Below are 55186 nucleotides of genomic sequence, written 5' to 3'. Positions count from 1 at the left end.
TAAGCATCGCCGCGGCGATGCTTGGCGCCCGGTCAGTGCGGGCGCTCGATTTGGACCCGGTGGCGGTCGACAGCGCACGGCTGAACGTGAAGCTCAATAAGGTGCAGCATATCGTAACGGTCTCACAAAACAATTTGCTCGACCATATCGAGGAACCGGCTGATGTGATCGTCGCCAACATTTTAGCGGAAATCATTTTGCGCTTTACCGGTGACGCCTACCGGTTGTTAAAGCCAGGCGGCCGCTTCATCACGTCTGGCATCATTCAGGCGAAAAAGCAGGACGTCAAAGACGGGTTGCTTGCCGCCGGCTTTGCCATTGAGGAAATCAACGTGATGGAAGACTGGGTGGCGGTTGTCGCCATGAAACCGTAAGCAAAGAAGGGATGGCTGTGCAGCGCTATTTCGTTTCCGGCCAGGCGCAACAAGGCGGGATCGTCGCGATCAGCGGCGATGATGCCCATCATATCGCCCGCGTCATGCGCATGAAGCCGGGGGACGGGATCATTTGCGTCTTTCCAGACGGGCGCACGGCGGTGTGTGAAATTGAACAAATTGCCAATGAGCATGTGCAAGCCCGTATTGTACAATGGAAAAAGGAGCGAAGCGAGCTGCCGGTGCGCATTTACATCGCCCAAGGGCTGCCGAAAGGCGAAAAGTGGGAGCTCGTCATCCAAAAAGGAACAGAGCTCGGCGCCGCCGGCTTTCTTCCGTTCGAAGCCGCCCGGTCGGTCGTGAAATGGGACGCGAAAAAGGCGGAGAAAAAAGTCGAGCGATGGAGAAAAATCGCGAAAGAAGCGGCTGAGCAGGCTGAACGAACGGTGGTGCCGGACGTGCGGGCGCCGCTTTCGTTTGTCGAGCTCCTCGCCTTCGGCCAAACGGTCGATGTTCGGCTGTTTGCCTACGAAAAAGAGGCGCGAAACGCCCGGCATGCCGCGCTTCCAGCGCTTCTTTCCCGCCTCCGTCCGGGCGGCGCGTTGCTGGCTGTCTTCGGGCCGGAAGGCGGGTTCAGCCCGGAAGAAGCAGAACAGCTTCGGCAGCACGGCTTTTCGCCGTGCAGCCTTGGGCCGCGCATTTTGCGGACCGAAACAGCTCCGCTCTATTTGCTTTCCGCCGCCTCTTATGAATGGGAGCTGCGCGCGCCGAGCGGCGAAGCGGAGCGCGCTTAGTGAGCAACATTGGCTGTTTCTTATAAAAGTTCGGTCCCGCTGATCCCTAAGCGGGGGGCAGAGTGAGGTGAACAAGATGCCGACAGTGGCTTTTCATACACTAGGCTGCAAAGTCAATCATTACGAAACCGAAGCGATTTGGCAGCTGTTTAAAAAAGCCGGCTACGAGCGAAAAGAGTTTGAAAGCCGTGCGGATGTGTATGTGATCAACACGTGCACGGTGACGAACACCGGCGATAAAAAGAGCCGTCAAGTCATCCGTCGTGCGGTGCGCCGCAATCCGGACGCCGTCGTCTGCGTGACCGGCTGCTATGCGCAAACATCGCCGGCTGAGGTCATGGCCATTCCGGGCGTTGATATTGTCATCGGCACGCAAGACCGGCATAAAATTTTGGATTACATCGAGCAGTTCCAGCGCGAGCGCCAGCCGATCAACGCTGTTCACAACATTATGAAAACGCGCGTCTTTGAGGAGATGGATGTGCCGGAATTCACGGATCGGACGCGGGCGTCGCTTAAGATCCAAGAAGGGTGCAACAACTTCTGCACGTTTTGCATCATCCCGTGGGCGCGCGGCTTAATGCGCTCGCGCGATCCGCAGGAAATCATCCGCCAGGCGCGCCAGCTCGTCGCCGCCGGCTATAAAGAAATCGTTCTGACCGGCATTCATACAGGCGGCTATGGCACCGATCTGAAAGACTATAACTTTGCGTCCTTGTTGCGCGATTTGGACGAGCAAGTGCCGGGGCTGAAGCGGCTTCGCATTTCGTCGATTGAGGCGAGCCAAATTACCGATGAAGTGATTGACGTGCTGAAGCGGTCGGAGAAAATCGTCCGCCATTTGCACATTCCGCTTCAGTCTGGGTCGAATACGGTGCTCAAGCGGATGCGCCGCAAATATACGGTGGAATTTTACGCGGAGCGGCTCGCCCGGTTGCGCGAAGTGTTTCCAGAGCTGGCGGTGACTTCTGACGTCATCGTCGGCTTCCCAGGCGAGACGGAAGACGAATTTATGGAGACGTACAACTTTATTCGTGAACAACGGTTTTCCGAGCTGCATGTCTTTCCTTATTCGAAGCGGACCGGCACGCCGGCGGCGCGCATGCCGAACCAAATCGATGAAGAAACGAAGCATGACCGCGTCCGCCGCTTGATCGCCCTTTCCGATCAATTGGCGAAAGAGTACGCCTCCCGGTTTGAAGGGCAAGTGCTCGAAGTCATTCCGGAAGAGCGCGATAAAGAGCGGCCGGATTTGTACGTCGGCTATACAGACAACTATTTGAAAGTCCGCTTCCCGGCAACCGAGGAAATGGTTGGTGAACTTGTCAAAGTGAAGATTACGAAAGCCGGCTATCCGTACAATGAAGGAGAGTTCGTCCGCGTTGTGCCGGATGAAATGGCCCGTTCGGTCAAATGGAGCTCATAACCCAGCCTAGTTGCTGGGTTTTTTCTGTCTTTTTTCGGAGACAATACGGATGGCTAGTTTTTGTCGAGGGAGCATGGTATGATGGTAGACGTCAGACCTTCCATCTTGACGGAAATGGCAGAAAGGGGTTTCTCCGAATGACGATGAATATCGCGAAAATGATCGATCATACGCTGCTCAAACCGGAAGCGACGGAACAACAAATCGTGCAACTGTGCACGGAAGCAAAGCAATACGGCTTTGCTTCCGTGTGCGTCAACCCAACGTGGGTGAAAACGGCGGCGCGCGAGCTTTCCGGCACGGATGTCCGCGTCTGCACGGTCATCGGCTTTCCACTTGGGGCAACGACGCCGGAAACAAAGGCGTTTGAAACAACGAACGCCATCGAAAACGGCGCTCGCGAAGTCGACATGGTGATCAACATCGGCGCGTTAAAAAGCGGGCAAGACGAGCTTGTCGAGCGCGACATTCGTGCGGTTGTCGAAGCGGCGGCTGGCAGGGCGCTTGTCAAAGTGATCATTGAAACGGCGCTTTTGACCGATGAGGAAAAAGTGCGCGCCTGCCAGCTCGCAGTGAAAGCCGGTGCTGATTATGTGAAAACGTCGACCGGGTTTTCCGGTGGAGGTGCGACGGTGGAGGATGTGGCGCTGATGCGGAAAACGGTCGGCGACAGAGCAGGCGTCAAAGCATCAGGCGGCGTCCGTGACTGGAAAACCGCTGAGGCGATGATCAACGCCGGCGCGACGCGCATCGGCACAAGCTCTGGGGTGGCGATCGTCACCGGCGGGACGGGCCGCGCTGACTACTAAGCCCGGTTTCGGTCATGCAAAAACAGAATGGCCCTTTCGATGGCGCCGACAAATGGCAGAGCAGCCACTGAGCAAATGACGTTGAACAAGACGCTCACATGAGCGAGCTGCACATCAGGCGCTGGGCTGAGCCTGGCGGCAAAACTGGCGAGCGGCTCGGTCCAAAAGGCGAACAAAGCGGCGCCGACGACGTTCAGCCATAGATGGGTGTAGGCGGTCAGCTGGGCCTCTTTGCCGGAGCCGATCGAAGCCAAAAGCCCGGTGATGCACGTACCGATGTTGGCGCCAAGCAACAGAGCAATCGCCGCGGGCAGCGTCAACAGCTGTTCGTTTAAAAATCCCATGGCGATGCCGATCGTTGCCGCGCTCGAATGAACGAGAGCGGTGAGGACGATGCCGACAAGAAGGCCGACAGCGATGGATCGGTTCGTTTCTTTAAGCCATGCATCAACGAACGGATAGGCGGCAAGCGGTTTAGCGAGGCTGCCAAAGCCGTCCATGGCAAATAGCACAGCGGCGAGGCCGACAGCGGTCATGCCGATGCCGAGAACAAGGCGATGGCGGCCGAAAAAAACAAGCAGCGCGCCGCTGACAAGAAGTGGGATGGCGCCATCGCCGATATCAAGCGTCATCAGCTCGGTCGTGACCGTCGAGCCGATGTTGCTGCCTAAAATGATGCCGATTGATTGGCGGAACGACAAGTAGCCGGCGGCGACAAGGCCGACCGTCATCACCATCACCGCTGAGCTGCTTTGCAGGAGAGCGGTCGTCGCCAAACCGGCGGCAAATCCTTGCAGCGGCGTGGCGGTAAAGCGCATGAGCCACCGTTTTAACCGATGGCCGGACAACGTGTAAAGCCCAGCTTTCATCATAAACATGCCAAGAAGAAACAAAGCGGTGTAAATGGCAAACAGCATCAGAAACGGCCCCATGGGCGACTCCCCTTTCACCCTATATGTATGGGCCTTGTCCGCGGGTGATGACCGTTTTTTCAGCGCGGGGAAGAGGCGGCCAGCAGGACGCCGTTGCTTTTTTTATTGACCTTTTCTGTCAGCATGTATTATAATTGACAAGTACAATATGCAATGGTTGTTGTTCGGAGGGAGGGAAGCAGGATGTCCAAAACGATCGTTCGCAAAAATGAGTCGATCGACGACGCTCTTCGTCGCTTTAAGCGTGCCGTTTCGAAAACGGGCACTTTGCAAGAAGTGAGAAAGCGCGAATTTTATGAAAAGCCAAGCGTCAGACGGAAGAAAAAATCTGAGGCGGCTAGAAAGCGCAAGCACTAAGAGCATGCATTAAAGAGGGTGTATAATCGGTGAGTCTTCTCGATCGTTTGAATGACGATATGAAGCAGGCGATGAAAAACAAGGAGAAAGAAAAACTGTCTGTTCTCCGGATGCTGAAAGCGGCGCTGCAAAACGAAGCGATCAAGCTCGGCAAAAGCCCGCTCTCGGAAGACGAAGAGCTGACGGTTCTTTCTCGCGAACTGAAACAGCGTAAAGACTCCCTCCAAGAATTTGAAAACGCTGGCCGTTCAGATCTTGTCGAAAAAGTGAAAACCGAAATTGAAATTGTTCAATCGTATATGCCAACGCCGCTGACAGAGGACGAGCTGCGCGAATTGATCGAGCAGACGATCAAGGAAGTCGGCGCCTCTTCGAAAGCGGATATGGGAAAAGTGATGGGCGCGATCATGCCGAAAGTGAAAGGAAGAGCGGATGGTTCGCTCGTCAACAAGCTTGTCCAACAACAGCTGTCATAAATGCAATGGGCCTTGCCGGCAGGCGGGCCCGTTGTTTTTGAAAAGCGGTGCTAGAACCCCCTTTTGTCTCATACATATGAGATGAAAGGGGGTTCTTTTTGATGGTGAAAAAATGGCGCCAGCAGATGAAGCGGTGGATGGCGGAACAGCTTGAACTTCCCGCCGACATTATGATGGATCTGCCCCGCATTACGATGGTTGGGCACATACATATTTACATTGAAAACCATCGCGGGCTGCTCGCGTTCAGCGATAAAGAGCTCCGCCTTTTGCTGCGGAACGGACAGCTCGTTGTCCGCGGCGAACAGTTTGTGATTAAAACGATTTTGCCGGAAGAAATTTTGTTGGAAGGAAAAATCAGCCAAGTCGTTTATATAGATGAATAGCGAGGAGGAACGGAGATGAAAAACGAATGGGTCGACACGCTCGCCGGCAGCGTGCGGGTCAAAGCGAGAGGGAAAGGGATCGAACGGTTGATCAACGCCTGCGTCCGCCAAGGGATTGCCGTCTGGAACGTGAAAAAGCATAGCGCGGATACCGCGACGTTTTTCATTAAGCTCAGCGACGTGAAACGGCTGCGCCATGTCGCCCGGCAAAGCGAATGCAAACTTTCGTTTGTCGGGAGAACCGGGCTGCCGTTTTTTTGGCGGCGGGCCTGGCGGAACAGCGGGTTTTGGCTCGGCTTGCTCCTTTTTATAGCGATTGTGTTTTTGCTTTCGAACATCGTTTGGAAGATCGAAATCAAAGGGGCGGCTCCGGAGACGGAGCATCAAATCGCCCGCGAGTTGAAGCGAATGGGAGTCGAGCGCGGCGCATTTCAGTTTCTGCTTGATGACCCGGAGACGCTGCAAAAAAAGCTGACGGAACGCGTTCCGGACATCACGTGGGTCGGCGTTGAGTGGAAAGGGACGTCGCTTCACTTCCGCGTCGTTGAAAAAGAGATTCCGGAGCCGAAAAAACCGATTCCGCCGCGTCATCTCGTGGCAAAAAAAGAGGCGGTCATCGCTGATTTGTTCGTTGAAGAGGGACAACCGCTCGTTTCCGTCAACGACTATGTGCAAAAAGGCCAGCTGCTTGTTTCTGGCATTATCGGTGCTGAAGGGAGGACGAAGTTTGTGCCGGCGTCAGGGAAAGTGTTTGGCGAAACGTGGTACAAGTCTACGGTCGTCCTGCCGCTCGAGACGACGTTTCATGTGTTGACCGGCAAGTTCACCGAACGGCATTATGTCGGAATCGGGCGCCTTTTGATTCCCGTTTGGGGATGGAAGAAGCCGGTGTTTGCCCATACTATCGTTGAGACAGAAAAACGGCCGTTTCGTTTTTGGAAATGGGACTTGCCGCTCTATTACGAGCGCATCACGATCCGCGAGGCGGAAGAAGTGAAGCGGCGCTACACGTGGGAAGAAGCGTTCGCGGAAGCGAAAGAGATCGCCCGCCGCGAGCTGCGGGCGAAATTGCCGGAGGAGGCGGCCATTCGCGGCGAAAAAGTTTTGCATCAGGCGAAAGAGAATGGTAAAGTAAGGGTAGAATTGCATTACGAAGTCATCGAAAATATTGCTGTACCACAACCCATCGTCCAAGGAGATTGAGAATGTCAGAGCAGTTCGTTACGATCAGCCAACATGTGCGAAACCCGCAGGAAGCGGCGGCGCTCTTTGGCGTCCATGACATCCATTTAAAGCGGATCGAGGAAGAGCTCGGCGTGTCGATTGTGACGCGCGGGGAAACGGTCAACGTCTCCGGCACGCCGCAGCAAGTTCAGCTCGTTGATGAATTGCTTCGCCATTTATTGATCGTCATTCGCAAAGGGGCGGCGGTCAGCGAGCGCGACGTTCTTTACGCCATTCAGCTTGCAAAAAAAGGAGCGCTTGACGGCCTTGTTCAGCTGTACGACGAGGAGATTACAAAAAACGCCAAAGGGAAGCCGATCCGCGTCAAAACGTTGGGCCAGCGCTATTATGTTGCGGCAATTGAACAGTACGACTTGACGTTCGGCATCGGCCCAGCCGGCACCGGAAAAACGTATTTGGCGGTCGTCATGGCGGTCAAGGCGTTAAAAAACGGCAGCGTCAAGCGCATCATTTTGACTCGTCCGGCCGTTGAGGCCGGAGAAAGCCTCGGCTTTTTGCCAGGCGACTTAAAAGAGAAGGTTGACCCGTATTTGCGCCCGCTGTATGATGCCTTAAACGATGTGTTGGGAGCGGAGTATACGCAGCGGTTGATTGAGCGCGGCACGATTGAAATCGCCCCACTCGCCTACATGCGCGGCCGGACGCTGGAGGATGCGTTCGTCATCCTTGACGAGGCGCAAAATACGACGCCAGCGCAAATGAAAATGTTTTTGACCCGGCTCGGCTTCGGCTCGAAGATGGTCATTACCGGCGATATTTCCCAAGTCGACTTGCCGAAAGGCGTCGAATCGGGGCTTTCGGTCGCCAAGCGCATTTTGGCCTCCATTGGCGGCATCGCCTTTGTGTTTTTGGAACAGTCGGATGTCGTTCGCCATCCGCTCGTCGCGAAAATTATTGACGCCTATGATGAGGCAGGCTTATAGAACGAGAGCGACGGGGATCGGTCTTTTCTTGCAAAGCGAGGGGAAAACCGGTGGGAAGGTTTCGTTTTTTTCTTGAGCGGACAAAAACAGTCCGCTTTGTCCGCTTTTGGCTGTTTTTGCTTTTGGCTGTTCTGTTGTTTGCCGTTTTGTATTGGCAAGTGAAGCCGCGCCAGTATGAGCTGCGCCTGTTTGACGTCGCTAAGGAAACGATCCGTTCGCCGGTGACGGTCGAGGACAAAGAGGCGACCGCCAAGCTGAAAGAAGAGGCGGCGGCGAAAGTAGCGGATGTCTATACGTTAAAAAAAGAATATGCCGAAAACCGGGTCGACCTTCTTTCCTCGCTGTTTGCCGCGATTGAAAGCGTGCAGCACGAGGCGGAGCCGGACCGCCCGCTCGGCGATATGATCGCCAAACTTGAGGAACGGCTGCCGCCGGAATGGCTTGCCTATTTGTCTGCCGCTGAATGGCAACGGCTGCTTGCCGCCTCGCCGGAGGAGCTCAAGACGGCGAAGGAAGCCGCCTTGACCGCGGTGCATGCCGTCATGAGCGAGCGCATTTCCCAAGCTGAACTTGACACGGCGCGGGCGGAAGCGGCCAAAGAGCTTGAATACGCTGCGCTGTCGCCGCCGCTTCGCGAGGCGGTCGCGAAGCTTTGCCGACAGGCGGTCATTCCGAACGTCGTCTACGATCGGGCGGCGACGGAAGAAAAACGGCGGCAGGCGATGGATGAAGTGAAGCCGGTGAAAATTTTGCAAGGGCAAGTGATCGTCGAGGAAGGACAGTTTATTACGAATGATGTTTACCGCCGGCTCGAGTTGGTCGGCTTGCTTGAGAGCGGGCGTCCGTCTTGGACCGCCGCTGGGCTTTTGGTGTTCGTTTTGTTGCTGCTTGCTCCGCTCATTTACTATTTTCGGACGGAAACGACGAATGAAAAGCTATCGCTTTATACAGCCATTTTTACGTTGATGATGACGACAATGGCGCTCATTCGCCTTCTGCCATCTAGCGGCGCTGTTTCCATCGGTTACCTTGTGCCGGCAGCGTTCGGGCCGATGCTCGTCCGCATTTTGCTCGGAGAGCGGCTCGCGATGATGACGACCATCATCGGAGCAGTGTGCGGCAGTTTGCTGTTCAATGAGGAAATTGGAACGGCCGGCGCGGTGTCGGTGTCGTTGGTTGTTTACTTTCTTGCCGGCGGCTTGGCTGGGACGTTTTGTCTGCCAAAGGAGCTGGCGAAAGCGAACATTTGGCGGGCCGGCGTGTTTGTCGCCGTGGTTAATGTCGTTTCGCTTTTTTCGCTGTTGCTGTTAAAAAGCGGCCGCTATTCGCCGACGGAAATCGGCTTGTTGGTGCTGATGGCGGCGGCCTCAGGCGTTTTTTCTGCCATTTTGACGATCGGTCTCTTGCCGGTTTTGGAGGCGGCGTTTGGCATTTTGTCGCCGCTTCGGCTCATTGAACTGTCCAATCCGAACCATCCGCTCTTGCGCAAGTTGCTCACTGAAGCACCGGGGACGTACCATCATAGCATTATGGTCGCCAATTTGGCCGAAGCGGCGTGCGAGGCGATCGGCGCCGACGGCTTGCTGGCGCGCGTCGCCTGCTACTACCATGACATCGGCAAGACGAAGCGGCCGCGCTATTTCATCGAAAATCAAATGGGCGGCAATCCGCATGACCATTTGTCGCCGCAGTTGAGCAAAAATATTATTATCGCCCATGTCGCCGACGGCGTCGCTTTGCTCCGCAAGCACCGGCTGCCGAAGGAGATCATCGACATCGCCGAACAGCACCACGGCACGACGCTGCTCAAGTATTTTTATCATAAGGCGCGCGAGCAAACCGAGTTTGTCTCGGAAGCGGAGTTTCGTTATCCCGGGCCGAAGCCGCAGACGAAAGAAGCGGCGGTCATCAATATCGCCGACAGCGTCGAAGCGGCTGTTCGCTCGCTATCCAACCCGTCGCAGGAAAAAATTGAGAAGATCGTCCGGTCGATCATCGCTGATCGCTTGCAGGACAACCAGCTGAATGAGTGCGACATTACGCTGAAGGAGTTGGAACTCGTCGCCCGTTCACTTTGCGAGACCTTAAACGGCGTCTTTCATTCGCGCATCGAATACCCAGAAGTACGAAAGGAAAAGGTGAAGCATGCATGACCATTCACATTGATTTTCTAGATGAAACGAACGAGGTGACCGCTGAGCAAATCGAGACGATCGAGCGGCTGCTCGCCGAGGCGGCGGCCCTTGAAAATGTGCCGGACGGGGCGGAGGTGAGCGTCACGTTTGTGGACAACGAACGCATCCGCGCGATGAATCGAGACTATCGTGGCAAAGATGCGCCGACCGATGTGCTTTCGTTTGCTCTTGAGGAGGAAGGGGAAGAAGAGGTTCACATCGTCGGCGCTGATATGCCGCCGGTGCTCGGCGATATCGTCATTTCGATTCCGAAGGCGAAAGAGCAGGCGGCGGCCTATGGCCATTCGTTTATGCGCGAGCTCGGGTTTTTGGCTGTGCACGGTTTTTTGCACCTGCTTGGTTACGATCATGGGACAGAAGAGGAAGAGCGCGTCATGTTCGCCAAGCAGGAAGACATCTTGGCGAGGTTCGGGTTGACAAGATAATGCGCGGCAAACGAGAGCGAGACCGGTTTGCTTGGGCGTGGGCGGGAATGAAGGCGGCGGTGAAAGAGGAAGCTCATTTGCGCTTCCACTTGGCGGCCGCTGTTGTCGTCTTTGCCGCCGGGTGGGTCGTTGGGCTGTCGCGCTGGGAGTGGATCGTGCTGCTCATGGCAGCCGGTGCGGTCATTGCGCTTGAGCTCGTCAACACGGCTATTGAGCGCGCCGTCGATTTGGCGACGGGCGAGTTTCATCCATTGGCGAAAGCGGCGAAAGACATCGCCGCCGCGGCCGTGCTCGCGGCGGCCGGATTTGCGGTTGTGATCGGCATTTTGCTGTTTTGGCCGCATCTTCGCTAAACGAACGAGAGAGAAAATTCTAATTTTTCTGTTACATTTTTATTTCAAATGATGAAATGGATGGCGTTTTTTTGTTAAAATAAAAGAAAGCAGCGTTTGCTTGCAGGAAAGGAAGAGTCACTCGTGGAGATTGAGCAGCTCATTGCCGAAGCGAAAAAAGCGCGCGAACTCGCCTACGTGCCGTACTCGAAGTTTCCAGTCGGCGCCGCGCTGTTGACGAAAGGCGGCAGTGTGTACCGCGGCTGCAACATTGAAAACGCCGCCTACAGCGTGTGCAATTGTGCGGAGCGGACCGCGTTGTTTAAGGCATATTCGGAAGGGGAGAGGGAATTCACTGCTCTTGCGGTCATCGCCGACACTCCCCGCCCGGTGCCGCCGTGCGGCGCATGCCGCCAAGTGATCGCCGAACTTTGCCCCGGCGATATGAAAGTCATTTTAGCCAACCTCAAAGGCGATGTGAAAGTCATGACAGTCAGCGAATTGCTGCCAGAAGCTTTTTCAGCGGAGGATTTGCATGCGTAAAGAAGGATACAAATCAGGATTTGTTGCCATTATCGGAAGACCGAACGTAGGAAAGTCGACGTTTTTAAACCGCGTCATCGGGCAAAAAATCGCTATTATGAGCGATAAACCGCAAACGACGCGCAATAAGATTCAAGGCGTGTACACGGACGATGACGCGCAAATCATCTTTATCGACACCCCTGGGGTGCACAAACCGAAGCATAAGCTCGGCGACTTTATGATGAAAGTGGCGCTCAATGCGCTTCGCGAAGTCGATTTGATTTTGTTTATGGTCAATGCCGAGGAAGGATTTGGGCGCGGTGAGGCGTTCATCATCGAACGGCTGAAAGAAGTGGACACCCCAGTGTTTTTAGTCATCAATAAGATCGACCGCGTCCATCCGGATGAATTGTTGCCGCTCATTGACCGATACAAAGATTTGCACCCGTTTGCTGAAATCGTGCCGATTTCGGCGCTTGAAGGGAACAATGTCGACCGCCTGCTTGAGCAAATTAAAGAGCGGCTGCCGGAAGGGCCGCAATATTATCCGCCGGACCAGATCACTGACCATCCGGAGCAGTTTATCATCGCCGAGCTCATTCGCGAGAAAGCGCTTCACTTAACGCGCGAGGAAGTTCCGCACTCGATTGCTGTCGTCGTCGAACGCATCGAGCGGCGCGAAGGGTCGCCAACGGTGTACATTAGCGCGGTGATCGTTGTGGAGCGCGATTCGCAAAAAGGAATCATCATCGGCAAGCAAGGCCGGATGCTGAAGGAAATCGGACAGCGGGCGCGCGCTGACATCGAAGCGCTACTTGGGTCAAGAGTGTTTTTGGAACTGTGGGTCAAAGTGCAAAAAGACTGGCGCAACCGCCTTTCGCAGCTGCGTGATTTCGGGTTCCGTGAAGACGAGTATTGACGGTTAGAAAATTTTACGCGACATAAACCGTTTTTGTCTGAGCCAAGCTATAGGTAGACCACCAATACGCAATGCCTGCAGGCGGAAAGAGGTGTCATTCCATGCTTGAGTTTACGTGGAAGTTGTTTAGCCAAACAGGCAATATCGACACGTACCTCCTATTTAAAGAGTTGGAACGAGAGCAACAGTTTGGCGGTGAAGAGCAAAACGCTGAACAGAAAGAAATCGACCAGCCGATCTCGTAGCATCGTTGTTGGTAGAAGAGGTGGTGATGGGATGTTCGAAACGTGCGAAGCGATCGTCATGCGGACGGTCGATTATGGCGAAACAAATAAAATTGTCACATTGTTTACCCGAGAATGGGGAAAGGTGGCTGCGATGGCAAGGGGAGCGAAAAAGCCAAGCAGCCGCCTTTCTGCTGTTACGCAGCCGCTCTCATACGGCCATTATGTCATCCGCCGCAGCCGCGGCGTCGGCGTTCTTCACCAAGGAGAGCTCATCGACTCGATGCGGGCGCTGCGCGAAGATTTGTTTGTCGCCGCCTATGCGGCGTATATTGTTGAGCTCACCGACAAAAGCACGGAAGAGCAAAAGCGCAATCCGTACTTGTTTGAGCTTCTTTTGCAGACATTACAATATATGAGCGAAGGCCGCGATTTAGAGATTTTGACGTTCATTTACGAAATGAAAATGCTTGCAGTGCTTGGCATTCCGCCGGTACTGGACCGTTGCGCCCGCTGCGGGGCGACGGAAGGGCGCTTCTCGTTTTCCGTCAAGGAGGCGGGCTTCCTTTGCCATCGCTGCGAGGCGTCCGATCCGCATCGGTTCCCGCTCTCTCCGGCTACCGCCCGGCTGTTGCGCCTCTTTTTTCATATGGATCTCGCTCGGCTTGGGTCCATATCGGTGAAAGAAAGTACAAAGATGGAGCTGGGCGCCGTATTGTCCGCCTATTATGATGAATATGCCGGCCTGTCGCTGAAGACGAAGCGTTTTTTGCAGCAAATCGGTGAACTGAAAGACAAGCTCAGCCCCGACGAGGGGCAGGGAGCATCATTTTCATTGTGAATGGGGCGTGTAGTATAATATAAATGAGAGTGATAGCGTGTGGGACCTTTTTTGGCAAGGTGGTGAACGACAATCGAACTAAATAAACGCCAAGAGCAGATTTTGCAAATTGTGAAAGACTACGGGCCGATCACCGGAGAAAGCATCGCTGAGAAACTGAACTTGACGAGGGCGACGCTGCGGCCGGATTTGGCCATCTTGACGATGGCTGGCTACTTGGAAGCGCGACCGCGCGTCGGCTATTTCTATACGGGAAAAACCGGCAAGCAGCTGTTCGCCGATAAAATGAAAAAGATGAAAGTCGAGGATTACCAATCGATTCCGGTCGTCGTCAATGAGAATGTGAGCGTCTATGATGCGATCGTCACGATGTTTCTAGAGGACGTCGGCACGCTGTTTGTCGTCGATGACGAGTCGCTGCTTGTCGGCGTGCTGTCGCGCAAAGATTTGTTGCGCGCAAGCCTTGGCAAGCAGGAACTGACGGCGATCCCGGTCAATATTATTATGACGCGGATGCCGAACATCGCCGTTTGCTATAAGGACGACCCGCTCATTGACGTGGCTGAACAGCTGATTGAAAAACAGATCGATGCCATGCCGGTCGTGCGCAAAACGGAGAAAGGATATGAAGTGATCGGCCGTATTACGAAAACGAATATAACGAAAGCATTCGTGTCGCTAGCCAAAGAGGACTAATCCAAACAAAGGAGGAGAAGAATGAACCAGCGCCTTGTTTACGTCGTATCCGATTCCGGCGGGGAAACGGCCGAGCTTGTCGTCAAAGCGGCGGCCAGCCAGTTTCACGCCTCGCCGATTCAAGTGAAACGCGTTCCGTATGTGGAAGATAAAACGACATTGGCTGAAGTCGTCGCCTTAGCGAAAATGAACCGCGCCATTATCGCGTTTACGCTCGTTGTTCCGGAAATGCGGGAATTTTTGCTCGCCGAAGCGGCGCGCGAAGGGGTCGTCGCTTACGATATCATCGGTCCGCTCATTGAAAAGATGAGCGATTTATTCCAGCTGACGCCAAGGTATGAGCCGGGCCAAGTGCGCGTGCTTGACGAAGATTACTTCAAAAAGATCGAAGCGATCGAATTTGCCGTCAAATACGATGACGGACGCGACCCGCGCGGCATCTTGCGCGCCGATATCGTGCTCATCGGTGTATCGCGCACATCGAAAACGCCGCTATCGCAATATTTGGCGCATAAGCGGCTGAAGGTGGCGAATGTGCCGATCGTTCCGGAGGTTGAGCCGCCCGAGCAGCTGTTTCAAGTCGGTCCGGGCAAATGCTTCGGTTTGAAAATCAGTCCGGATAAACTGCTTTCGATCCGCCGTGAGCGGCTGAAATCGCTCGGCCTGAACGACCAGGCGATTTACGCCAATATGGATCGAATCAAAGAGGAGCTCGCTTATTTTGATGAAGTCGTCAAAAAAATCGGCTGCGACGTCATCGATGTGACGAACAAGGCGGTCGAAGAGACGGCGAGCATCATTATGAAAAAGTTGAAGCGCTAGCATCGCCTCATCCGCACGATTTCTTGATAGGAGTCGTGCGTTTTCTTATGGCATACTGCCGCGACTTATATTATAATAAAAAATTGTGAGAAAAATGCCCTATATAGGTTTAGAGCGGCCATGAGACGAGTAAACTATTTATAGCCGCTTGTCAAGGAGAACGAAAAAAAGATTTTCGACAAAGTTGTTAATCATTCGGCAAAAAAGCAGGATTTTTTTGCGATGGTGTAGAATAATAGGGGGTGTAAGGCAGCCCTTGCTTTAAGAGCACGGTCATCTGCTGCACAAGATCGTCAAGAAAAAAGTGAAATTTTCTTTTTCTTGCTGAAATATAATATACCGAAGCGCATCTTCGAGATGCACCGCTCTGATGAATCTTTGTCCAGACGGCGGGCTGAGGGCGGGAAGCGGATGATCGAGCCAGCCGACTTTACGGGCAAGGGGGCGAAACGAACGTTTTGAAAAAATTTGTCGAAATGGAAAGGAAAATCGGCTTGCTGCCGAGAATAAATACGATACGGGGTTGTTCGTATGGGACATCGCATTCCCGAGGAAACGATTGAAGCCATCCGCCGCGGCGTTGACATCGTTGACGTCATTGGCGAATACGTTCAGTTGAAAAAGCAAGGCCGCAACTATTTTGGCTTATGCCCGTTTCATGGAGAAAAGACGCCATCGTTTTCCGTTTCCCCAGAAAAGCAAATTTTCCACTGCTTCGGCTGCGGGGCAGGGGGGAATGCCTTTACGTTTTTAATGGATATCGAAGGCATTCCGTTTGTGGAAGCGGCGAAACGTCTTGCGGCCAAAGCAGGGATCGACTTGTCCGCCTATGAGCTGGACAGCCGCGGGAGTGATGGCAGCCGAGCCGACGAGGCGAAGGCGATGGTCGAAGCACACACGTTGTTGAAACGATTTTACCATCATTTGCTTGTCCATACAAAAGAAGGACAAGCCGCGCTCGATTATTTGCAGGCGCGCGGGTGGACAAAAGAAACGATCGACCGATTTGAAATCGGCTATGCGCCGGATGTTCCTGATGCCGCCGTCAAGCTGCTGGAGAGCCGTTCGTTTCCGTTGGTGTTGATGGAAAAGGCGGGCTTGTTGGTGAAAAAAGAAGACGGGCGATACGTCGACCGCTTCCGGAATCGGATTATGTTTCCGATCCATGATCATCGCGGCGAGACGGTTGGTTTTTCCGGCCGTCTGCTCGGCGACGGGCAACCAAAGTACATGAACAGCCCAGAAACGCCGATTTTCCGCAAAGGCACGCTTTTATATTTCTTTCATGAGGCGCGCGTGCCGATCCGCAAACGTCAAGAGGCGCTGCTCGTTGAAGGGTTTGCCGACGTCATCTCTGCCGTGCAGGCCGGCGTTGACTATGTGGTGGCAACGATGGGAACGTCGCTGACCGAGGAGCAGGCACGCATTTTGCGCCGCCATGCTGAAACGGTCACGATTTGCTATGACGGCGACAGCGCCGGAACGGAAGCCGCCTGGCGCGCCGCCGAACAATTGAGCGCGTTCGGGTGCCGCGTGAAGGTAGCGTCGCTCCCGGACGGGCTGGATCCAGATGAATATATACGCACTGGCGGCGCCGGCCGTTTTGCTGAAGAGATCGCCGCCGCCCGGCCGCTCATGGCGTTTAAAATGGACTATTTGCGGCGGAGAAAAAATTTGCAGGAAGAAGGCGACCGGCTCCGTTATATCGAGGAAGCGCTCCGAGAAATCAGCAAGCTGTCGAGCCCGGTGGAAAAAGATTATTATATGCGCCAGCTTGCGGATGAGTTTTCGCTGTCGCTCTCCGCGCTTTACGAACAGTTGTCCCGCTCCAAGCCGGAACAGCCAAAACCGCAGGTGAACGACGGCGGAAAACCGGCCCAGCCGGCATTGACGAAAAAATTGCTTCCGGCCTTTCAAAATGCTGAGCGGTTGCTGCTTGCCCATATGATGCGGAGCCGCGAGGTGGCGCTCTTTGTTCAGGAGCAGGTCGGCGGCCGATTTAATATCGAAGAGCATCGGGCGTTGGCTGCTTACATTTACGCCTTTTACGAAGAGGGGCATGAAGCCGACCCCAGCGCGCTCATGTCTCGGCTTCCCGACGAGTTGCGGACGCTGGCGAGCGAGCTGTCGCTTTTGTTGGTCGCCGACGACGTTTCCGAGCGGGAGCTTGCCGATTGCATTCGGCATGTGTTGAATCGCCCGAAATGGTTAATGCTAAAGGAAAAAGAGCAAGAAAAGACGGAAGCGGAGCGAAGAAAAGACTTTTTGACGGCTGCCCGCATCGCGAAAGAGATGATTGAGATGAAAAAAATGTTATCTTCTTCATAACATGGTGGTATGAGTTTTTAAAGGAGGTAATGAAATGGCTGAAAAACCAGCCCAATCAAAGCAGGCTGAAGCTGCCGGCGAATCGCTTGAACAGGTGAAAGAGCAGCTCGCTGAGCTCGGCAAAAAGCGGGGGATTCTCACCTACGAGGAAATCGCTGAGCGGTTGTCCGGCTTTGATTTGGACTCCGACCAGATGGATGAGTATTATGAATACCTCGCTGAGCAGGGCATTGAAGTGATCAGCGAATCCGACCTTGAGGCCGATCCGGACATCGACGACTTGGCCAAAGAGGAAGAATTCGACTTAAACGACTTGTCCGTTCCTCCCGGCGTCAAAATCAATGACCCGGTGCGCATGTACTTAAAGGAGATCGGCCGCGTTCCGCTGTTGTCGGCGGAAGAAGAAATCGAGCTGGCGAAACGGATCGAGCAAGGCGATGAAGAAGCGAAACGCCGGCTGACGGAAGCGAACCTCCGCCTTGTCGTCAGCATCGCCAAACGGTATGTCGGCCGCGGCATGCTCTTTCTCGACTTGATTCAAGAAGGGAACATGGGGCTGATCAAGGCGGTCGAAAAGTTTGACTATCGGAAAGGCTACAAGTTCAGCACGTACGCGACGTGGTGGATCCGCCAAGCCATCACAAGGGCGATCGCCGATCAGGCGCGGACGATCCGCATCCCGGTTCATATGGTCGAAACGATCAATAAACTGATCCGCGTCCAACGGCAATTGCTCCAAGACCTCGGGCGCGAACCAACGCCGGAAGAAATCGCCGAGGAAATGGATTTGACGCCGGAAAAAGTGCGGGAAATTTTGAAAATCGCCCAAGAACCGGTGTCGCTCGAGACGCCGATCGGCGAGGAAGATGACTCGCATCTTGGCGATTTCATCGAAGACCAAGACGCGACATCGCCATCCGAGCACGCTGCTTACGAGCTGTTGAAAGAGCAGCTCGAAGATGTGCTTGATACGCTGACGGATCGCGAGGAAAATGTGCTGCGTCTCCGCTTCGGGCTTGACGACGGACGGACGCGGACGCTCGAAGAAGTTGGCAAAGTGTTCGGCGTGACGCGCGAACGCATCCGTCAAATTGAAGCCAAAGCGTTGCGCAAGCTGCGCCATCCAAGCCGCAGCAAACGGCTGAAAGACTTTTTAGAGTGACCGTTTTGTTCAATAGTTTACTTCTTCGGAAGTAAACTATTTTTTCTTTCTTTTGTGAAAGGTGGTCTATCTATGAATCGGCAACGACGGGAAACGATCATCCAAGAAATCAAATATTGGAAACGTTCGCGCCTTCTGCCGGAACATTATTGCGACTATTTGCTCGCGCTGTACACGGAAGGCGGTGCCCGTTCGCGCGGCCGACGGTGGCGCAGCCCGCTCGCCGCTGGCCTCTGTTTATTGCTTCCAGCCGTTGCTCTTGTCATTTATTTTACTGAATTGTCATTCGTTTTGCAAACGCTCCTTTTCGCCCTTTTTTTGGCTGTCTGTTTGTTCTTTTGTTGGCGGTGGCGGAACGAGCGAGAGCTCCTTCACTTTCCGCTCATCGGGAGCGCCTGGATTTTGCTTGTAGCGGCAATTGCCGGAAGCGAGCAGTATTTTCCCGGGCAAACGGGTGCGCTGGCGGCTGTGGTGCTCGGAAACTGCGTCCTCTGGTTTGTTGTCGGCCACCTGCTTCGCCTTCGTTACTTTTCGCTCGCCGCCGTCAGCGGGGCGCTGCTTGTAGCCGCCGTCGCCTTGTGGCGCTGAGGCGTGTTGTTTTCATTTTGGCAACTTAGGGCTTTTCCTTGTCCATTATTTACAGTAAAATAAAATTGTTTGCAGCGTTCTTCATCATACATAAGGGAGGTAAAAGAGATGAACCGCAATCCGCTCATCCCGTTTTTCATCATCATGGCATTCGGGATTGTGCTGACGTTCGTCTTGTCGTTTAAAGGGCTAGGCGATGCGAAGGAAATGGCCGAAGAGAAAAAAGGCGGCGAAAAAACAGAACAAGCCGCGGAATTCAATCCAGAGCAGTTTTATCAACAAACGTGTGTAAGTTGCCACGGCCAAAACTATGAAGGCGGGGTCGGCCCGTCGTTAAAAGGAGTCGGCGGACGGTTATCGGCGGATCAAATTAAAGACGTTCTCCAAAACGGCCGCGGCGGCATGCCGGGCGGGCTGGTGCCAGCCGAAAACCTCGACGCGATGGCGAAATGGCTGTCCAGCCTTAAATAACGGCAAGCAACATCCCTTTGCTTTTGGCAGAGGGATGTTTTGTTTAGTACAATAGAGGCGCGCGACCTTGAGAACAGGAAAGGAGGCAGGAGCGGACCGCCTTCGCCCTGCGGCGGAAAGAAGGTGGGGTGCACCAAAGGAGTCATGAACGAATTTCGCCTATCAAAACGGTTGGAAACAGTCGCTTCCTTCATCCCGAAAGGAGCAGTGCTCGCCGATATCGGGTCGGATCATGCGTATTTGCCTTGCTATGCCTGTTTGCACGGCTACGCATCAAAAGCCATCGCCGGCGAGGTCGCTGACGGGCCGCTCCGCTCAGCGCAGCAGCAAGTCGAGAAGTCCGGGCTTTCCCATCTCATTTCCGTGCGCAAAGGGGACGGGCTTTCGGTCCTTGCCCCAGGGGAGGCGGACTGCATCACGATCGCCGGCATGGGTGGGGCGCTTATCGCCCGCATTTTGGGCGACGGAAAGGAAAAGCTTGCCGGTGTCAAACGGCTCATTTTGCAACCGAACATCGGCGCAGAACTTGTTCGCCGTTGGCTTCTTGATCATGGATGGGAGCTCGTGGCTGAGCGCATTTTGAAAGAAGATGGGCAAATTTACGAAGTGCTCGTCGCCGAGCCCGGCGACCCCCGACGGCCGTATCGCCATCTCGAGGCGGAGCTGCTCCTCGGACCGTTTTTGCGCCGGGAAAACAGCGTGGTGTTCCGCGAAAAATGGCGGCGCGAGATTGAAAATTGGAGGCGGATCATCGCTGATTTGACGGCCAAAGGGCAAAGCGAAGCGGCCGAGCGGAAAAAGCGCGAGCTGGAGAGAAAAGTTCGATTGGTGGAGGAGGTGTTGCTATGAGCCGCGTTCCGTACGGTTATGAAATCATTCAGCTTCTTGAGCAGCTTGCTCCGAAACAGTTGGCGATGGAAGGGGATCGGATCGGTCTGCAAATCGGGACGCTAAACAAGCCGGTCAAAAAAGTGATGATCGCTCTTGATGTGCTCGAAGATGTCGTTGTCGAAGCGATCGATCAGCAAGTGGATTTAATCATCGCCCACCACCCGCCGCTGTACCGCCCGCTGAAGCAGCTGCTGACTGATGATGGGCACGGGCGGATGATCGCCGCGTGCGTCAAGCATGACATTGCGGTGTACGCCGCCCATACGAATTTGGATGTGGCCGATGGCGGTCTGAACGATTGGCTTGCCGAGGCGCTCGGCTTAAACGACACGACCGTGCTTGTGCCGACGTATACCGAACCGTTGAAAAAGCTCGTTGTCTATGTGCCGGTGACGCATGCTGAGGTGGTGCGGAAGGCCTTAGGCGATGCCGGCGCCGGGCATATTGGCCGCTACAGCCATTGCACGTTCAACAGCCGCGGCGTCGGCACGTTTTTGCCGGAGGAAGGGGCGCGGCCGTTCATCGGCGAGCAAGGGCGGCTCGAGGAAGTTGAGGAAGTGCGCATCGAAACGATCATGCCGGCCTCTCTTGAACGGCAAGTGATTCAGGCGATGCTGTCTGTTCATCCGTATGAGGAAGTGGCATATGATATCTATCCGCTTGACAACGGAGGCCGCCGCTTCGGGCTCGGGCGCATTGGCCGGCTGCCGCAGCCGGTGACGCTTGGCGCTTTCGCCGAGCAGGTGAAAACGGCGTTTTCCGTTCCGGCGGTGCGCGTCGTGGGCCGACTCGATGATCTCGTGCAAACGGTCGCGGTGCTCGGCGGGGATGGGAATAAGTTTGTCGCCGCCGCCGCATCGGCCGGGGCGGACGTATACGTGACAGGGGATGTGTATTACCACACCGCCCATGACGCCCAAGCGCTCGGCCTTCACATCATTGATCCGGGACATAATGTAGAAAAAATCATGAAAGAAGGCGTAGCCCGTTACTTAACCGCTGAGCTCGCGAAACGTCAATGGGAGGCGGAAGTGATCGCTTCCAGCGTCCATACCGATCCGTTTCAGTTCGTATGAACGGCCAACGAAAAAGGCTGTCCTGGATGAGCGGTTCAACCGTTTGTCCAAGACAGCCTCTCTTTATGGACGAAACAACCGTCACTCTTCTTTCTTTGTTTTCACTTTCGGCAAGATTTTTTGCAGCGGCACTTTCCGTTCCCGCTTCCATGTCGATGGGTCGTTCGGGTCAAACTGCTCCAAAAAATCGATCACTTCTTTCGTAATCGGCGTCGGGGTGGAAGCGCCGGCGGTGACAGCGACTTTTTTCGCATCTTTAATCCAGTTGATGTCGATTTCCGTCACATCAGCGACGCGATACGCCTTCGTGCCGGCGATCTCTTCCGATACTTGGGCGAGGCGGTTCGAGTTGTTGCTGCGCGGGTCGCCGACGACGATCGTCACATCGGCTTCCTTCGCCTGCTCAGCGACCGCCTCTTGTCGAAGCTGGGTGGCGAGGCAAATTTCTTTATGCATTTCCACGTGCGGGTATTTTTCTTTCACTTTCGCCATGATGTCGGCGACGTCCCATTGGCTCATCGTCGTCTGGTTCGTCACCATGATGCGCTCATTGTGAATGGACAGCCGTTCGACATCATCGATGGTTTCCACAAGATGGATTCTTTCCGGATTGATGCCGACCGCTCCTTCCGGTTCCGGGTGTCCTTTTTTGCCGATATAGATGATATCGTAGCCATCGGCGAGTTTTTGTTCGATGAGCCGATGCGTTTTTGTCACATCTGGGCATGTCGCATCAATCGTGACAAGTCCCTTTTCGAGCGCTCGTTTTTTCACTTCCGGTGAGACGCCATGGGCAGTGAAAATGACGGTGCCACGATCGATTTTTTCCAAAATTTCCAAACGGTTTTCACCATCGAGCGTGATGATGCCTTCTTCGGCAAACGCATCCGTGACGTGCTTGTTATGGACGATCATGCCGAGAATGTAAATCGGACGCGGCAAAGATGGGTCCAACGCCGCGTTGCGGGCGATGACCATCGCATCGACCACCCCGTAGCAATACCCGCGCGGGGTAATTTTAATCACTTCCATCATATTCCCTCCCTGCCGCCGGTTGTGCGGCGGTTGTTCACCTTCCATTATATCGGAGCACCGGGGAGAAGACAAAGAATAACCGCCCTAAACAGCAGGTGCGCTAGGGCGGGGAAAGAAACTAGATATACAGTTTCGGCTTGGACGGCTTCGGGGCGGCCGGTGCTTCTTTTTCTTGCGGCTCTTCGCGCTTTGCCTGCGGAACGGAGCGTTTTTTTGGCGCCTGAGCGGCCGGCTTTTGTTTCGTTTCGTTGGCCGGTGCGCTTTCCGACGTTGTTTCGCCTTCCCCTTCGTCGGCCGGTTTCAACTCGCGGAAAATGCGGATCATCGCCGGAAGATTGCGGATGAGCGGTCCATACTGTTGCACCATCGGCATGACGTTTTGTGCGATGCCAAGCATTTTTTGCAAGTTGTTTAACATACCAACCAAACCGCCGCCCGTGTTGGATGCGGCGGTGTTAGCGGCGTTGGGCAGCAACGGCAGCCCCCACGGAGACGATGCAGCAGCCGGCGGCTGCCCGCGCGAAAACAAGCGGGCCAAGAAGCCACCGGGGCCGCTGGGGCGGAAAGGCGGCGCCGGCATGCGGGCGAACGGGGCTGGCGGCCTTCCGGCAAACGGAGAAGGCATCATCGGGGGCCGACTGTATCTCATAGCAGCTTCCTCCTTTCGGTCGTGCGGATGAACGAATGTCCTCCTTTCTACAATATGCGGGCAAGGCGGGAAAGGTTTGTTGCAGGATCGTCTTTAGTTGCGGCAGGGGGCAGCGATTCGCTATAATGGTGAAGCGGACGAAGCGGTGCCCATATGCCATTTGAAACGTTAACGTTTACGCTCTTTTATGGAGCCAGCCGGTATTTGATCGACTGTCGGGTGACCGAACAATACCGCTTCCAGACCGATGCATGGATTTGTGAAACGGTTGGTTGTTCCGTCTTCCGTCGCGTCAAAGCTTGCCGCCGACAGTCGGAAAAATAGACGGCACGCTTTTGGGCCAACGAGATGGGAAACCTTCCAGTTTCATTTATCATCCTAAACCGAGAAGACCCCCACTTCCACGCGTGAGCGTAAGTGGGTGATGAATCGGTATTCGCCATCGATCTCCCTCTTGCCTTCAACGAACAAAAGGTGTAGAATAGACAATAGAACAAATGTTCTATGCGGAAGGAGGGAAGGTCATGCACAAAGCCTACCGCTTTCGGCTGTATCCCACCCGAACACAAGCGGAACGGATCCGTCAAACGATCGGATGTTGCCGGTTTGTGTATAATCACTTTTTGGCCGAATGGAATCAGGCGTATGAAACCACCGGAAGAGGACTCGGCTACAACGAGTGCTCCAAGCGGTTGACCGCATTGAAGCAAACTCTCCCGTGGCTGAAGGCGCCGGATTCGACCGCCTTGCAAAACGCGTTGCAACAGTTGGACGAGGCGTTTGACCGATTCTTCGATGGAATCGCGAACGCTCCCCGCTTCAAAAGCAAAAAACACCCGAATCAATCGTACACCGCCCAGTGCAACTACCCAAAGAAAAGGCGTCCATCCATCGAGGTAGATGGCCATCGCTTGAAGCTCCCGAAGCTTGGATGGGTGAAGTTTGCCAAAAGCCGTGAGGTGGAAGGCCGCATTCTCTCCGCCACCGTTCGCCGAAACCGAACGGGGAAGTATTTCGTCTCCATCTTGGTGGAAACGGAAATCCCTCCATGGCCGGCAACGGACAAGCAAGTGGGCGTCGATTTGGGATTGAAACATATGGTGGTTCTTTCCACAGGCGAGAAGATCGAACACCCCCAGTATTGGCGCCGATACGAAGAGAAGCTGGCCTATTGGCAGCGGGTGATGTCCGCCGGAAGCCGGGTGGTTCGAACTGGCAGAAAGCCCGCTTGAGGGTGGCCAGGCTTCATGAGAAAATCGCCAACTGCCGGAACGATTTCCTGCACAGGAGTCCACCCGCCTCATCCGCGAAAACCAAGTGGTGTGCGTGGAGGACTTGCGCGTCAAGAACATGCAGAAGAATCACAAGCTGGCCAAACGCATTTCCGATTCCGCGTGGGGGCGTTTTCTCAAGATGCTTGAGTATAAAGCGAAATGGTACGGGCGGACGGTGGTCCGTGTCGCGAGCACCTTCCCATCGAGCCAATTGTGCTCGTGCTGCGGGCATCGGCAGATTGAGGTGAAATCGCTCGACATCCGCGAGTGGGTGTGCCCGAACTGCGGAGCCGAACACGATCGGGACGAGAACGCCGCCCGAACTATTTTGCAGGAAGGGCTTCGTTTGCTGTCTTTGTAAGGCAGTCGAACCGTGGGACGCACGGGGATGGCTTGGTTCATAGCCTGCCGTGGGGCGGGTGTTCCCAAGAATCTCCCACCTCTAAGCGTTAGCGTAGGTGGGAGAGCGTTCAAAGAAGGGAGTGGTGCTTGATGACAGAAACGCAGTTCACTCGTTTTCCATTTCAACCGTTTATCATCGAAGCGATCAAGACGCTTCGTTTTTATAAACCGACGGAAATTCAAGAGCGCATCATTCCGGGGGCGCTGCGCGGCGAAAGCATGGTCGGCCAATCGCAAACCGGAACGGGAAAAACACATGCGTACTTATTGCCGATCATTGAAAAAATCAAACCGGAACGCGCCGAAGTGCAAGCCGTCATCACGGCGCCGACGCGCGAGTTAGCGACGCAAATTTATCACGAAACGCTGAAAATTACGAAGTTTTGCCCGAAAGATCGGATGATCGTCGCCCGTTGCTTGATCGGCGGGACGGATAAGCAAAAAGCGCTCGAAAAGCTCAACGTGCAGCCGCATATTGTCATCGGCACGCCGGGGCGCATCAACGATTTCATCCGCGAGCAGGCGCTTGATGTGCATACGGCCCACATCCTTGTCGTCGATGAAGCCGACTTGATGCTCGATATGGGCTTTATCACTGATGTCGACCAAATCGCTGCCCGGATGCCGAAAGACTTGCAAATGCTCGTCTTTTCAGCGACGATTCCAGAAAAGCTGAAGCCGTTTTTGAAAAAATATATGGAAAACCCGACCTTTGTCCACGTCGACCCGAAACAGACGGCGAACGAAAACATCGAACATGTGCTCATCCCGCTGCGCGGACGAGAGAAAACAAAACTTCTTCATGATGTGCTCATCAGCTACAACCCGTATTTGGCCATCGTATTTGTCAACACAAGGAAAATGGCTGATGAGGTCGCCGACCGTCTCGCTGAACAAGGGGTGAAAGTCGGCGTGTTGCACGGCGATTTGACGCCGCGCGAGCGGAGAAAGATGATGAATCTCATCCGCGATTTGGAATTTCAATATGTCGTAGCCACTGATTTGGCGGCGCGCGGCATCGATATTGAAGGCGTCAGTCATGTCATCAACTACGAGCTGCCTGATGATCTGCAGTTTTATATTCACCGCGCCGGACGGACGGCGCGCGCCGGCTATAGCGGCATTGCGGCGACGATTTACGAGCCGTCTGACCAAGATGCGATTGCCAGGTTGGAAAAAATGGGCATTTCGTTTGTCCACCGTGATCTCGTACGCGGCGAATGGAAGGAGCTGCCGCCGTGGAACCGGCGGAGCAAGCGGGCAGGCGAAAAAGACGACGAACTGGCGCTGCTTTTCGCCAAACTGAAAAAAGCGAAACCGGTGAAGCCGGGCTACAAAAAAAAGCTGCGCGCGGAGCTGGAGAAGAAGAAAAAGCGGCTTGGCCGCTTCAAAAAATCATAATAGCCGTCCGCCTTCAACGCAAAGAAAAGGGAGAGAAGAACATGTTAAAAATCGGTTCACACGTTTCAATGAGCGGAAAGAAAATGCTGCTGGCCGCCAGTGAAGAAGCGGCCTCCTACGGAGCGAACACGTTTATGATTTACACCGGGGCGCCGCAAAACACAAGGCGCAAGTCGATTGAAGAGCTCAACATCGAAGCCGGGCGCAAGCATATGCAAGCGCACGGCATCGAAGAGATTGTCGTCCACGCCCCGTATATCATCAATATCGGCAATACGACCAATCTCGATACGTTTTCGCTAGGCGTCGACTTTTTGCACGCGGAAATCGAGCGGACGGAAGCGATTGGAGCAAAACAGCTCGTGCTGCACCCAGGCGCTCATGTCGGCGCGGGGGTGGAAGCCGGACTTCGGCAAATTATTCGCGGACTGAATGAAGTGTTGACGCGCGAGCAGACGGTTGAAATCGCCCTAGAAACGATGGCCGGCAAAGGGTCGGAATGCGGGCGAACGTTTGAGGAGCTCGCGTACATTATCGACGGCGTCGCCTATAATGACAAGCTGTCCGTTTGCTTTGATACGTGCCATACGCATGACGCCGGCTATGACATCGTCAACGATTTTGACGGCGTCCTTGAGGAGTTTGACCGGATCATCGGCCTCGGGCGGCTGAAAGTACTGCACATCAACGACAGCAAAAACCCGCGCGGCAGCCGGAAAGACCGCCATGAAAACATCGGTTTCGGCCATATCGGGTTTGCTGCGCTCAACTATATCGTCCATCACCCGCAGCTTGAGGATATTCCGAAAATTTTAGAAACCCCATACGTGGGCGAAGACAAAAACAACAAAAAACCACCGTACAAATACGAAATCGCCATGCTGCGGGCGCAGTCGTTCGATGATCAGTTGCTTGAAAAAATCACCGCTGGGGCGGAATGAAAAAAGGGCTATGCGCCCTTTTATTTTTTTTGCACGAATTTCAAAAATAGCTCGTTCGCCTTTCGAGCGATGTCCGGCGAAGTGATTTTCGCTAACTCTCGCACCCATTTTTTCCGCTCCTCGGGGTCAAAGACGTTAATGTCGTTCGTCCGGGCGAGATGAAGAATTTGTTTCGCTTGGCTGACCGTGATGGGCAAGCCGTACTCTCGGCTGTACGCAACGAGTTCTTCCGGGGTGATCGTTTTTAATTTTTGCTTGACAAGCTGTTGGTAAATGTTCATAGCAGCCGCCTCCTTGCTTCTGTTCCATCATATGACGTGAATGGAAAAGGCGTGTATGGTATAATAGAAAAAAGCAAAAAGGGAAAGGGTGGTAGTTTGGCGCCAAAACAGCATAAAAAAGAACCGCTAGGCCATGTGATGTATCGAGTGTTGATGATCGCCATCGGCGCCTCTTTGGCGGCGTTTGCCATCGAGCGGCTGCTCGTTCCGAACAAAATGATCGACGGCGGCATCATTGGCATATCGCTGATTCTTGACTACTTGACTCCGGACGAATGGCGGCTGCTCAATTTCGCCACGCTCGTCATCCTCTTAAACGCCCCGTTCATGTATTTCGGCTACAAGCAAATCGGGAAAACGTTCATGCTGTCAACGATTTTAGGCGTCGTCATCCTCGGCGTCACCGAACGGCTGTTTCACCATTTTTCCCCGCTGACAACCGAGCCGATTTTAGCCACCGTTTTTGGCGGGTTGTCGCTCGGGCTTGGCGTCGGATTGGTCATCCGTCATGGCGGATCGCTCGATGGGACGGAAATTTTAGGGATTTTGATGACGAAAAGAATCCCGTTTTCGGTCGGCGAGTTCGTCATGTTTGTCAACGTCTTTATTTTTGGCTGGGCGGCGTTTGTGTTTGGCCTCGAGCCGGCAATGTATTCGGTGATGACGTACTACATCGCCTCAAAAACGATCGATGCGGTCATTGAAGGGCTTGACGAGACGCGGGCGGCCTTTATTGTGACCGATCATTATGAGGAAATTTCCGACGCCATTTTGCACCGGCTCGGCCGCGGGACGACAAAATTGCTCGGCAAAGGCGGATATACGGACGAGCAAAAGGAAATCATTTATGCAGTCGTCACGCGCTTGGAAGTGACAAAACTAAAATCGATCGTCAATGAAATCGACCCGGATGCGTTCATCACCATTATGCCGACGCATGAAGTGCGCGGGGCCCGCTTTAAATCAGCGATTCATTGAGGTTTACAAAACGCCGATGGTGGGGTATACTTGCATTAGGAAGGTAAATCGGAATGATTCTGAATTATCAAGGGAGAACAGCCATGGAAAATGGGCTTGTTGTGCAAATCGAGGATGTGTCGTTCCGCTATGAAAAAGAGAACGTGCTTGAGCATGTCAGTTTAACGGTGCCGAGAGGGGCGTTTTTAGGATTGGTCGGCCCGAACGGCTCGGGAAAATCGACGCTGCTTAAATGTGTGCTTGGTTTGTTAAAACCGAACAGCGGCCGCATTTTCTTGTTCGGCGAGCCGATCGAATCATTTCGCGAATGGCATCGGATCGGTTTCGTGTCGCAAAAAGCGAACAGCTTCAACCGCAGCTTTCCGGCGACGGTTGAGGAAGTGGCGGCGAGCGGATTGGTGGCCAAACGCGGCTTGTTTCGGCCGCTGACACACGAAGACCGCCGGACGGTCGAAGCAGCGCTCGCGGCCGTTGGGCTAAGCGGCCTGGCAAAGCGCAATATCGCGGAGCTGTCCGGCGGCCAGCAACAGCGGGTGTTTATCGCCCGCGCGTTGGCGAGCAAGCCGGATTTGCTCATTTTAGACGAGCCGACGGTCGGCGTGGACGCCCGCCATGTGCACGAGTTTTACGAGCTGCTTGGCGATTTGAACCGCCGCGGCTTAACGCTCATCTTAGTGACGCATGACATCGGGACGATCACGGACCGGGTGACCGATATCGCCTGCTTAAACAAGCGTCTCTATTTCCATGGAAAGGCGGAAGAGTTCGAACATCTTGGCAACGAGGCGATTTCGCAGTTTTATGGTCATCCGCTCCACGTTCTCTCTCACGAGCATTAACGGGCGGAACGAAACGATGACGGTGGAGGAATGACACGTGTGGGAAGCCATTTGGCAATACGAATTTTTGCGCAATGCGTTTGTTGCCGGCGTTTTGACCGGTTTTGCGGCGCCATTGCTCGGTGTCTTTATTGTCGTTCGGCGACTGTCGCTCATCGCCGATGCATTGAGCCATGTGACGCTCGCCGGCATTGCCGCCGGGCTCTTGCTCGGTTCATCGGCCCCGGCGGCCGCCAGCTGGAATCCGCTTTACATCGGCATGGGCTTTTCCGTCGCCGGGTCGCTTTTCGTCGAGAAGCTGCGCGCCGTTTACCGCCATTATGAGGAGCTCGCCATTCCGATCATTTTGTCGGCTGGCATCGGCTTGAGCGTCATTTTCATTTCGATGGCCAACGGGTTTACGACCGATTTGTTTTCCTATTTATTCGGCAGCGTCAGCGCCGTCAGCCGCGCTGACGTTTGGACAGCGTTTGCTGTCGCCGCAGCTGCCGCGATGGTGATTTTGACGTTTTACAAAGAGCTGTTTCTCCTTTCATTCGATGAGGAATACGCCCGTGTCTCCGGTGTCCGTACCAAATTTATCCACTTTTTGTTTATTGTGCTCGTCGCGCTTGTCATCGCCGCATCCATGCGCATCGTCGGCGTGCTTCTCATCTCGTCGCTCATGACGTTGCCGGTGGCGGCGAGCATCCGCATCGCCAAAAGTTTTAAACAGGCGATCGGGCTTTCGATTTTGTTCGGGGAGCTGGCCGTCATCGCCGGGCTCTGGGCGGCGTATGAGCTCGATTGGGCGCCGGGCGGGACGATCGTCATCGTAGCGGTTGCCATTTTACTTTTCGTATTGGGATGGAAAAGGGGGCGGCAGCGATGAATATTGGTGAAGCGTTGCAGTTGATGAAAGAGAAAGGATTTAAATATACGGAAAAACGGAGACAAATGTTGGAGTTATTTGCCGAAAGCGACAAATACTTGACGGCCAAAGACGTGCTTGAAGCGCTCCGTCCCGCTTATCCGGGCTTGAGCGTTGATACAGTGTACCGCAATTTGTCGCTCTTTACGCTGCTTGGCATTTTGGAGATGACCGAGCTGTCCGGGGAAAAACATTTCCGTTTTGCCTGCGGCGCCCGCCGCCATCACCATCATTTCATTTGCATCCAGTGTGGAAAAACAAAAGAAATTGACGCATGTCCAATGGATGTGCTCGCCGAGAAGCTCGATGGTTATGAGATCGCTGACCATAAGTTTGAAATTTACGGCACATGTCCGCAATGCCAACAACATCTCCCTGTATAAGCAGGGAGATGTTGTTTTATGGCCGGAGGCGCTGTTCGATTTCTCGCTTTGCTTCGAGCCAGTTGTTGACGCGGATGACGTTTTCGGGGAGCGGGCCTCGGTTGTATGGGGTGTCAAACAAAATGACCGGAATGCCACATGCTTCGGCGATTTCACAGGCATTGTCGTACTTGTCTTCAAAGAAGGCGGACAGCTTATATTGGCGGACGGCGGCGATTTTGTCGTGCGACCCGATCAGATCAATATGGTGGTAATGGACGCCGTGCCGCCGAAACCAGTGCTCGGTGAGATCGTACAAATGGCGGCCACGGGCGCTGATGTAATACAACTCATACCGGTCTTTCCAGCTGTCGATCACCTCAAGCGCATAGCGGGCAAGCGGAGCGCGCTCATAAATATCCGCTTCGTTTTCCTCAAGCCAGCGGTCCATTTCTTCCTCCGTCACGCCGTATAACGGCGCCAAATTGTATTGCGTAATATCGCTTAATGCGAGCTCTTTGCCGAACGCTTCGTTCAAATACGGAATGAATGTGCTCGGGCATGTCACCGTGCCGTCAATGTCGATGCCAAGCCGTTTTTTCACCGTTTCACCCTCCTATTAGAAAATATTCACACTGATAAAATAACGCCGGTTTCCCATACTAATAATGCTTCTTACTTTAGGAAAGCGAGGGAAGCATATGGCAGACGACCGCGAGCGCACGTATAACGGAAGTTACGTGCAATCGATCGGAAAAGAGGAACCAGAACGCAATTTTATGGAAGAAACAGCGGCGGAAGTCGCTGAACCGATTCGCCGCGGCGACGAACGGGACGAAGAACGTGCGGACGGCGCCGGGCTCGGCTGGCTCGCTTTGGCCCTGTCCATCATCGCCTTGTTTATCTGGCCGATTTTGTTAGGGGCGGCCGGCATTATTGTCGGGTTTATCGCGCGCCGGCGCGGCGCAGAAACGCTCGGTGCGTGGGCCATCGGCATCGGCGTCATCGCCATTCTCGTCCGCCTGTTTATTATGCCGTTTTATACGTAAAAAAAGCGAGAGGGTGTCCCCAAGCGGGGACGCCCTTTTTGGTTGTGCAGGAAAATTCCGCTCATTGGGCGGCGTTGCCTTTCAGAGCGGCTTTGTTTTCCTTTTGCTTTGCAAAATATTCTTCCGCCAGCTTGTCGATTTCTTTTTTCAGCTCTTCCACCATTTGCTCTTCCGGTACTTTTCGGACGATTTTGCCGTGGCGGAACAACAAGCCTTCGCCGCGGGCGCCGGCAATGCCGATGTCGGCTTCCCGTGCTTCCCCTGGTCCATTGACAGCGCAGCCGAGCACGGCGACTTTGATCGGCGCTTGAATTTTGGCGATATAGTCTTCGATTTCGTTGGCGATGCGAATCAAATCGATCTCAATCCGCCCGCACGTCGGGCAGGAAATGAGCGTCGCCGCATTGGAAGCGAGTCCGAACGTTTTTAAAATTTCGCGCGCCACTTTTACCTCTTCAACCGGGTCGGCGCTTAACGAAACGCGGATCGTATTGCCGATGCCTTTGCTTAAAATGGCGCCGAGTCCAACCGCGCTTTTGATCGTGCCGGAAAAAAGCGTTCCCGCTTCGGTGATGCCGACATGGAGCGGATAGTCGAACGTGCGCGCCGCTTTTTCGTACGCTTCAATGGCGAGGCGTACGTCGGACGCCTTTAACGAAACGATAATATCGTGAAAATCAAGTTCTTCTAAAATGCGGATATGATATAAGGCGCTCTCAACCATGCCGTCGGCCGTTGGATAGCCATATTTTTCCAAAATGCGTTTTTCAAGCGATCCGGCGTTGACGCCGATGCGAATCGGTACGCCGCGCTCTTTCGCCGCTTTCACGACCGCTTCGACTTTTTCGCGGCGCCCGATGTTGCCTGGATTGATGCGGATTTTATCGACGCCGCCTTCGATCGCTTTCAGCGCCAATTTATAGTCAAAGTGGATGTCGGCGACAAGCGGGATGTTGATTCGCTTTTTTATTTCCGGTATGGCCTCAGCCGCCCGCTCGTCCGGGCAGGCGACGCGGACGATTTGGCACCCCGCTTCCTCGAGGCGGTGGATTTGCGCCACCGTCGCTTCGACATCGTGCGTTTTTGTCGTCGTCATGCTTTGAATGATGACTTCGTTGCTGCCGCCGATTGTCAGCGGACCGACGCGGACCGGCCGCGTCTTTGAACGATGGATGATTTCACCCACGGGAATTCGCTCCTTTAACATTCAAGTCGCTTTCTGCATTATTGTAACAGTGCCATCCGCCGTTTGACAAGCGATTCGTCGGTTAGCGATAGATCGGCACTTTATAAGTTTTCCCGATTTTTAATGTTTGCGCATGTTCGCCTGGATTTAACCGTTCAAAATCACGGATCAGCTGCTCAAGCGGAACGGGCAATGGACCGTCGAGTTCTTTCTCGACGATGGACAACAACGTATCGCCGGGGCGAACTGTCACGGTCCGGTACGGCATGGGCGCTTGTTTCGACTGGACAATGGCTGCTGCTGTTTCAGACGAAGGGTGGAGCGTTCCGATGGCAAGATCGCGGTAAACGATATAACTGGAAAGAATGAGAAATAGGAGAAGAATGAATTTTTTCATGGCGCTTCCTCCGCTTGTGTACATCTATCGTTCATTCATATGTATGCTTGTCCAGAGAAAATATGCCTTTCTTAGTAAGGTCGTTGATTTCATGGGGAAAACCCCTCAACAAAAGAATGTCTCCAATTTTGAAAAACGGCATCACAGTTCTTCTTTGCCTTCAAGGCTCGACGGCTTTGAAAATATTCCTGTTTTTGGTCTTTACAGAAACTTAACAACCGCTTTATAAGGGCCTAACAATGTCTCGCTACAATGGTCTTGTACGTTGAAAGTACGAAAACAAAAGGGGGATTACTTGATGTGGAGCAAACGAGTTAAATTGGGATTGGCCGCCTTGTTGATGACCGGCGTTTTGGCCGGCTGCGGGCAGACTGAAAATAACAGCGCGGGCGGCAATGAAGGAACGACGAAGAAAGAAGAAACTTACTCCGGCACTATCTCCCTAGCGGGATCTACAGCGCTTCAGCCGCTGGCAGAAGAAGCGGCAAACGCGTTTATGGAAAAATATCCGGACGTGTCGATCACCGTTCAAGGCGGCGGCAGCGGCACGGGCGTCAACCAAGTGGCAGCTGGCGCCGTGCAAATCGGCAACTCTGATGTGCCGGCGGCGGAGAAACTGGACGACAAATCGAAAGCGTCAGAGCTCGTTGACCATAAAGTGGCCGGCATCGCCTTTGCGATTGTGGTCAACGACGATGTGAAGGTCGATAATTTAACAACGAAGCAAATTCAAGATATTTTCAGCGGAAAGATCAAAAACTGGAAAGAAGTCGGCGGACCGGATGAAGCCATTCACGTGATCAACCGTCCGGCGTCATCGGGCACGCGGGCGACATTTGAGAAAACGATCATGAAAGACGTGAAAATCAACGATTCGATCGGCACGGTTCAGGATTCAAACGGGGCGGTCGAGCAAGCGATCAGTTCGACGCCGGGCGCTGTTAGCTATGTAGCGATGTCGTATTTAATCGGGGAAAAGAAAAACTTAAAAACAGTAAAAATTGACGGCGCTGAACCGACGGTGGAGAACATCCGCACGGAAAAATACCCGTTTTGGTCGTATGAATACATGATTACCAAAGGGGAAGCGAAGGAAGAGGTGCGAGCGTTTATCGACTTTGTCAAGAGCGAAGAATTTGCGCCGACCGTTAAAAAGATGGGGTATATCCCGATGACGGAATTGGAGTAGAGAAGGGCGGAAGGCCGGCTCGTTAGGCCGGCCTTTGACAATGGAGGGATGAAGCCATGCAACAAATGCATACGAAACGGCGGAATCGCTGGCTTGAAGAATACATCGGCCGCACGTTTGCGGTCATCTGCGGCTGGCTGATCGTTCTGATTACGGTGACGATGATCATCTTCTTAGCGGTAAAGGGAATTCAGTCCTTTACGGACAGCGGTCTTTCGCTTTCTGACATGTTGCTTTCGGCGCAATGGGATCCAAATGGCACGCCGCCGAAGTATGGGGCGCTCATTTTTATTGTTGGCTCGATGCTCGTCTCGCTTGGCGCTTTGTTGATCAGTGCGCCGATCGCTTTGGCGTTGGCGATTTTCATGAACTTTATCGCTCCCAAATGGTTCGTTTCGTTGCTCAAGCCGGTGCTGGAGCTGCTTGTCGGCATTCCGTCGGTGGTGTATGGCTGGCTTGGGGTGACGATTCTCGTTCCGCTCTTGCGCGAATGGTTCGGAGGCTCCGGCTTTAGTCTGCTTGCGGGGATCATCGTCCTTAGTATGATGATTTTGCCGACCATCACCAGCATTGCGGCCGACGCCTTGGCCAATGTCCCAATGGCGTATATGGAAGCATCATACGGGCTTGGCTCTACGCGTTGGCAGGCGATTTCCCGCGTCATCGTTCCGGCGGCGAAAGCCGGGATTGCCACTGGCGTCGTTCTCGGCTTGGCGCGGGCGTTCGGCGAGGCGCTTGCCGTGCAGATGGTGATCGGCAATACGATTAAGCTGCCTTCAGGCCTTGACAGCCCGACGGCGACGTTAACAAGTGTATTGACGATGGATATGGCGAATACGATCAACGGAACACCATGGAACAACGCGTTATGGACATTGGCGCTCATGTTGCTCTTGATCTCGTTTTTCTTCATTGCCGTGATCCGTTTGGTCGGTCCGAGAAAGGAGCGATAAGATGACAGCGCGGATGATCGATAAAGTATGGACAGGCATTTTCTATGCGGTGGCTGCTGCGGTCATCGGGTTGCTCATTTTCTTTTTTGCCGTTGTGTTGTCGAAAGGAGCGGGGTTTTGGCAACCTGAGTTTCTGTTCGGACGGCCGAGCAATACGCAAGCGGGCGGTGGCATTGGTCCGCAGTTGATCAATTCGTTTTATATGTTGGTTGTGACATTGCTTTTGTCGGTCCCGCTTTCGTTGGGAGCTGGAATTTATTTGGCCGAATACGCCAAACAGGGGCGGATCGTCGGGTTCATTCGCCTTTGCTTGGAAACGATGGCATCATTGCCGTCGATTGTCGTCGGGTTGTTCGGATTGTTGGCGTTTGTCACCTTGACGGGTTGGGGCTATACGCTGCTCGGCGGAGCGTTAGCCGTCACGATCATCAATTTGCCTGGATTGACGCGCATTTGCGAAACGGCGATTTTGGATGTTCCGTCCAACATTAAAGAGGGAAGTCTTGCCCTTGGAGCGACGCGCTGGCAGACGTTGGTCAAAGCGGTGCTTCCGGCCGCCATCCCGCAAATTGTCACCGGCGTCATTTTATCGGCCGGGCGCATTTTCGGCGAAGCGGCTGTTTTCATTTATACCGCTGGGCTGACGACTCCGATGCTTCGTTGGGATGCGGATTGGGGCAGCCAGGCCAACCCGCTGAACGTGTTCCGGCCGGCCGAAACGCTGACCGTGCATATTTGGAAATTGAATTCCGAAGGCATTGTCCCAGACGCGAAGCTGATCGCGGCTAAATCGGCGGCTGTGTTGATGGTGGCCGTTCTTTTATTCAATTTGGCTGCACGGCTCGCTTCTTCCTTGCTTGCGCGGTATTTCTCCGGGGGGCGGCGCGCGCGTCGAGGACGAGGAGAAAGAAGCAAAGCAGCGTAAGCACAAAAAAAGCTGTCCTGCATCAACAGGCAGCTTTTTTATATTTCCCGTTTGGCTGATGGTACTTCCTTGACTGCCAAAAAGAGGACGACAAGCGAAACGAACCAATGGATCAACGCGCCGTAGGGCACGACCGCTTGCACCGTTTCCATCACGGTGAAAAAGACGGTCGACAGCGTAATGGCGTAAGCCGACATCACCCATGTATGGCGGTAGCGCAACGTTTTGTCGAGCACGCCGGCAAGAATCAGGCCGAAAAAGGCAAAGATGCACACGCTGATGAATTTCCCGGCGCAGGCGAGCACGTATAAAACGAGCCCAAAAAGCGGGATGAGGACAGGGAGAAGCGACTGAAGACCGGCGATGAACGCGCGAACGTCTTCGTCGGTAATGGTCACATCCGGAAACGTGGCATAGCTGTAATGCTGCGCCTGATGGCCGGCGACGAGCACGGCTTCATGCTTCAAGAGCGCGATGGCGTTCGGAAACTGCTCGACTTTCTCACTCGTCACTTTGCCGGTGCTGTCAAAAATGATCGTAAATCCGCCTTGATCAATATGAATCGGCGTGGCCGCCTCCGAGTGAAGTTCGCCGTTTTCAATCGAAAACGGCGGCAACTCGTTATTCAATAAGGCGCTCGTTGTGCGGATGCCTTCAGTGAGCGACGAGGAGACATAGTAAAACGTCGGAAGAATGGACAGCAAAGTCAGCAAAAACAAATAACCGATCGTTTTCCCAATTCCCTGAAATCGAAAGCGGGCGATGTCTTTCGGAGAATATAAGCTTTTCCACAGCTGGACGAATACGTTCATCGCAGACACACCTTTCTTTGTCTCCTTTTCCATTGTAGCCGGGAAAGAGGAAGAATTCAACTTGGGACGAAGAAAAAAGCGGGCATCTTCCCGCTTTAGTCAGAAGGCAAATGAAAGGTTTCAAGCAAGGCGCGCCATTGCAACACCCGTTCATTTAGTGCATCGGCTTCGGAACGAATGGCAGCCATGGCATTGTGCTGGCCGTCGGTAAAATTCGAAATTTGCTCCATCGACGAAGCAATCTGTTGGGCAACGGTGGCAATCCCTGCGATATGTTCACGCATTTCGCTGATTTGCCGCTCAATGGCGGCGAATTGTTCTGAAATTTGCAGCGTATGTGCGGATGAATGCGACACCATTGTGGTGATTTCTTCAAAGGCTTGTTGGCTTTCCGTGAACGTTTTTTTCGTTTCATCGAGTTGTTTTGCGCTTGCTTTCATCGATTGAACCGCGGCCTCGATTTGGCTTTGCACATCTTGGACAATGGATTGAATTTGTGCCAACGCTTGTCCTGTTTGCGCCGACAGCGCCCGGATTTCTTTCGCAACAACTGAGAACCCCCGGCCATGCTCCCCTGCTTTGGCTGCTTCAATGGCAGCGTTTAGGGCGAGCAAGTTCGTTTGTTCAGCGATGTTTCCGATTAGTGACAGAATGCTGGCAATATGGCGCGAATGGTCTTTCAATGCATCGATTGTGTACATCGTTTTCGCAATGGATTGTTGCAGGTAAGCCATGTCGCTGCTTGCCCGTTGAACAAGCCGGTTGCCGCTTTCCGCTTGGGAATGGGCTTGTTCTGTGGAACGACGGGCTTCCTCCATTCGAAAGGACATTTGTTCCATTTCATCTGCCAGTTGTTGAAAAAAAGAGGCGATGTCAGCCGATTTGCGCGCTTGTTGCTCTGCCCCGTACGCCGTGTCTGCCACCGCCGCTGCGATTTGTTCAGAAGCCGCTGTTGTCTCAGAGGATGTTTGGTTTAAAATGTTGGTAGCCGCTGCGATTTGCTCGGAGCTGAAGCGCATATGTTCGATAAGAACGGCCAAATTGCTGGACATCTGATGGAACCCATCGGCGAGGGCGAGAATATCTTTTGTCGCTGCATGCAATTCGATGCGCGACCGCCAATCGCCAGATCCAAGCCGTTCCATGGCTTGCTGGAGCCAAGCAATGGGGCGGGTGGCGCGGCGGATGATCCTCCATCCGGCCAGGCATACGGTCAAGATGGCGGCAACAGACCCTGCCAAGTTTGCTGCTTGCTGTTTCAAAAGCGGCCACAAATAATCCTTTTCCGGAATGGCGATCATGTAGACCGCTCCTTGCAAATCGCTTGAACTGGAAAATGCGGCCAGCCATTGGTCTGTATGCAAAACCCCTTGCTTCTTTTTCAATATATCGCGCACGACCTGTTCGGGCAGTGTTTGGTTGGGCGAGGATGGCCGTTTCGCCACCGTCTTTCCCGTTTTCGTTAAAATCAATTGCACCGGATGAAGGTGTAAGGCATGGAATTTCCGTTCATTTAAGGTCAATGAGTAGTTCAGTTTTTGAGAAAATGCTTCATTGGTCGTTGTAGCCTTTAAAATGGAAATTTTTTCAACCATGGTTTCGCTTGATAGTTGCAATTGTTGTTGGATCGACTGAATAGCTGAATGGCGCCCTTGAATATAGCCGATTGAGGTGATGACAAGGGCCGACAACGTCGTTGTGAGCACCATGGCCATCATGACAATTGTCTCAAGTCGAAAGGCGTTCCATAAAGAACCTGATCGTTTCGTTTCCATTTTCGCTGAGTTCCCCCTTAACTGGAAGCTACTTTATACTATAACTTGCCATTATGAAGAAACGGTCAACGGTGTGTTGAAAATATGTAAACAAAAAGGGAGGACAAACAAATCGATTGAAACAATGTGCCAACTTTGGTAAGCTAATCTCAAACGGACGCTTTGGCGTTCGTGTACATAAACCAAAAAGGAGGAGATCGGTATGCCATTTGAATTGCCAGCATTGCCGTATCCGTACGATGCGCTTGAGCCGCACATTGACAAAGAAACGATGAACATTCACCACACGAAGCACCATAACACATACGTCACGAATTTGAATGCGGCGCTTGAAGGGCATCCGGATTTGCAAAACAAATCGCTCGAAGAATTGCTCAGCAATTTGGAAGCCCTTCCGGAAAGCATTCGTACGGCGGTGCGCAACAACGGCGGCGGTCATGCGAACCACTCGCTTTTCTGGACGATTTTGTCGCCAAACGGCGGCGGTGAGCCGACGGGTGAGCTGGCTGAGGCGATCAACAAAAAATTCGGCAGCTTCGCCGCGTTTAAAGACGAGTTTTCGAAAGCAGCGGCCGGCCGTTTCGGTTCTGGCTGGGCATGGCTTGTCGTGAACAACGGCGAGCTGGAAATTACGAGCACGCCGAACCAAGACTCGCCGATCATGGAAGGCAAAACGCCGATTCTCGGCTTGGACGTTTGGGAGCATGCGTACTACTTGAAATACCAAAACCGCCGTCCGGAATACATTGCCGCATTCTGGAACATTGTCAACTGGGACGAAGTGGCGAAACGGTACAGCGAAGCGAAAGCGAAGTAATCAAAAAAGCGGGGCGAAACAAAACGCCCCGCTTTTTTTAGCGATGGAGGGTGCAGGCAAAGGAAGCGGTTTTCTTCGTGCCGGGTGCATAGCCATAGCGGAAATGGCCACACTACCGGATAGATGAAAAGGGGAGTTTGCAATGGCATTTTTCCAAAAACTAACCGGCCAAGAACAAGTGAACCGCGATTTGTTGCTTTTGCTTTGCATCGGTGGGTTTTACGCGCTCGGTGTTTCCCTGTCGAACACGTTTGTCAACATTTATTTATGGAAACAGACCGGCGATTTCCGCGACTTGGCGCTATACAATTTGGCGATTGTCACGATGCAGCCGCTGACGTTTATTTTCGCCGGCCGGCTGGCAAAACAAATTGACCGTATTCTCATTTTGCGGCTTGGCGTGTCGTGTTTAGCCGTTTTTTTTGTCACCGTTTTATTGGTCGGCTCTCGCGCCCATCAATATTTGCTTTTTCTCGGCGCGCTGCTCGGCGTCGGCTATGGTTTTTATTGGCTGGCGTTTAACGTGTTGACATTTGAAATTACCGAACCGGAGACGCGCGACTTTTTTAACGGTTTTTTCGGGGTGTTGACCTCATCCGCCGGCATGATCGGGCCGATTGCCGCCGGTTATATCATCTCGTCGCTTCATGGAGCGAAAGGGTATACGTTCGTTTTCTCGCTGTCGCTCGGCTTGTTTCTTGTTGCTGTGCTGCTCAGCTTTTTCTTGAAGCGCCGCGAGGCCGCGGGGAAATATTTGTTCGTCCGCATTTTAAAGGAGAGGAATGAAAACCGGAACTGGCGGCTCATTACGAATGCCCACTTTTTTCAAGGATTGCGCGAAGGCACGTTTGTGTTTATCATTTCCGTGCTTGTGTATGTCACTTCTGGAAGTGAATGGGCGCTCGGCAAATTCGGGCTTGTCAACTCGTTTACATCGTTTGTCGCCTATTATGCCGTCTCCCGGCTGATCAAGCGTGAATATCGGATGAAAGCCATTCTATTTGGGGGAGCGCTGCTATATGGGGCGATTTTTTTGATCGTTTTTCATCCGACCTATCCGCGCCTCATTCTTTATGCCATCACGATCGCCATTGCGTATCCATTGCTGCTTGTTCCGTATTCCTCCTTGACGTTTGACGTCATCGGGAAGAGCTGGAAATCGGCCGAGGCGCGCGTCGAATACATCGTTGTCCGCGAATTGTTTTTAAACGCCGGACGGGTGGTGTCGATTTTAGCCTTTTTGACGGCTGTGGCGCTCTTTGGCGAAGAGGCTGGCATTCGGGTGCTTATGTTTGTGTGCGGAGCCGGGCATTTGGTGATTTATTGGTTTGTCCGCCGCATTCGCTTTACCGATGGCCGTTCGGAGCGCGATCAGCGCGAGCGGCTTTTGCTTCGGCCGAAACTGGCCGGCGAACGAGGCCGTTCGCCGGTGTGAGGGGCCAAGTTTTTCCCTAGCCATGCCCGCCTTTTTCTTTTACAATAGGGGGAGGGAAGGAGGACCGGGGGATGAAACGGAAAAAGCGGGCGCAAGTGCCGATTCGGTTAAACATTTTGTTTTTCTTTGTTTTTTTGCTGTTTTCAGCGCTGATTTTGCGCCTTGGCGTCGTACAGATCGTCTATGGTGAAGATTATCGGCGCGAAGTGGAGCGGACGCAGGATGAAATCGTCAGCACGCCGGTGCCGCGCGGCAAAATTTACGATCGGTTCGGCCGCGTGATCGTCGACAACACACCACAAAAGGCGATTATGTACACGCGCTCAAAAACGACACAGCCGGAAGAAATATTGGACATAGCAAGGAAACTTGCTCAATACATCGACATTCCCGATGCTGAGAAAAAAGTGACTGAGCGCGATATGAAAGATTATTGGATTTTAACGCATCCGAAAGAAGCGAAACAGAAGGTGAGCGAACAAGAACGGAAAAAGCTCGCTGATCAAGGATTGACGCAAAAAGAGATCGACAAAAAAGTGTACGAGTGGACGCTCGATCGCATCACGAAGCAAGATTTGGCGCAAATTTCGAAAGCGGAGCTTGAAGTGATCGCCATTAAACATGAGATGGAAAGCGGCTACGCCTTGACGCCACAGACGGTCAAAAGCAAAGGAGTGACCGACCGCGAATATGCGGTCGTCAGCGAGCATTTGAGCGAGCTGCCCGGCGTCAATACGACGGTGGATTGGGACCGGAAATACGTCTATGACAACACATTCCGCTCTGTGCTCGGCAGTGTGACTGAAGAAGACGAAGGCGTCCCGCGCGAACGGCTCGATTACTTTTTAGCCCGCGATTACAGCCGCAATGACCGCGTCGGCAAAAGCTATTTGGAGATGCAGTATGAAGAAGTGCTGCACGGCAAAAAGGCAAAAGTGAAAAACGTTGTCGACAAATCGGGCAACGTCATCTCGGTTGAGCAAGTGTACCCAGGCGAGCGCGGCAAAGACCTCGTGTTGACCATTGATGCCGAGCTCCAGCAAAAGGTTGAGCAAATCATTCAACAAGAGATTTTGGCGACGAAGCGCAAAGGCCGGTCGCCGCTCTTGGACCGGGCGTTTGTCGTCATGATGAATCCGAAGACGGGCGAAGTGTTGGCGATGGCCGGCAAGCTTCTTCAAGACGGCAAATTTGTCGACTTTGCCATCGGCAACATCACGTCCGCCTATGCGATGGGATCGGCGGTGAAAGGGGCGACTGTTCTCACCGGCTTTCAAACAGGGGTGCTTCATCCGAATACGTATATTAAGGACGAGCCGCTGTATATTAAAGGAACCCCGGTGAAAAAATCATGGAAGACGATGGGGACGATCAACGAGCTGACGGCGCTCAAGCAGTCGTCGAACGTCTATATGTTCAAAACGGCGATCGCCATCGGGGGCGGTGTGTATCGTCCGCACGCGCCGCTTCGCATCAATCCAGAGGCGTTTACGACGATTCGCCACTATTTCAGCCAATTCGGCCTTGGCGTGAAAACGGGCATCGATTTGCCGAACGAACTCGGCGGCTTCCAAGGCCAGAGCACGCGCGGCGGGTTTTTGCTTGACTTAGCCATCGGCCAATACGATATGTATACGCCGATGCAGCTGGCGCAATACGTCTCGACGATCGCCAACGGCGGCTATCGGATGAAGCCGCAGCTTGTCAAAGAAATTCGTGAGCCGTCGGCTGACGGAAAAAAGCCTGGCCGGATCATGAAACGGTTCGAGCCGGTCGTGCTAAACCGGATCGATATGAAGACGGAATACATCAAGCGGGTGCAAGAAGGATTCCGCCGTGTGATGCAAGAGCCGGGCGGAACGGCGTATTCGTACTTTGCGAGTGCTTCGTACAAGCCGGCCGGCAAAACGGGGACGGCAGAGGCGTTTTACGATGGGCCGATCCAAAGCCGACGGAATGATCCAACGTACAACTTGACGCTCGTTGGCTATGCGCCGTACAACGATCCAGAAGTGTCGTTCGCCGTTGTCGTCCCGTGGGCGACGCAAGGGGAGAGCGACGGAATCAATGACCGGATCGGCCGCCGCATTTTGGACGCCTATTTTGAATTGAAAGCGAAGCGGGCGGCCGGAGGCGGGAGCAGCTTTGATGCGCAAGGCGGCGCGGAGGCCGCCGATGCGCGCTGACATGAAAGGCGCCTGAACGGGCGCCTCTTTTTTGCGCTTGCAAAAAAATATGTTCGTTTACAAAAACTTTACATACCGTCCACACAGCGTTAACGATCGTTTTGTATGCTCATATATAGAGGAAACATCGATCTTCCGCTGCCAGTGAGGGCGGAAGGAAATGAAAGGAGTCACGCCGATGAGTACGATGGCGGTGGTGGAGCGCCGAAAAGAGGACATTCCTTCGGCCCAGTTGGTGAAAAAAGAGGTCGTTTACGAAACGAATGGACTGAACGTATGGTACGGCGAGCATCATGCGTTAAAACATATTCACCTGTCCTTTTACGAACGCGAGATTACAGCGATTATCGGCCCGTCAGGATGCGGCAAGTCAACCTATATCAAAACGCTCAATCGAATGATCGAGCTCATTCCAAACGTCCGGCTCGAAGGGGAGATTTTGTATCGCGGCCGCCGCATTTTTGACACGTCATACCCTGTTGAACAGCTGCGGACGCAAGTGGGCATGGTGTTTCAAAAGCCCAACCCGTTTCCAAAGTCGATTTATGACAACGTCGCCTATGGACCGCGCATTCATGGGATCCGCGACCGGCGGCGGCTCGATGAGATCGTCGAAAAAAGCTTGCGACAAGCGGCGCTCTGGGAGGAAGTCAAAGATCGGCTTCATGAAAATGCCCTCGGTTTATCGGGCGGCCAACAGCAGCGGCTGTGCATCGCCCGCTGTTTGGCCGTCGAGCCGGATGTCATTTTAATGGATGAACCGACATCAGCGCTCGATCCGATTTCGACAGCGAAGGTCGAGGAGTTGATGGGCGAGCTGAAAACAAAATACAGCATCATCATTGTCACGCATAATATGCAGCAGGCGGCTCGCATTTCCGATCGGACGGCGTTTTTCTTAAACGGAGAAGTGATTGAGTACGGCGAGACAAAAACGTTGTTTTCTCGTCCAGCTGATCAGCGGACGGCGGATTATATCGCCGGGCGGTTCGGATGATAAAAGCGGCCGGGCTGCGTCGGCAACGACAGACAAAGAGTTCGTTTCAAAAAAGGTGTGTTTCTTTCAAAAAAACGGCTGTTTGATGCGCAGACACGGCCATAAGAAAAGGTGTCCCGGTCCTTTGGGAGGGACACCTTCTTTCGTTATGGTTCGGCAATCAAACGGCCGATCGCTGCGTAGTCCATATCGCTCCGCACGTTGTAGACGCCGGGGCGGATGGAGCGCGTCAGCCCATGTTGTTCCAAGTAGTCGTTGAAGGCGCGGGCGCTTTGAACGATGCCAGCCTCTTCAAGTTCGCGGGCAAATGTCTCTGGCGTATCTCCTTTCTTAATAACGAGTCGATATACGTAAACGGTTTGCACTGATGGTTCGGACATCTCCTTGGCCGGCGCTTTCGAAGCGGCGTTCGGCTGAGCGCTGCGAAGCTTGTCGTATTCCTCTTTCGCCACGGCGACGAGCCCATGCTGTTTGAGGAACGCCTTGACTTCCGCTTCCGTCGGTGCAGCTGGGGGCGAAGCGTAATACGAGGCGCCGATCAGCGCTGTCGATACAAGCAACCCGAGGGCAAACGAACGCATCGATCGCTTGTTCATCGGCGCAATCTCCTTACCGCCCGTTCGACTTCCGCAACGGTCAGCCCCGTCTCGCGGGCAATGTCTTCGAGCGGGAATCCTTGTTTATGCAAAAACAAGATGCGCCGATCGTCCGGCGACAACGATCCGCTGCGCCGCGGCGAAGCTGAGCGTTGTCGCTCAGGGATGAGGAGCTCCTCCTCGATGACTTGCAACCGCTTTTTGATCTGGTACGTTTCCTGCGCCAGTGAAACGGTCAAATGATCGATTTGTTCTTCGAGCGGTTTCAGTTCATCCTTAGCAAAAAAGGAAATAACAAGAAAAATAATGGCTAGAGCTGCCAAAGCGATGATCGCATATTCCACCACGTGCATCCCTCCCCTTTTCACTATACCATATCATTCTCTGCTTGTGGCGCTCTTATTGAACAAAGATGAAATTTAGAGGTGGAAATCGCCGAAGAAAAATGGTATCATAGAAAGGTCTGATTATATATAAAGTATAAAGCTCGTTTGGAGGGAAAAAAGATGCGCGTGAACATTACATTGGCATGCACAGAATGCGGCGAACGCAACTATATTACATCGAAAAATAAACGCAACAACCCAGAGCGTTTGGAATTGAAAAAATATTGCCCGCGCGATCGCAAAGTCACGTTGCACCGCGAAACGAAGTAAGCAGTGGGAAGATGATTCCTGCTGCTTTTTATCTTTATGGGAGGAAGGGGAAGATGATGGACGGCAAACAGGAATGGCGCCAGCGCATGTTGAATCAGCTTCGGCAGCTTAAAGCGGCAGAAAAAGAGATGTACGATCGGCAAATCGCCGCTCATTTATATCGGTGGCCATTATGGCAAACGGCGCGGACGATCGCCATGACGGTGTCGAGAGAGACGGAAGTCAACACCTTGCCGATCATTGAACAGGCGTGGCGGGAAGGAAAAACGATCGGCGTCCCGAAATGCGATCCAAGGGCGAAAACGATGTCCTTTCGGCGGCTCGCGTCGTTTGCCCAGCTCGAAAAAGCGTACGCCGGATTGTTTGAGCCGATTGAAAAACAAACAACGCCGATCGACCGCGATGAGTTTGATCTCATCATTGTCCCGGGGGTCTGTTTTGCCAAAACCGGCTACCGGATCGGCTATGGCGGCGGGTATTACGACCGATATTTGCCGGGAGCTTCGGCGGTGACGGCAGCGCTGGCTTACTCCTTTCAAGTGATGGACGACATTCCGACCGAGGAGCATGATGTGCCGGTGAAATTCATTATTACTGATCAAGGAGTTCTTCACTGTGAGCGATGAATGGTGGTATATCGCGGTCTCTGCCCTCGCCGCCGGCGGCGGGTGGTTGTTGCGCTCGTTGTCCATATCAGGAGCGGCGGCAACCGTTGTCATCGGCGCAGCGGTTGGATGCGGCTTTTCATGGGGCGGAATATGGGTGTTAGGTTGCTTTTTTGTCAGCTCCAGCTTCTTTAGCCACATCGGAAAGCAACGCAAGGCAAAACTGTCTGAAAAATTGGCGAAAGGCGGGCGGCGCGATGCCATCCAAGTGCTGGCCAATGGCGGGGCGCCGGCCGTGTTGGCGCTATTGGCCGCTGTCCGTCCCGACCCGATTTGGGATGATCTGTTTGTTGTCGCCGTCGCTGCAGCGAACGCCGATACGTGGGCGTCTGAAATCGGTTCTTTAAGCCCGTGGCCGCCTCGGGTTTGGCCGAGCTTTCGGCCGGTGGAAGCCGGCACCTCAGGGGCTGTGACGCTCCTTGGCACGGCTGCTTCGTTTGCCGGCGCACTGTTTATCGCGGCCGCTGGCGCATTTTTTCTCGATGTCCGGCCTGCTTTCGCCCTGTCGCTCTTTGGTTGGCTCGGCAGCTGGTTCGATACGTGGCTTGGCGCGGCTTGGCAAGCGGCTTACCGCTGTCCGGCATGCGGGGCGACGACTGAGCGGAAACGGCATTGCGGGCAGACGACCATTCATATGAAAGGCTGGCGGTGGCTTGACAATGATGCGGTGAACTTTCTGGCGATCATCGGCGCGGTGCTGGCCGCCTTCGTGCTGGAGCGTTAGACGCGCCCCGCTTCATATTTGGAGAGAAAAAGGGAAAAAGAATAACGAGCATGTCATATGATGAAGGAGGAACAACGATGAATAAATGGTCGTACTCGCTGCTTGTCGTTGCCGCTGGATGTCTTGCTTACCGCTATCGCTACCGAATGGCCGCCTTCGCATTGCGCGTTCCGTCGTTGCGAAAGCAACTTGTCCGATTTGCGCTCCACATTCCTCCCGTGCGCAACGCCCTTGTTTCGCAAATGTTGCGTCCATGATGCGGCAGCGGTGAATCATTTTTGAAGAAGTCGGTTATGAAAAAACCGGCCCATTCGCTCCGGTTTGCCGGACGGTCGATGAGTTGGCTTTGTTGCTGTTTGTCGGACTTGGCCTCGCCAGGGAAAGGGAGAGGAGAACGTGATTGGAACGATGGATGTACTGTTTTGGCAGCTTGTTCAGCGTTTGTCTCGCGGCGGCTACCGCATCGTACGGATGTCTGAGCAGGCCGATGAAGTATGGCTGGAATCAAACCATTGGCGGCGCCCAACACTCATCCGCCTCGTGCGCGCTGATTTTGATTGGAGCCGATCGTTGCGCCTTGATATGGAATATACATGGCAATTTGTTCAGCAAATGAGGGGATGGAATTTCAGCAAAGCGGGCCGGGTCATCAATGTTTATGTGATGGTGTATCCGCCGGTTGACGATTGGGAATTTCTTGTCGCCGAGCCGTTGCCGCTCTCTGGAATGTCCGATGGCGTGCTTCATACGCTCCTCCTTCACAGCGGCAATATGGGGGACGTGCTGCCGCGGCTTGCGGAGATGACGGGCGTTGCGCTCCGTTTTGAGCCGCCTGTGGAAACGTCCGATCCGTTTGCTGCCGCCGAGCGCTTAAAGCGCGAGGTGGTCCGCGAATGGCGGCGCCGCCGTGAGGAGGAACGGCGCATTTTTGAGTATGGCAAGCCGATGTTCACCCGGCTGTTCATCGTCGTGCAGGTTGCGATGTTTTTGGTTCTCGAATGGAGCGGCGGGAGCACGAATCCGGATGTGTTGATCCACTACGGCGCCAAATTCAATCCGCTCATTGAAGCGGGAGAGTGGTGGCGCTTGTTGACGCCGATGTTTTTGCATATCGGGTTTTTGCATCTGTTGACAAACACCCTTGCCTTGTATTATTTAGGGATAACGGTTGAGCGGCTGTACGGCTCGCTTCGCTTTTTGTTCATTTACGTAACGGCCGGATTTTTCGGAGCGCTGGCGAGTTTTTTGTTTACACCATCATTATCGGCCGGGGCGTCGGGAGCCATTTTCGGGCTATTCGGGGCTCTTCTTTACTTCGGCACTGTCTACCGGCATTTATTTTTTCGGACGATGGGGATGAACGTCATCAGTTTAATCATCGTCAACCTGTTGTTTGGCCTGCTTGTTCCCGGCATCGACAACGCCGGTCATATCGGCGGGCTTGTCGGCGGCTTCTTGGCGGCCAGCGTCGTTCATTTGCCAAAACACACCGCTTGGGGGCGGCAGGCGGGGGCGCTGGCCGCTGCGGTGCTGCTGGCTGCTGCCGGCTTATGGATCGGGTTTCGTTAAAGAAGCTGCACGAGCATGACTTTTTCCCCGGTTTTCGCTTCAATGAGAACGAAGAGCCTACTGTAATCTTTGCGAATGAGAATGAGCGGCATCGTGCTGCCGATTGGCGAGAGGATGGATCCATCCTCTTTTTTTATGCCAAGGATGTACGACTTGTACAATCCTTCCCAAAGACGGCCGATGACGGTTTGCGTTTTTGCCGTCGACAAGCCCGGCAGCGGCTGTTCCGTGTAGGCGACGAGCTCCGGCAAATAAAGGGCGTAATAATCTTTCTTTGACAAAGAAAAGTGGGTGAGCAGCTCGTCCGCTTTATGACGAAGAAATTCATTCGTGGCTTTGTTCAAGACGCGCTGCCATTCGCGCTCGTCATCTGTTCTTGGCCGCCGGAACGATGCGCGCGGATGGTACGGTGAGTCAATGACGTACAAATAGCTGCTTGACATCGTTTGGCTGCTTGTGATGTTCTCTCCTGTATGCAGCTCGCCGTGGTGGAACGAGACGGCCTGGAAAAAGCGGCTGTCCCGCATCCGGACCGTCTTTTCCATGTTGATCGCATCCGTGTTCGTTTTCCATTTCGACAGCACATCGGCCAAACGGCCGTCGGCGAACAACAAGGAGACATCTTGGCGCAAATAGGCGCGGCGGTTTAAAACGGAGGCAACTGACCAACGGAGCGCATAGCGCCCGCGTTCGTTGCTATTGCCGAGCGCAAGCGTTGTTTTCGCTTCAATGAACGCCGCTTCGCGATCAATCGGGAAAAACTTGATCGTTTCAGCGGTCTGATCGTGCTCCCACCGCGAGGCGAGCGCGGCGGCAAGGAAAAAAGCAAGCGCCATGAAGGGGATCATCCATCGTTTCATGACATCCTCCCGGATTGGACAAGGTTTTCACCAATATATGCATCGCAAGGAACATTTATGTATGAATTTCCTCATGCTTGTCTATGATGGGGAGTATACAGTGCAAACGATGCAGGGGGATGACGATGGAGAAACAGATGCCCAAACGCCCGGCGTCCCGCCGCCTTCATGACAATGCATCCTATTTAGCCGAACGGCTTGGAGTCGGCAAGAGCTTCGATGTCATTCGCCTTGACGTCGAATATGGCGGCCGGGCGATGGCGTTGTTTATGATTGACGGATTTGTCAAAGACGATATTTTGCATTATTTGATGAGATATTTGTCCCGGCTTGAGGAACACGAACTGGACGTTCACCCGCTTGAGAAGCTCCTGAAAAAATATCTTCCGTACGTCGAGATCGGGCAGACAGACGACTTGGAAGAAGCGGTCGCGATGGTGCTTGCTGGGCCGACGGCGTTAGTCGTTGACGGCGTTGAGCGGATCATTTTGATTGACGCCCGCACGTATCCGGTGCGCGGGCCGCAAGAGCCGGACACGGAACGGGTCGTACGCGGGGCGCGCGATGGTTTTGTCGAGACGATCGTCTTTAACACCGCGCTCATCCGCCGCCGCGTCCGCGACCCTTCCTTGCGCATGGAGTACGTGCAGGTGGCGCGGCGCTCGAAGACCGATATTTGCATTTGCTATATCGAGGAAATCGCCGACCCGGAGCTCGTCCACCGCATCCGGCAATCGATCACTGCTATTGATACGGACGGTCTGGTCATGGCCGAAAAAACGGTGGAAGAGTTTATTTCCGGCCGGCATTGGAACCCGTACCCGGTCGTCCGCTATACGGAGCGTCCCGATACAGCGGCGGCCCATTTGTATGAAGGGCATGTGCTCGTCATTGTCGATGGATCGCCAAGCGTCATTATCACCCCGGCAACGTTTTGGCATCATTTGCAGCACGCTGAAGAATACCGAAACAAGCCGATCGTTGGAGCGTATTTGCGGCTCGTCCGCTTTTTGGCTGTCTGGGCGTCAGTGTTTTTGCTGCCGCTTTGGTATTTGCTGATGACTGAGCCGGAGCTGTTGCCCGGGCCGCTCTCGTTTTTAGGAAAGGCCAAATTGGGCGATATTCCGCTGTTTGCGCAAATTTTGATGATTGAACTCGGAATGGATATGCTGCGGATGGCCGCCATTCATACGCCGTCTTCACTGGCGACCGCGCTCGGCCTTGTCGCCGCGCTTATGATCGGCGGCATCGCGGTCGAAGTCGGCCTTTTCTCCAATGAGGTGATTTTGTATTTTTCTGTTACTGCCATCGGTACGTTTGCAACGCCGAGCTATGAAATGAGCTTGGCAAACCGGCTCGTCCGCATCGCCTTGCTCATTTTGTCGGGCCTGTTCGGCCTGTACGGTTATGTCATCGGCATCATCGTTTGGATCCTTGCCTTGGCGCGGATGACGTCGTTTGGCATTCCGTACTTATGGCCGTTCATCCCGTTCTCCTACCGAGCGATGCGCGATGTGCTCATCCGTTCGCCGATGCCGCTCAAAAACCGGCGGCCGGCGATTCTTCACCCACGCGACCCTGACCGCTGACGCAGGTGCTGTTGCTTTGGCGCCTGCATTTTTTGTCTTGACGGTTGCGGCCGTTTGCCGCTACATTAAAAGGGGAAAAAGGAGCATGAGTGACGATGAAGACGGTATACGACGTACAACAGCTGCTGAAACGGTTTGGCACGATCATTTACGTCGGCGATCGGCTCGCTGACTTGGAGCTGATGGAGGAGGAAGTGAAAGAGCTGTACCAGTCCCAGCTGATCGATGCGAAACAGCTGCAAGCGGCCTTGTTTATTTTGCGGCAGGAAGCGCAAATTGAGCGGGAAAAACGGATGAAAAAAGGATGAGGATGCAATGGAACCATGGTTGGTAGGCATTGACCTCGGGGGCACAACAATCAAAATGGCGTTTGTCACCACCGAGGGTGACATCGTGCACAAATGGGAAATTCCGACGAACACCGCCAATCGCGGTGAGCATATCGTCGCTGACATTGCCCGGTCGCTTGATGGAACGCTCGCCCAGCTCGGCGGAGCGAAAGAGAGGCTGCTTGCCGCCGGCATCGGCGCCCCCGGGCCGGTCGAAGAGGAAACCGGCATGTTGTATGAGACGGTCAATATAGGGTGGACGAATTATCCATTGAAGCAACGGCTGGAAGAGGCGACGGGGCTGCCCGTTTCGGTCGATAATGACGCCAATCTCGCCGCGCTTGGCGAAATGTGGAAAGGAGCAGGGGGAGGAGCGCGCCATTTGTTGTTTGTGACGCTTGGCACCGGCGTTGGCGGCGGTGTGATTGCCAACGGAGCCATTGTGCGCGGCATAAACGGCGCCGGCGGAGAGATCGGACATATGACGATGATCCCTGATGGCGGCGCCCGTTGCAACTGCGGCAAAACCGGATGTTTGGAAACGATTGCGTCCGCCACCGGCATCGTGCGGATCGCCAAGGAGAAATTGACCGCAGATGAGCGTCCGAGTGAGCTTCGCAACGGGGATGTGACGGCCAAAGCGGTGTTTGACGCCGCCAAAGCGGGCGATGCGCTGGCATTGGAAGTGGTCGATGAAGCAACGTACTATCTTGGTTGGGCGTTGGCGAATGCCGCCAATGTGACGAACCCGGAGAAAATCGTGATCGGCGGCGGCGTGTCCAAGGCGGGTGACATGCTTGTCGAGCGTGTGGCCGCCCATTTCCGCCGCTTCGCGTTCCCGCGCGTCGCCGCTGGGGCGGAGCTTGTTTTAGCGACGCTTGGCAACGATGCCGGCGTCATCGGCGCCGCCTGGCTGGCGAAAGAGCTTGTCGGCGCGTAAACAACGGAAGGTGTCCCAAAAAGGTTGGGGCGCCTTTTCTTATTGTTGGAGGATATGTCTAGAAAGGGCGCACGGTGGATGCCTTGGCACTAGGAGGCGCCTTTTCTTATTGTTGGATGATATGAGATTGGAACGAACTTTGAAGAAGGAGATGTTTGCGAACATTCGTGCACTGCCGCTTGCCAGGCGCTCATTTTTTGCCGTCTGCCGACATATGTTAAGGTAAAGAAATGGGAAGGGGAGACGGCGCATGCACCTTCAAGCATGGCCCGGCGATACGTTTGAAACATATGGACGATGGTTTTCGGTGCCGACTGAACTGATCATCGATTCGAATCCGCATGTGGAAGAGGGATTGCGCCCTGGGCAGACCGTTGCCATCCCGGGATACGCGCCGATCGATACGTGGGAAGCGCTCGCTGACCGCCTATCGCTGCCGACGGAGGTGCTGCGGCGGCTGCCGGGGGCGATGGCGGTCATCAACGGAACAGCGCCGCTGCCGAAGCGGATTTCGTCCCCGGTCGTCCGCAGCGTCCGTCCGTACGATTTTGCCGCTTTGATGGAGGATATCACCGCCCTCGTCTGCCACTATCCGTTTGTGCGCCAGCGGACGATCGGCCATAGTGTTCTCGGCTTGCCGCTCGTTGAACTGCAAATCGGCCGCGGACCGGTGCGCGTGCATATGAACGGATCATTCCACGCGAATGAGTGGATCACGACAGCAGTGATCATGGCGCTCATCGACGAGTACGCGCGGGCGCTGGTTAACGATGACGAGCTTGCCGGCCATCGGGTGCTTGATTATTACCGTAAAGTGACTCTTTCCGTTGTGCCGATGGTCAATCCTGACGGCGTCAACCTTGTGCTGAACGGCCCGCCGGAAGAAGAGCCGCATCGGAGCGAAGTCGTCTGCATCAACGGTGGGTCGCTCGATTTTTCGCAATGGAAAGCGAACATCCGCGGCGTTGATTTAAACAATCAATTCCCATCTAACTGGGAAATAGAACAGGCCCGCAAACCGCCGAAAGCGCCGGCACCGCGCGATTTTCCAGGATTCGCCCCGCTTACGGAGCCGGAGGCGAAAGCGATGGCGGCGCTCGCCGAGTCGGGCGATTTTGCGATGGTCGTCGCGTTTCATACACAAGGCAAGGAAATTTATTGGGGATATGAAGGGTTCGAGCCGCCGGAGGCGGAGGCAACGGTTCAGGCGATGGCTGAAGCAAGCGGCTACCAAGCTGTTCGCTACATTGACAGCCATGCCGGCTACCGCGATTGGTTCATTCAAACGTGGAAGCGGCGCGGCTACACCGTGGAGCTCGGCGAGGGTGTCAATCCGTTGCCGCTCTCGCAGTTTGCGCGAATATACCGCGACAGCCTCGGCTTGTTTTTAGCAGCGCTCAAAATGGCATAAAAAACGCAAGAGGCATGATTCGCCTCTTGCGTTTTCAGTGCGTGCCGGTTGGAATGCCGTGATCCAAAATGGTCATGATGGTAAACCAGCCGAATACAGCGGCAGTGGCAAGTCCAAACAAAAATCCGAGCACGTTTTTCTCGCGCAATGTACGGAGCATTCCATAAAGGGCAAGCAGCGTCACAAGTGCAAAAATAATGACCGTACCCATCGTTTTACCCCCTCATGAAACAGTATGTACAAACGTGTCCATTCTTTTTCATTGTAATCTTTTTTCCTCCATTTGTCGAGGTCCCTTTCTCTTTTCTCTTCCATCGCTTGAAAAAAAACAGTAAAATAAAGTTAAATATTGGACATGTCAAGGAAAGGAGGAGATGGCCATGGAATGGACGCGTATTCCCGTCGGCCCGATTCAGGCCAACGCTTACTTGTTGTCGTCTGCAGACCGACAATGCCTGATCGTTGACCCCGGCGCGGAAGGCGCGGCGCTCGTCCGCCGGATCGAGGAAAAAGGGCTGACCCCGCTGGCGATTTTGCTGACGCATGCGCATTTTGACCATATTGGCGGCATCCCGGACGTGCTTGCCCGCTGGGACATTCCAGTGTATTTGCACGAAAATGAAAAACAATGGCTGCAAGATCCGGCATTGAATGGCTCGCTTTATTTCGGCGGTCCGGTCGCTGTCCGCTGCGAACCGACATGCCTTAAAGGGTCGACGGCGCTGAACATTGGTCCGTTTGCGTTGGATGTCCGCGAAACGCCGGGTCACTCTCCGGGCAGCGTCTCGTATTATTGCAAACAAGCCAATATTGTGTTTTCCGGCGATGCGCTGTTTGCCGGCAGCATCGGACGCACTGACTTGCCAGGCGGCAACCATCAGCAGCTGTTGAAAAGCATTCATGACGAACTGCTTACGCTGCCGGAGGAAACGATCGTTCTTTCAGGCCATGGGCCAGAGACGACGATCGCTGCGGAGATGGATACAAATCCGTTTTTGCATGGGTTTTCGTAAGAAGAAAGCAAAAGGCCGTCGTTTGGATTTCACAAAAAAAGAGCACTCGCGAGGTTCGGGCCAAGCGCCGCTTGGATCAGCAGTGTGACGAAGGCAAGCCTGTGGCTTGCCTCCAACAGTCGGAAAACATAGACGACACGATTTTGGGCCAACGAGAGGTTAAGCCTGCCAGTTGTATTTATGCAGACAAGAGGCTAGCCGGGGCGGTGCAGCGGTTTGTTGGGTGGAAAACACAAAAAACCCTTCTTAGCCGCGCCAAGAAGGGTTTTTGGGGGATGTTCTATCCACAATAATGGGAGGGGATATAGTTAAGCTGCTACTATAACAATATATGATTATTTTCACTATGTCAACATTGAAATACTCCACCTTATTTCTAACAAAATTTGAAGGTAACTATTCAGCCCGTACATAGAAAAAATTTACGAGAGCCGGTTTGTTCGTACCTTCCTTGTCTATACTAATTACCATCATAGACATGGGAGGTGAACACAATGGCAAATGTTGCTTTTGGCTTCCAAGAAGCGGTCTTCACACTCGAAAGCATGGTGGCAAACATCGAACGTCAAGCACAGACCATCGAAAAACTCATCAACGAAAATAAACAGTTAAGACAAGAAAACCAGCAATTGAAAGCACGTATTGCAGAATTAGAAGCCCGTACGAAAAAAAACAGTACGAATAGTCATTTACCGCCGTCCTCTGACCGGTTTGGGGCGAAATCTCCTTCTCGCCAACCGTCGGAGAAACGGCCGGGAGGACAGCCAGGGCACCAAGGAAAGACGCTCAGCCAAGCACCGAATACTGACAATCGAGTCCTTCAC

At 53.8% G+C, this 55186-nt stretch carries 63 protein-coding genes and 1 pseudogene (1 of these 64 cut by a window edge); 51 read left to right on the top strand and 13 right to left on the bottom strand.

The genetic code is table 11. The features are described from left to right. The 4 genes from prmA to deoC form a co-directional block, all read left to right on the top strand. A protein-coding gene (gene prmA, locus B1A75_RS13365; protein ID WP_013144703.1) for a 50S ribosomal protein L11 methyltransferase crosses the window boundary here: on the top strand, positions 1-374 show its 3' portion. It extends 565 nt beyond the left edge of the window; the window shows 374 of its 939 coding nt (coding positions 566-939); its start codon lies beyond the left edge, outside the window; it ends in the stop codon at positions 372-374. A 17-nt stretch (positions 375-391) separates the two neighbouring features. Beyond that, positions 392-1168 carry a 16S rRNA (uracil(1498)-N(3))-methyltransferase gene (locus B1A75_RS13360; protein WP_074044270.1) on the top strand — a complete coding sequence of 259 codons (777 nt, stop codon included), beginning with the start codon at positions 392-394 and terminating at the stop codon, positions 1166-1168. A gap of 76 nt (positions 1169-1244) precedes the next feature. Further along, entirely contained in the window at positions 1245-2594 is a 1350-nt protein-coding gene (gene mtaB / locus B1A75_RS13355) for a tRNA (N(6)-L-threonylcarbamoyladenosine(37)-C(2))-methylthiotransferase MtaB (RefSeq protein WP_011231979.1), read from the top strand. A gap of 137 nt (positions 2595-2731) precedes the next feature. Beyond that, positions 2732-3403: a deoxyribose-phosphate aldolase gene (deoC, locus tag B1A75_RS13350; protein ID WP_074044269.1), complete on the top strand. Its 672-nt coding sequence runs from the start codon at positions 2732-2734 to the stop codon at positions 3401-3403. On the opposite strand, the gene B1A75_RS13345 is transcribed toward deoC, so the two are convergent. Beyond that, complete coding sequence (locus B1A75_RS13345) at positions 3400-4335, bottom strand: Na/Pi symporter (RefSeq protein WP_074044268.1); 936 nt, start codon at positions 4333-4335, stop codon at positions 3400-3402. The genes deoC and B1A75_RS13345 overlap by 4 nt on opposite strands. A 183-nt stretch (positions 4336-4518) precedes the next feature. Here B1A75_RS13345 and rpsU point away from each other — a divergent pair, with 183 nt between their 5' ends. From rpsU to B1A75_RS13240, 20 genes are all read left to right on the top strand, one after another. Then, complete coding sequence (gene rpsU, locus B1A75_RS13340) at positions 4519-4692, top strand: 30S ribosomal protein S21 (RefSeq protein ID WP_008879912.1); 174 nt, start codon at positions 4519-4521, stop codon at positions 4690-4692. 29 nt (positions 4693-4721) lie between these two features. Further along, a complete protein-coding gene (locus tag B1A75_RS13335; protein ID WP_011231976.1) occupies positions 4722-5168 on the top strand; it encodes a GatB/YqeY domain-containing protein in 447 nt (148 codons plus the stop codon). A gap of 101 nt (positions 5169-5269) precedes the next feature. After that, positions 5270-5554, top strand: coding sequence for a sporulation protein YqfC (gene yqfC, locus B1A75_RS13330; RefSeq protein ID WP_074044267.1), 285 nt, complete (start codon positions 5270-5272; stop codon positions 5552-5554). A 15-nt stretch (positions 5555-5569) separates the two neighbouring features. Then, positions 5570-6757 carry a sporulation protein YqfD gene (gene yqfD, locus B1A75_RS13325; RefSeq protein ID WP_074044266.1) on the top strand — a complete coding sequence of 396 codons (1188 nt, stop codon included), beginning with the start codon at positions 5570-5572 and terminating at the stop codon, positions 6755-6757. Between the two features lie 2 nt (positions 6758-6759). Further along, on the top strand, positions 6760-7722 hold the full coding sequence (locus B1A75_RS13320; RefSeq protein WP_011231973.1) for a PhoH family protein: 963 nt from the start codon (positions 6760-6762) through the stop codon (positions 7720-7722). A 50-nt stretch (positions 7723-7772) separates the two neighbouring features. Continuing rightward, entirely contained in the window at positions 7773-9875 is a 2103-nt protein-coding gene (locus B1A75_RS13315) for an HD family phosphohydrolase (protein WP_074044265.1), read from the top strand. Next, complete coding sequence (ybeY, locus tag B1A75_RS13310) at positions 9872-10342, top strand: rRNA maturation RNase YbeY (RefSeq protein WP_011231971.1); 471 nt, start codon at positions 9872-9874, stop codon at positions 10340-10342. The genes B1A75_RS13315 and ybeY overlap by 4 nt, the downstream gene beginning before the upstream one ends. After that, entirely contained in the window at positions 10342-10695 is a 354-nt protein-coding gene (locus B1A75_RS13305) for a diacylglycerol kinase family protein (RefSeq protein WP_068895591.1), read from the top strand. Before ybeY ends, B1A75_RS13305 begins: the two co-directional genes overlap by 1 nt. Positions 10696-10818: 123 nt before the next feature. After that, a complete protein-coding gene (locus B1A75_RS13300; RefSeq protein WP_161496657.1) occupies positions 10819-11217 on the top strand; it encodes a cytidine deaminase in 399 nt (132 codons plus the stop codon). Beyond that, a complete protein-coding gene (era, locus tag B1A75_RS13295; protein ID WP_074044263.1) occupies positions 11210-12118 on the top strand; it encodes a GTPase Era in 909 nt (302 codons plus the stop codon). Before B1A75_RS13300 ends, era begins: the two co-directional genes overlap by 8 nt. Before the next feature lie 101 nt (positions 12119-12219). Next, entirely contained in the window at positions 12220-12363 is a 144-nt protein-coding gene (locus B1A75_RS13290; RefSeq protein ID WP_011231967.1) for a YqzL family protein, read from the top strand. Between the two features lie 31 nt (positions 12364-12394). Beyond that, entirely contained in the window at positions 12395-13183 is a 789-nt protein-coding gene (recO, locus tag B1A75_RS13285; RefSeq protein WP_068895585.1) for a DNA repair protein RecO, read from the top strand. A gap of 72 nt (positions 13184-13255) precedes the next feature. Next, positions 13256-13879: a transcriptional regulator CcpN gene (gene ccpN / locus B1A75_RS13280; RefSeq protein ID WP_371878465.1), complete on the top strand. Its 624-nt coding sequence runs from the start codon at positions 13256-13258 to the stop codon at positions 13877-13879. A gap of 21 nt (positions 13880-13900) precedes the next feature. Continuing rightward, positions 13901-14701, top strand: coding sequence for a pyruvate, water dikinase regulatory protein (locus tag B1A75_RS13275; RefSeq protein ID WP_074044261.1), 801 nt, complete (start codon positions 13901-13903; stop codon positions 14699-14701). A gap of 531 nt (positions 14702-15232) precedes the next feature. Beyond that, positions 15233-17029 carry a DNA primase gene (dnaG, locus tag B1A75_RS13265; RefSeq protein ID WP_074044260.1) on the top strand — a complete coding sequence of 599 codons (1797 nt, stop codon included), beginning with the start codon at positions 15233-15235 and terminating at the stop codon, positions 17027-17029. Positions 17030-17063: 34 nt separating this feature from the next. Then, a complete protein-coding gene (rpoD, locus tag B1A75_RS13260; RefSeq protein ID WP_011231962.1) occupies positions 17064-18191 on the top strand; it encodes an RNA polymerase sigma factor RpoD in 1128 nt (375 codons plus the stop codon). Between the two features lie 72 nt (positions 18192-18263). Next, positions 18264-18779 (top strand): hypothetical protein, encoded by a 516-nt coding sequence (locus B1A75_RS13255; RefSeq protein WP_074044259.1) that lies wholly within the window; start codon positions 18264-18266, stop codon positions 18777-18779. Positions 18780-18887: 108 nt separating this feature from the next. Then, entirely contained in the window at positions 18888-19250 is a 363-nt protein-coding gene (gene cccA, locus B1A75_RS13250; protein ID WP_074044258.1) for a cytochrome c550, read from the top strand. A gap of 144 nt (positions 19251-19394) precedes the next feature. After that, the gene (locus tag B1A75_RS13245; protein ID WP_074044257.1) at positions 19395-20099 is read left to right on the top strand and encodes a tRNA (adenine(22)-N(1))-methyltransferase; all 705 of its coding nucleotides are present in this window, start codon (positions 19395-19397) and stop codon (positions 20097-20099) included. Next, positions 20096-21217, top strand: coding sequence for a Nif3-like dinuclear metal center hexameric protein (locus B1A75_RS13240; protein ID WP_079936348.1), 1122 nt, complete (start codon positions 20096-20098; stop codon positions 21215-21217). Before B1A75_RS13245 ends, B1A75_RS13240 begins: the two co-directional genes overlap by 4 nt. A gap of 81 nt (positions 21218-21298) precedes the next feature. On the opposite strand, the gene B1A75_RS13235 is transcribed toward B1A75_RS13240, so the two are convergent. Beyond that, positions 21299-22249, bottom strand: a complete 951-nt coding sequence (locus tag B1A75_RS13235; RefSeq protein WP_074043522.1) for a 4-hydroxy-3-methylbut-2-enyl diphosphate reductase — start codon at positions 22247-22249, stop codon at positions 21299-21301. Between the two features lie 121 nt (positions 22250-22370). Then, positions 22371-22901, bottom strand: a complete 531-nt coding sequence (vrrA, locus tag B1A75_RS13230) for a VrrA/YqfQ family protein (protein WP_074043521.1) — start codon at positions 22899-22901, stop codon at positions 22371-22373. Positions 22902-23054: 153 nt separating this feature from the next. Here vrrA and B1A75_RS19955 point away from each other — a divergent pair, with 153 nt between their 5' ends. The 4 genes and pseudogenes from B1A75_RS19955 (at position 23055) to B1A75_RS13215 (ending at position 26919) form a co-directional block, all read left to right on the top strand. Further along, on the top strand, positions 23055-23225 hold the full coding sequence (locus tag B1A75_RS19955) for a hypothetical protein (protein WP_167367374.1): 171 nt from the start codon (positions 23055-23057) through the stop codon (positions 23223-23225). A gap of 200 nt (positions 23226-23425) precedes the next feature. After that, positions 23426-24536 (top strand): annotated as a pseudogene (gene tnpB / locus B1A75_RS13225) (IS200/IS605 family element RNA-guided endonuclease TnpB). 131 nt (positions 24537-24667) lie between these two features. Beyond that, on the top strand, positions 24668-25978 hold the full coding sequence (locus B1A75_RS13220) for a DEAD/DEAH box helicase (RefSeq protein WP_074043520.1): 1311 nt from the start codon (positions 24668-24670) through the stop codon (positions 25976-25978). 41 nt (positions 25979-26019) lie between these two features. Further along, a complete protein-coding gene (locus B1A75_RS13215) occupies positions 26020-26919 on the top strand; it encodes a deoxyribonuclease IV (RefSeq protein ID WP_074043519.1) in 900 nt (299 codons plus the stop codon). A gap of 20 nt (positions 26920-26939) precedes the next feature. Here the strand turns inward: B1A75_RS13215 and B1A75_RS13210 are convergent, their stop codons facing one another. After that, positions 26940-27200: a DUF2624 domain-containing protein gene (locus B1A75_RS13210; protein WP_074043518.1), complete on the bottom strand. Its 261-nt coding sequence runs from the start codon at positions 27198-27200 to the stop codon at positions 26940-26942. 96 nt (positions 27201-27296) lie between these two features. On the opposite strand from B1A75_RS13210, the gene B1A75_RS13205 reads away from it, so the two are divergent. From B1A75_RS13205 to B1A75_RS13190, 4 genes are all read left to right on the top strand, one after another. Beyond that, positions 27297-28178, top strand: coding sequence for a YitT family protein (locus B1A75_RS13205; protein ID WP_079936347.1), 882 nt, complete (start codon positions 27297-27299; stop codon positions 28176-28178). 83 nt (positions 28179-28261) lie between these two features. Continuing rightward, positions 28262-29017: a metal ABC transporter ATP-binding protein gene (locus tag B1A75_RS13200; RefSeq protein ID WP_074043517.1), complete on the top strand. Its 756-nt coding sequence runs from the start codon at positions 28262-28264 to the stop codon at positions 29015-29017. Positions 29018-29054: 37 nt separating this feature from the next. Continuing rightward, positions 29055-29888 carry a metal ABC transporter permease gene (locus tag B1A75_RS13195; RefSeq protein ID WP_074043516.1) on the top strand — a complete coding sequence of 278 codons (834 nt, stop codon included), beginning with the start codon at positions 29055-29057 and terminating at the stop codon, positions 29886-29888. Continuing rightward, a complete protein-coding gene (locus B1A75_RS13190; RefSeq protein WP_042381080.1) occupies positions 29885-30310 on the top strand; it encodes a Fur family transcriptional regulator in 426 nt (141 codons plus the stop codon). Before B1A75_RS13195 ends, B1A75_RS13190 begins: the two co-directional genes overlap by 4 nt. Before the next feature lie 16 nt (positions 30311-30326). Here B1A75_RS13190 and B1A75_RS13185 read toward each other — a convergent pair whose 3' ends face one another. Beyond that, on the bottom strand, positions 30327-30893 hold the full coding sequence (locus B1A75_RS13185; RefSeq protein WP_042381078.1) for a nucleotidase: 567 nt from the start codon (positions 30891-30893) through the stop codon (positions 30327-30329). A 97-nt stretch (positions 30894-30990) separates the two neighbouring features. Here B1A75_RS13185 and B1A75_RS13180 point away from each other — a divergent pair, with 97 nt between their 5' ends. After that, a complete protein-coding gene (locus B1A75_RS13180) occupies positions 30991-31338 on the top strand; it encodes a hypothetical protein (RefSeq protein ID WP_011231947.1) in 348 nt (115 codons plus the stop codon). Between the two features lie 61 nt (positions 31339-31399). On the opposite strand, the gene ispG is transcribed toward B1A75_RS13180, so the two are convergent. Both ispG and B1A75_RS13170 read right to left on the bottom strand, forming a co-directional pair. Next, positions 31400-32524, bottom strand: coding sequence for a flavodoxin-dependent (E)-4-hydroxy-3-methylbut-2-enyl-diphosphate synthase (ispG, locus tag B1A75_RS13175; protein WP_023634660.1), 1125 nt, complete (start codon positions 32522-32524; stop codon positions 31400-31402). Positions 32525-32606: 82 nt separating this feature from the next. Further along, positions 32607-32921, bottom strand: a complete 315-nt coding sequence (locus B1A75_RS13170; RefSeq protein ID WP_042381076.1) for a LysM peptidoglycan-binding domain-containing protein — start codon at positions 32919-32921, stop codon at positions 32607-32609. 298 nt (positions 32922-33219) lie between these two features. Between B1A75_RS13170 and B1A75_RS13160 the strand changes: the two genes are divergently transcribed. From B1A75_RS13160 to pstA, 3 genes are read left to right on the top strand one after another with little or no spacing between them, the layout of a single operon-like run. Continuing rightward, on the top strand, positions 33220-34110 hold the full coding sequence (locus B1A75_RS13160) for a phosphate ABC transporter substrate-binding protein PstS family protein (protein ID WP_074043515.1): 891 nt from the start codon (positions 33220-33222) through the stop codon (positions 34108-34110). A 56-nt stretch (positions 34111-34166) separates the two neighbouring features. After that, the gene (gene pstC / locus B1A75_RS13155) at positions 34167-35063 is read left to right on the top strand and encodes a phosphate ABC transporter permease subunit PstC (RefSeq protein WP_371878453.1); all 897 of its coding nucleotides are present in this window, start codon (positions 34167-34169) and stop codon (positions 35061-35063) included. A 1-nt stretch (position 35064) separates the two neighbouring features. Next, positions 35065-35988 (top strand): phosphate ABC transporter permease PstA, encoded by a 924-nt coding sequence (pstA, locus tag B1A75_RS13150; RefSeq protein ID WP_074043514.1) that lies wholly within the window; start codon positions 35065-35067, stop codon positions 35986-35988. Between the two features lie 38 nt (positions 35989-36026). Here pstA and B1A75_RS13145 read toward each other — a convergent pair whose 3' ends face one another. Continuing rightward, a complete protein-coding gene (locus B1A75_RS13145; protein WP_074043513.1) occupies positions 36027-36800 on the bottom strand; it encodes a DUF1189 domain-containing protein in 774 nt (257 codons plus the stop codon). Positions 36801-36895: 95 nt separating this feature from the next. Then, the gene (locus B1A75_RS13140) at positions 36896-38575 is read right to left on the bottom strand and encodes a methyl-accepting chemotaxis protein (RefSeq protein WP_074043512.1); all 1680 of its coding nucleotides are present in this window, start codon (positions 38573-38575) and stop codon (positions 36896-36898) included. A gap of 202 nt (positions 38576-38777) precedes the next feature. Between B1A75_RS13140 and sodA the strand changes: the two genes are divergently transcribed. From sodA to pstB, 4 genes are all read left to right on the top strand, one after another. Continuing rightward, on the top strand, positions 38778-39392 hold the full coding sequence (gene sodA, locus B1A75_RS13135) for a superoxide dismutase SodA (RefSeq protein ID WP_044730821.1): 615 nt from the start codon (positions 38778-38780) through the stop codon (positions 39390-39392). Between the two features lie 142 nt (positions 39393-39534). After that, positions 39535-40827 carry an MFS transporter gene (locus B1A75_RS13130; RefSeq protein ID WP_074043511.1) on the top strand — a complete coding sequence of 431 codons (1293 nt, stop codon included), beginning with the start codon at positions 39535-39537 and terminating at the stop codon, positions 40825-40827. Between the two features lie 71 nt (positions 40828-40898). Further along, positions 40899-43013 carry a peptidoglycan D,D-transpeptidase FtsI family protein gene (locus B1A75_RS13125; protein WP_074043510.1) on the top strand — a complete coding sequence of 705 codons (2115 nt, stop codon included), beginning with the start codon at positions 40899-40901 and terminating at the stop codon, positions 43011-43013. Between the two features lie 187 nt (positions 43014-43200). Continuing rightward, a complete protein-coding gene (pstB, locus tag B1A75_RS13120; protein WP_119878022.1) occupies positions 43201-44010 on the top strand; it encodes a phosphate ABC transporter ATP-binding protein PstB in 810 nt (269 codons plus the stop codon). 146 nt (positions 44011-44156) lie between these two features. Here the strand turns inward: pstB and B1A75_RS13115 are convergent, their stop codons facing one another. Both B1A75_RS13115 and B1A75_RS13110 read right to left on the bottom strand, forming a co-directional pair. After that, a complete protein-coding gene (locus B1A75_RS13115; RefSeq protein ID WP_074043509.1) occupies positions 44157-44606 on the bottom strand; it encodes an endolytic transglycosylase MltG in 450 nt (149 codons plus the stop codon). Next, on the bottom strand, positions 44603-44953 hold the full coding sequence (locus B1A75_RS13110) for a sigma factor-like helix-turn-helix DNA-binding protein (protein ID WP_021322339.1): 351 nt from the start codon (positions 44951-44953) through the stop codon (positions 44603-44605). The genes B1A75_RS13115 and B1A75_RS13110 overlap by 4 nt, the downstream gene beginning before the upstream one ends. 159 nt (positions 44954-45112) lie before the next feature. Here B1A75_RS13110 and rpmG point away from each other — a divergent pair, with 159 nt between their 5' ends. The 5 genes from rpmG to B1A75_RS13085 all read left to right on the top strand — a co-directional run bounded on the left by rpmG (position 45113) and on the right by B1A75_RS13085 (position 48220). Continuing rightward, positions 45113-45262: a 50S ribosomal protein L33 gene (rpmG, locus tag B1A75_RS13105; RefSeq protein ID WP_011231931.1), complete on the top strand. Its 150-nt coding sequence runs from the start codon at positions 45113-45115 to the stop codon at positions 45260-45262. A 53-nt stretch (positions 45263-45315) separates the two neighbouring features. Continuing rightward, entirely contained in the window at positions 45316-45888 is a 573-nt protein-coding gene (locus tag B1A75_RS13100) for a 5-formyltetrahydrofolate cyclo-ligase (RefSeq protein WP_031206527.1), read from the top strand. Continuing rightward, the gene (locus B1A75_RS13095) at positions 45878-46651 is read left to right on the top strand and encodes a DUF92 domain-containing protein (protein ID WP_021322341.1); all 774 of its coding nucleotides are present in this window, start codon (positions 45878-45880) and stop codon (positions 46649-46651) included. The genes B1A75_RS13100 and B1A75_RS13095 overlap by 11 nt, the downstream gene beginning before the upstream one ends. A 77-nt stretch (positions 46652-46728) precedes the next feature. Continuing rightward, the gene (locus B1A75_RS13090) at positions 46729-46908 is read left to right on the top strand and encodes a hypothetical protein (protein ID WP_044730829.1); all 180 of its coding nucleotides are present in this window, start codon (positions 46729-46731) and stop codon (positions 46906-46908) included. A 151-nt stretch (positions 46909-47059) separates the two neighbouring features. Further along, positions 47060-48220: a rhomboid family intramembrane serine protease gene (locus B1A75_RS13085; protein ID WP_079936349.1), complete on the top strand. Its 1161-nt coding sequence runs from the start codon at positions 47060-47062 to the stop codon at positions 48218-48220. Here the strand turns inward: B1A75_RS13085 and B1A75_RS13080 are convergent. Continuing rightward, positions 48217-49080: a hypothetical protein gene (locus B1A75_RS13080; RefSeq protein ID WP_079936346.1), complete on the bottom strand. Its 864-nt coding sequence runs from the start codon at positions 49078-49080 to the stop codon at positions 48217-48219. The two genes, B1A75_RS13085 and B1A75_RS13080, sit on opposite strands and share 4 nt — an antisense overlap. Positions 49081-49205: 125 nt before the next feature. On the opposite strand from B1A75_RS13080, the gene B1A75_RS13075 reads away from it, so the two are divergent. From B1A75_RS13075 to B1A75_RS13060, 4 genes are all read left to right on the top strand, one after another. Then, a complete protein-coding gene (locus tag B1A75_RS13075; RefSeq protein ID WP_079936345.1) occupies positions 49206-50669 on the top strand; it encodes a spore germination protein in 1464 nt (487 codons plus the stop codon). A gap of 95 nt (positions 50670-50764) precedes the next feature. Beyond that, the gene (locus tag B1A75_RS13070) at positions 50765-50977 is read left to right on the top strand and encodes a YqgQ family protein (RefSeq protein WP_074043506.1); all 213 of its coding nucleotides are present in this window, start codon (positions 50765-50767) and stop codon (positions 50975-50977) included. A gap of 7 nt (positions 50978-50984) precedes the next feature. Further along, a complete protein-coding gene (locus B1A75_RS13065) occupies positions 50985-51938 on the top strand; it encodes an ROK family glucokinase (RefSeq protein ID WP_074043505.1) in 954 nt (317 codons plus the stop codon). Positions 51939-52188: 250 nt separating this feature from the next. Beyond that, complete coding sequence (locus B1A75_RS13060; RefSeq protein WP_074043504.1) at positions 52189-53349, top strand: M14 family metallopeptidase; 1161 nt, start codon at positions 52189-52191, stop codon at positions 53347-53349. A 34-nt stretch (positions 53350-53383) separates the two neighbouring features. Here the strand turns inward: B1A75_RS13060 and B1A75_RS13055 are convergent, their stop codons facing one another. Further along, on the bottom strand, positions 53384-53560 hold the full coding sequence (locus B1A75_RS13055) for a DUF2759 domain-containing protein (RefSeq protein WP_044730834.1): 177 nt from the start codon (positions 53558-53560) through the stop codon (positions 53384-53386). 169 nt (positions 53561-53729) lie between these two features. Here B1A75_RS13055 and B1A75_RS13050 point away from each other — a divergent pair, with 169 nt between their 5' ends. Both B1A75_RS13050 and B1A75_RS13040 read left to right on the top strand, forming a co-directional pair. Next, positions 53730-54362: an MBL fold metallo-hydrolase gene (locus B1A75_RS13050; protein WP_074043503.1), complete on the top strand. Its 633-nt coding sequence runs from the start codon at positions 53730-53732 to the stop codon at positions 54360-54362. A gap of 494 nt (positions 54363-54856) precedes the next feature. Further along, a partial coding sequence (locus B1A75_RS13040) for a DUF6444 domain-containing protein (RefSeq protein ID WP_254866636.1) occupies positions 54857-55186 on the top strand: 330 nt, incomplete at its 3' end.

This window comes from Geobacillus sp. LEMMY01, assembly GCF_002042905.1.
Classification (GTDB): Bacteria; Bacillota; Bacilli; order Bacillales; family Anoxybacillaceae; genus Geobacillus; species Geobacillus proteiniphilus.
Note: the sequence above shows the minus strand (reverse complement) of the source record. Positions and strands in the feature narration are given on the sequence as shown.

Coding starts and splice junctions, on each gene's coding strand:
- mtaB (WP_011231979.1), top strand. CDS start 1,245: ATGCCGACAGTGGCTTTTCATACACTAGGCTGCAAAGTCAATCATTAC.
- deoC (WP_074044269.1), top strand. CDS start 2,732: ATGACGATGAATATCGCGAAAATGATCGATCATACGCTGCTCAAACCG.
- B1A75_RS13345 (WP_074044268.1), bottom strand. CDS start 4,335: ATGGGGCCGTTTCTGATGCTGTTTGCCATTTACACCGCTTTGTTTCTT.
- rpsU (WP_008879912.1), top strand. CDS start 4,519: ATGTCCAAAACGATCGTTCGCAAAAATGAGTCGATCGACGACGCTCTT.
- yqfC (WP_074044267.1), top strand. CDS start 5,270: ATGGTGAAAAAATGGCGCCAGCAGATGAAGCGGTGGATGGCGGAACAG.
- yqfD (WP_074044266.1), top strand. CDS start 5,570: ATGAAAAACGAATGGGTCGACACGCTCGCCGGCAGCGTGCGGGTCAAA.
- B1A75_RS13320 (WP_011231973.1), top strand. CDS start 6,760: ATGTCAGAGCAGTTCGTTACGATCAGCCAACATGTGCGAAACCCGCAG.
- ybeY (WP_011231971.1), top strand. CDS start 9,872: ATGACCATTCACATTGATTTTCTAGATGAAACGAACGAGGTGACCGCT.
- B1A75_RS13305 (WP_068895591.1), top strand. CDS start 10,342: ATGCGCGGCAAACGAGAGCGAGACCGGTTTGCTTGGGCGTGGGCGGGA.
- era (WP_074044263.1), top strand. CDS start 11,210: ATGCGTAAAGAAGGATACAAATCAGGATTTGTTGCCATTATCGGAAGA.
- B1A75_RS13290 (WP_011231967.1), top strand. CDS start 12,220: ATGCTTGAGTTTACGTGGAAGTTGTTTAGCCAAACAGGCAATATCGAC.
- recO (WP_068895585.1), top strand. CDS start 12,395: ATGTTCGAAACGTGCGAAGCGATCGTCATGCGGACGGTCGATTATGGC.
- B1A75_RS13275 (WP_074044261.1), top strand. CDS start 13,901: ATGAACCAGCGCCTTGTTTACGTCGTATCCGATTCCGGCGGGGAAACG.
- dnaG (WP_074044260.1), top strand. CDS start 15,233: ATGGGACATCGCATTCCCGAGGAAACGATTGAAGCCATCCGCCGCGGC.
- rpoD (WP_011231962.1), top strand. CDS start 17,064: ATGGCTGAAAAACCAGCCCAATCAAAGCAGGCTGAAGCTGCCGGCGAA.
- B1A75_RS13255 (WP_074044259.1), top strand. CDS start 18,264: ATGAATCGGCAACGACGGGAAACGATCATCCAAGAAATCAAATATTGG.
- cccA (WP_074044258.1), top strand. CDS start 18,888: ATGAACCGCAATCCGCTCATCCCGTTTTTCATCATCATGGCATTCGGG.
- B1A75_RS13245 (WP_074044257.1), top strand. CDS start 19,395: ATGAACGAATTTCGCCTATCAAAACGGTTGGAAACAGTCGCTTCCTTC.
- B1A75_RS13240 (WP_079936348.1), top strand. CDS start 20,096: ATGAGCCGCGTTCCGTACGGTTATGAAATCATTCAGCTTCTTGAGCAG.
- B1A75_RS13235 (WP_074043522.1), bottom strand. CDS start 22,249: ATGGAAGTGATTAAAATTACCCCGCGCGGGTATTGCTACGGGGTGGTC.
- vrrA (WP_074043521.1), bottom strand. CDS start 22,901: ATGAGATACAGTCGGCCCCCGATGATGCCTTCTCCGTTTGCCGGAAGG.
- B1A75_RS19955 (WP_167367374.1), top strand. CDS start 23,055: ATGCCATTTGAAACGTTAACGTTTACGCTCTTTTATGGAGCCAGCCGG.
- B1A75_RS13220 (WP_074043520.1), top strand. CDS start 24,668: ATGACAGAAACGCAGTTCACTCGTTTTCCATTTCAACCGTTTATCATC.
- B1A75_RS13215 (WP_074043519.1), top strand. CDS start 26,020: ATGTTAAAAATCGGTTCACACGTTTCAATGAGCGGAAAGAAAATGCTG.
- B1A75_RS13210 (WP_074043518.1), bottom strand. CDS start 27,200: ATGAACATTTACCAACAGCTTGTCAAGCAAAAATTAAAAACGATCACC.
- B1A75_RS13200 (WP_074043517.1), top strand. CDS start 28,262: ATGGAAAATGGGCTTGTTGTGCAAATCGAGGATGTGTCGTTCCGCTAT.
- B1A75_RS13190 (WP_042381080.1), top strand. CDS start 29,885: ATGAATATTGGTGAAGCGTTGCAGTTGATGAAAGAGAAAGGATTTAAA.
- B1A75_RS13180 (WP_011231947.1), top strand. CDS start 30,991: ATGGCAGACGACCGCGAGCGCACGTATAACGGAAGTTACGTGCAATCG.
- B1A75_RS13170 (WP_042381076.1), bottom strand. CDS start 32,921: ATGAAAAAATTCATTCTTCTCCTATTTCTCATTCTTTCCAGTTATATC.
- B1A75_RS13160 (WP_074043515.1), top strand. CDS start 33,220: ATGTGGAGCAAACGAGTTAAATTGGGATTGGCCGCCTTGTTGATGACC.
- pstC (WP_371878453.1), top strand. CDS start 34,167: ATGCAACAAATGCATACGAAACGGCGGAATCGCTGGCTTGAAGAATAC.
- pstA (WP_074043514.1), top strand. CDS start 35,065: ATGACAGCGCGGATGATCGATAAAGTATGGACAGGCATTTTCTATGCG.
- B1A75_RS13145 (WP_074043513.1), bottom strand. CDS start 36,800: ATGAACGTATTCGTCCAGCTGTGGAAAAGCTTATATTCTCCGAAAGAC.
- B1A75_RS13140 (WP_074043512.1), bottom strand. CDS start 38,575: ATGGAAACGAAACGATCAGGTTCTTTATGGAACGCCTTTCGACTTGAG.
- sodA (WP_044730821.1), top strand. CDS start 38,778: ATGCCATTTGAATTGCCAGCATTGCCGTATCCGTACGATGCGCTTGAG.
- B1A75_RS13130 (WP_074043511.1), top strand. CDS start 39,535: ATGGCATTTTTCCAAAAACTAACCGGCCAAGAACAAGTGAACCGCGAT.
- B1A75_RS13125 (WP_074043510.1), top strand. CDS start 40,899: ATGAAACGGAAAAAGCGGGCGCAAGTGCCGATTCGGTTAAACATTTTG.
- pstB (WP_119878022.1), top strand. CDS start 43,201: ATGGCGGTGGTGGAGCGCCGAAAAGAGGACATTCCTTCGGCCCAGTTG.
- B1A75_RS13115 (WP_074043509.1), bottom strand. CDS start 44,606: ATGAACAAGCGATCGATGCGTTCGTTTGCCCTCGGGTTGCTTGTATCG.
- rpmG (WP_011231931.1), top strand. CDS start 45,113: ATGCGCGTGAACATTACATTGGCATGCACAGAATGCGGCGAACGCAAC.
- B1A75_RS13100 (WP_031206527.1), top strand. CDS start 45,316: ATGATGGACGGCAAACAGGAATGGCGCCAGCGCATGTTGAATCAGCTT.
- B1A75_RS13090 (WP_044730829.1), top strand. CDS start 46,729: ATGAATAAATGGTCGTACTCGCTGCTTGTCGTTGCCGCTGGATGTCTT.
- B1A75_RS13085 (WP_079936349.1), top strand. CDS start 47,060: ATGGATGTACTGTTTTGGCAGCTTGTTCAGCGTTTGTCTCGCGGCGGC.
- B1A75_RS13080 (WP_079936346.1), bottom strand. CDS start 49,080: ATGAAACGATGGATGATCCCCTTCATGGCGCTTGCTTTTTTCCTTGCC.
- B1A75_RS13075 (WP_079936345.1), top strand. CDS start 49,206: ATGGAGAAACAGATGCCCAAACGCCCGGCGTCCCGCCGCCTTCATGAC.
- B1A75_RS13070 (WP_074043506.1), top strand. CDS start 50,765: ATGAAGACGGTATACGACGTACAACAGCTGCTGAAACGGTTTGGCACG.
- B1A75_RS13065 (WP_074043505.1), top strand. CDS start 50,985: ATGGAACCATGGTTGGTAGGCATTGACCTCGGGGGCACAACAATCAAA.
- B1A75_RS13060 (WP_074043504.1), top strand. CDS start 52,189: ATGCACCTTCAAGCATGGCCCGGCGATACGTTTGAAACATATGGACGA.
- B1A75_RS13055 (WP_044730834.1), bottom strand. CDS start 53,560: ATGGGTACGGTCATTATTTTTGCACTTGTGACGCTGCTTGCCCTTTAT.
- B1A75_RS13050 (WP_074043503.1), top strand. CDS start 53,730: ATGGAATGGACGCGTATTCCCGTCGGCCCGATTCAGGCCAACGCTTAC.